This window comes from Niveispirillum fermenti, assembly GCF_048066175.1.
Lineage (GTDB): Bacteria > Pseudomonadota > Alphaproteobacteria > Azospirillales > Azospirillaceae > Niveispirillum > Niveispirillum fermenti.
On sequence record NZ_JBLTXA010000012.1, the window covers coordinates 55,819 to 110,851 of the forward strand.

The following is a 55,033-nucleotide window of genomic DNA, read 5'->3' on the forward strand; positions in this document are numbered from 1 at the left end:
CCAGGAGAAATGGCCCTACAGCCAGCCGCGCCGCTTGAAGTAAAGGAACGGCACGATCACCGACATCACCATCAGCGCCAGGGCCATCGGATAGCCGTAGGGCCAGTCAAGCTCGGGCATGAAGTGGAAATTCATGCCATAGATGCTGGCAACCAGTGTCGGCGGCAGGAAGACCACGGCCGCCACGGAAAAGATCTTCACGATATTGTTCTGTTCGATCCCCACGACTCCCAGCAGCGCATCCAGCTGGAACGCGATGTTGGATGACAGGAAGGCCGTGTAGTCGGCCAGCGATTGCGCGTCCTGGCCCAGCGTCTTCAACCGGGGGCGCAGCCCCTTGTCATTGGCCAGTTCGCGCACGGTGGCGGTGAAGGCGATGATGCGGGTGAGGGTGACCAGGCTTTCCCGTGCCTTGGCCGTCAGGTCGTGGGCGCGGGAAACCCGCTTCAGCAGCAGATGCTGCTGATCGGAATTCAGGTGCCCCTGATGCCCGTCGATCAGTTCCTGCGCCACGGCGGTGACATCGCGCCCTGCACCCTCCAGCACATCGGCGATCCGGTCCAGGATGGCGTCCAACAGGGACAGGAAGGCCGACACGCCGCTGTCCAGCCGCACGCTTTGCCGGGACACCTGATTGTGGAAGCCGTAGAACGGCTTGGGATCATCAAACCGCAGGGTGATCAGCGTCTCCCCCGTCAGGACGAAGGTGATGTCCATCGTTTCCGGCACGGGCGCATCGGCGCGGCACAGGACGGTGGCTGTCATGAAGGCCCCGCCCGCCTCGCGGTAAAGCCGGCTGGACAGTTCGATCTCGCGCATCTCCTCGCGCGTCGGAAGCTCGATCCCGAAGGTCTGCTCGACCAGGCGCCTTTCGGCGGCGCTGGGCGCGTTCAGGTCGATCCAGCAGGATTGCCGCAGCGCGTCCGGCCCCGGCGTGCCGTCCACCGCCTCGTTTCGACCTGCGACCATGCGGTAGGCACGGATCATCGGCCTTCTCCCCCGCAAAGAAAACATCCCGCTCCTCGGGCTTTACTCCTTTCATAGGGCGGGGGAAAGCGAAGTTTCATGCCTTGAACGGCAACTCCGCACTGGTGCGGCGCGATGGTTACAGGTACAGCTTGCGCCCATGAATCCCTTGTTGCGCCTGGCATTGGAGGCGGGGCCGCTGGCCCTGTTCTTCGTCATCAATTCCCGCTATGGCCTGATGGCCGGTACGGGTGTCTTCATGGCCGCCACCAGTGTGGCTTTGGCCGCAAGCTGGCTGCTTGAACGGCGCCTGCCGGTCATGCCGGTGGTCGGCTGCTTCTTCGTGCTGGTCTTTGGCGGCCTGACACTGTGGCTGAACGACGAACTGTTCATCAAGATCAAGCCGACGGTCGTCAATCTGCTGCTGGCAGGTACGCTGTTTGCGGGCCTGATTCTGAAGCGCAACCTGCTGAAGGTGGTGCTGGGGGCCGCGCTGGAGATGACGGAGACGGGCTGGCGTATCCTGACCGTGCGCTGGGCCTGGTTCTTCCTGGCGCTGGCCCTGCTGAACGAGATCGTCTGGCGCAGCTTCGGCACGGAGATGTGGGTGAATTTCAAGGTGTTCGGCATCATGCCGTTGTCCATCGCCTTTTCCCTGGCCCAGATCCCCGTGATCATGAAGCATCAGGTGCAGCCGGCCGAAGGCGACGGCAGCGGGGCCTGAACGCGCATGGCGGCGCAACGCACCATTTACCGTTCAGCGACGCGGGCGCCCTGTTCATTTCACAAGAAATTCAATCGGTAACGGCCGGGTAACGCTGGTTGCGCCGTGCTGCTGCCCGTCGGCATGATCGCCCCGTCACGAATATGATGGGGGTTCAGATGTCGCGTACCATCCGGGGTTCCGGTCTTGCCATGCTGGCCATTGCGGCTATGGGCTTGTTGGGGGCTTGTTCCATCAAGGTCAATGAGGGCGATGCGGAACGGGGGGCCTACAGCACGCCGCGCACGGCAACGGATGTCTGCCGGCGGGAGGTACACCGCAGCTATGGCGACCGATACCGTATTTCCTTCGATCTGCCGGAATTGTCGACGAGCGGCACCCTCCAGACCGTGTACCAGCCCTTCACCATCGTGAGCCGCAAGGACAGTTTCGAGGGTCCGCAGCGGCGTGCCCTGCGCTGCACCCTGGCCGACGGCATCCTGACCCAGGCTGTTCCGGGCTGATCACCGCCTTCAAAACGGTATTTTGTCAGGGAAGGCGGCTGGAACATGACAAAGAAAAAGCCGCCGGGGGTATCCCCGGCGGCTTTGCCTGTCGATACCCGTTGCGTGCCGGTCAGGCGGCGCGGGCGGCCATCAGCTTCTTGATCTCGGCGATGGCCTTGGCCGGGTTCAGACCCTTCGGGCAGGTCTGGGTGCAGTTCATGATCGTATGGCAGCGATAGAGGCGGAACGGATCCTCCAGCGCGTCCAGACGCTCACCCGTCATTTCATCGCGGCTGTCGGCGATGAAGCGATAGGCCTGCAGCAGAACCGCCGGACCCAGATAGCGGTCGCCGTTCCACCAGTAGCTGGGGCACGACGTGGTGCAGCAGAAACACAGGATGCATTCGTAGAGACCATCCAGCTTCTCCCGCTCTTCCGGGCTTTGCAGCCGTTCGCGCGAGGGGGCTGTGCTCTGCGTCTGCAGCCAGGGCTTGATGGAGGCCAGCTGCGCATAGTTCTGGTTCAGGTCGGGGACAAGGTCCTTCACCACCGGCTGGTGTGGCAGCGGGTAGATCTTGACGTCGCCCTTCACCTCGCCGATCGGCTTCAGGCAGGCCAGCGTGTTGCGCCCGTCGATATTCATGGCGCAGGAACCGCAGATGCCCTCGCGACAGGAACGGCGGAAGGTCAGGGTGCTGTCGACATCGTTCTTGATGTGGATCAGCGCGTCCAGAACCATGGGACCGCACTTGTCCAGGTCGATTTCGTACTTGTCTTCCCGCGGGTTCTCGCCGCTGTCGGGATCGTAACGATAAATACGGAAGGTGCGGGTGCGCTTGGCATCCGCAGAAGCCGACTTGACGGTCTTGCCGGGCACGACCTTCGAGTTGGCGGGCAGGGAGAATTCAGCCATGGATGAAGCCCTCTCAGATCGTGACGCTTAGTAGACGCGCTTCTTCGGCGGGAACACTTCCACCTCGTTCGTCAGGGTGTAGAGATGGACCGGGCGATAGTCGATGGTCGGCTTGCCCGTCTCGTCCACCCAGACGGTGGTGTGCTTCATCCAGTTCTCGTCGTCACGCTCGCTGAAATCCTCGCGGGCATGGGCGCCACGGGATTCCTGGCGGTTGGCGCCGGAATTGATGGTGGCGACGGCCTGATACATCAGGTTGTCCAGCTCCAGCGCCTCCACCAGATCGCTGTTCCAGATCATGGAGGTGTCGGTCACCTGCACATCCGGACGCTTGGCCCAGACCTGGCGCATCATCTCCACGCCCTCGTTCAGCACCTCGCCGGTGCGGAAAACGGCGCAGTTGTTCTGCATGATCCGCTGCATCTCCAGACGCAGATGGGCAACGCGCGTGCCGCCCTTGGCGAAGCGGGCCTTGTCCAGACGGGCCAGCGCCTTGTCGGTGCTGTCGTTGGAAATGGTCTTGTGCGGGGCGCCCTTGGTGACGATTTCGGCCGCGCGGATGGCGGCCGAACGGCCGAACACCACAAGGTCGAGCAGCGAGTTGGAACCCAGGCGGTTGGCGCCATGCACCGACACGCAGGCGGCCTCGCCGATGGCCATCAGGCCGGGCACCACCTGATCGGGGTTCTCGGCCGTCGGGCGGATCACCTCGCCGCGATAGTTCGTCGGGATGCCGCCCATGTTGTAATGGACGGTCGGCAGGACCGGGATCGGCTCCTTGGTCACATCCACGCCGGCGAAGACGCGGGCCGACTCGGCGATGCCGGGCAGGCGGGCATGGATGACTTCCGGCGCGAGATGCTCCAGATGCAGATGGATATGGTCCTTGTGTTCGCCGACGCCGCGACCCTCGCGGATCTCGATCGTCATGGACCGGCTGACCACATCGCGGCTGGCCAGGTCCTTGGCGGACGGGGCGTAACGCTCCATGAAGCGCTCGCCGGCGCTGTTGGTCAGGTAACCGCCTTCACCGCGCGCACCTTCGGTGATCAGGCAGCCGGACCCATAGATGCCGGTCGGGTGGAACTGCACGAACTCCATGTCCTGCAAGGGCAGGCCGGCGCGCAGCACCATGCCGCCGCCGTCGCCCGTGCAGGTATGGGCCGAGGTGGCGGAGAAATAGGCGCGGCCATAGCCGCCGGTGGCCAGCACCGTCTGGTGGCCGCGGAAGCGATGGATGGTGCCATCGTCCAGGTTCCAGGCCAGCACGCCCCGGCACACGCCTTCCTCGTCCATCAGCAGGTCGAGGGCGAAATATTCGATGAAGAATTCGGCATGGTGGCGCAGGCTCTGCTGATAGAGCGTATGCAGCATGGCATGGCCGGTACGGTCGGCGGCCGCGCAGGTGCGGTATGCCTGGCCCTTGCCATATTCGGTGGTCATGCCGCCGAAGGCGCGCTGGTAGATCTTGCCCTCGGCCGTGCGGCTGAAGGGCACGCCCTGATGTTCCAGCTCGATGATGGCGGGGATGGCCTCGCGCACCATATATTCGATGGCGTCCTGGTCGCCCAGCCAGTCCGACCCCTTGACGGTGTCGTACATATGGTAGCGCCAGTCGTCATTGCCCATATTGCCAAGGGCGGCCGAGATGCCGCCCTGTGCCGCCACGGTATGGCTGCGGGTGGGGAACACCTTGGTGATGCAGGCGGTCTTCAGCCCCTTTTCGGCCATGCCGAAGGTAGCGCGCAAACCGGCGCCGCCGGCGCCGACGACAACCACGTCATATTCGTGATCGATGATCTTGTAAGCGGTCGCCATGATGTCAGGCTCCGAAAGCGATCTTCAGGACGGCGAAGGACGAGGCCAGGAACAGCACCAGCGCCAGACCCTTGGTCAGCGCGATGGCGGTCAGCTTGGCCAGCTTGCCTTGGATGTAATCCTCGTACACTTCCTGCATGCCATAGGCGGCATGGTGGAAGGTGAAGCCCAGGAACAGCACGGTCAGGATGACCGGATAGGGCTGCTTGAAGGTGGCGATCACCTGTTCATAGGGCGCGCCGACAAGGCAGAGGACCTGGATGACGAAAAGGATGGTCAGCACGGCAAGCCCGGCCGCGCCGATGCGGTAGGCCAGCCAGTGGTGAACGCCCGACTTGGCGGGGCCCAGGCCGCGAGCGCGGCCGATGGGCGAGCGGAAGCTGTTGGTATCGTTGGCCATCTTGTCCCCCGTCAGACCGCGAAAGCCACGACCCAGGTCACCACGGTCGCCACGACGGCACCGCCGATGACCAGCTTGGCGCTGGAATAGGACTGTTCCAGGGACAGCATCCGGCCGCCGTCCCAGATCAGGTGGCGCAGGCCGTTCAGCAGGTGGTACCAGAGCGCCGCCGTCCAGCCGAACATCAGCAACAGGCCGATGGGCGAGGCGATGAAGCCGCTGGCCGTCGCGTAGGCATCCGGGCCGGCGGCGGCGGCGACCAGCCACCAGACCAGCAGCAGCGTGCCAACGGTCAGCCCCACGCCGGTGATGCGGTGGGCGATGGAGGTCAGGGCCGGCAAGGGTAGCCGGTAGACCTGCAGGTGGGGGGACAAGGGCCGTTGCCGTCGGGCCGCAGGCGTGTCGGTCATCTCTCTTTCGTCCTTGGTGTGTGCCGGGGTGGGATCCCGCACCGCTCCCCCGCCAGGGGCGCGACGCCCGGCGGGGTATCCGCCGGCGACTTTTGAGACAAAGAAATCGCCCGAGTGACTTACGCCTAACCCCCGCCTGCGTCAACGCTTCGGCGGTGCGGCAATGGTCGTGTCGGCCCCCCGACCTTGGCATGGCGCCCTTGTTTTTCAGCATGGCAGCATATGACCGGCCCATTTCTTGGCGAGGGAGGCTCCGGGTTCCATGCTTTCACCCGACCGCATCGATGACATCGCCCTGCTGGAAGACCTGGCGATGACCGCCTGGCCGGCACCGCGCCGGATGGTCCACCGCGGCTGGGCGGTCTATTTCGCCGATGGCCATACGGGAAGGGCCAATTCGGCCAATGCCCTGGTGCCGATGGCAGCGATGGATGACGACGGCATCCTGGCCGTGGAACAGGCCTATCGCCGCCAGTCCCTGCCGCCCATGTTCCGCCTGACGCCCCTGTCGCCGCCCGGGTTGCTGGGCCGCCTGCTGCTGCGTGGTTATACCGTGGCCAGCGAGAGCCATGTGCTGTGGCGGGAACTGGCGGGGGACGGGTTTGAACACGCATTCGACAGGGATGTGCATGTTTTGAGCGGTTTTCATCCGGCCTGGCTGGATGCTTACCGCACGATGGTGCCCGTTCCGGATCAGGAGATGCCGGCCCTGACGTCCATCCTGTCGGCCATAACGGCCGATGCCCGTTTCGCCCTGCTGATGCAGGACGGGGTGCCCGTGGCCGCCTGCATGGCCGTGATCGACCGCGGCTGGGCGGGCTTCTTCAAGGTTGCCGGCCGGCCCGACCAGCGGGGCCGGGGATATGGCCGCCGGCTGATGTCGGACATGATGGTCCGGGCCGCGGCCGACGGCGCGACGGGCGCCTATCTTCAGGTGGGCACCGGCAATGCACCGGCCCTGGCCCTTTATCGCCGCCTGGGGTTCCAGGGGCTCTATGATTACGCCTATGCCAGAAAGGGTTGACGGGGCGGGCAGGACGCCGCCCCGTCCCGGGCATCAATCCAGGAAGTACCGGTCGCGCGCCTTCAGGTCGGCATCCAGTTCATAGATGATGGGCTTGCCCGTCGGGATCTCGAACTGCACGATCTCCTCGTCGCCCATGCCCGACAGATACTTGACCAGGCCGCGCAGGCTGTTGCCATGGGCGGCGACCAGCACGCGCTTGCCGGCCTTCACCTGCGGGGCGATGACCTCGGTCCAGTAGGGGACGACGCGGGCCACGCAATCCTTCAGGCTTTCGGTGCGCGGCAACTGATCCTTGGAGAGGTCGGCATAGCGCGGATCGGCGTCGGGCAGCCGCTCGTCATCCTCTGCCAGGACCGGGGGGGCGATGTCGTAGGAGCGGCGCCAGATCTTGACCTGGTCGGCCCCGTGCTTGGCCGCCGTCTCCGTCTTGTTCAGGCCCTGCAGGCCGCCATAATGCCGCTCGTTCAGGCGCCAGTTCTTGTATTGCGGCACCCAGATGCGGTCCATCGCCTCCAGCGCCAGATTGCTGGTCTTGATGGCGCGCTTCAGCAGGGATGTGTGGCAGATGTCGAAATCGAAGCCGGCGGCCTGCAGCTTCACGCCGGCTTCCTTGGCTTCCTCCACCCCCTGCGGCGACAGGTCGACGTCGGTCCAGCCCGTGAACAGGTCTAGCTGGTTCCAGACGCTCTGGCCATGGCGGATCAGGACAAGCTTCGTCATCTCCCACATTCCCTTGCATATCGCCCCGCGCGGGGCGGATTGGTGCCGGCCAGCGTCCTAGCATAGACCGCCGGCCGGCACCAATGTCCGTTCCAGGGGGAACGGATGCCGTCCCCGCCGGGAACAGGGGCGATCCTTCCGGTCAGAAGCCCGCGCGCATGGAAACGCGGATATCGCGGCCGGGCTGCGGCAGCATGTCCTTCAGGAAGGAGGTGCTGTACCGCACCTCCTCGTTCGTCAGGTTGCGGCCCTCCAGCAGCAGGGTAATATCCTGGCTGGGGAAGGGGTGCCAGTCGACCGAGGCGTTGAAGACCGTCGAACTGTCGGTCGGCAACTCAAAGCCGGCTGTTCGCTTCTGCCTGTCCGTCCAGACCATCTCGACATGGGCGGCGATGCTCGACAGTTCCACCCCCAGGCCCGTGCGCAGCGACAGGGCGGGGATGTGGGGCAGGGGCGTATCGTTGGAACGGTCCGTGGCGCGGACATAATCCAGGCCCGCATCCCAGATCACCGCCAGGCTGTCGTTGCGCAGCAGCGTGGCGGCGGCTTCCAGTTCCACGCCCCAGAAACGGGCGTCGGTGGCGGTGAACTGCGCCACCGGCAGGCCGTCATCCTCCGCGCCGGTGAAGCGCTCATAGATGAAATCGCCATAGTCTGTCAGGAACAGGTTGATCGAGCCCGTGACCGGGCCGCCGGACTTCCGGATCGTGGCTTCCACCCCCAGTGCCGTCTCCTTGCCCAGTGTTGGGTCGCCCAGCTCATAGGTGCTGGTGGCCAGATGCGGTCCGTCAGACAGCAATTCCTCTGCGTTCGGGGCGCGTTCGGTCCGTGACAGGCTGATGCCCGTCATCCAGCCATTGCCCAATTGCCGCGAAGCGCCGGCGGAGACGGAGAAGGTCGTGAAGTCGCGGTCGAACCCGATGCTGTCGGCCTTCACCTCCTGCTGCTCCAGGCGGAAGCCACCCTCCAGGGCGAAGGGGGCCAGGTCCAGCCGTTGCAGGGTGAAGACACCCATCTGCACCGTATCGCTGGGCGGCACGAAGGCTTCCTCGCCAATGGCCTCGAAATCGCGCTTGGAAGCCTGCACACCCATGGCCCCGGACAGGTTGCCGAACGCCTTCTGCACGAATTCCAGGCGGCCTTCCCAGCCCGTGTTCAGGAAGCGGGTTCCGACCTCGTCGCCCTCAAACTCCTTGTGTTCGTAATCCGCCCAGCCGAAGCGGATGCGCGTCGTCTGAAACAGGGCGAAGGGCTGGTTGATCTCCCCCATCAGGTCCACGCGGGTCTGGGCCAGGCCGATGCGCACGGGGCCTTCCTCACTATGGTCATGGTCGTGATCATCGTCGTGGTCATGATCATGATCATGATCATGATCGTGGCCGTCGGCGTGGGTGTGGCCGGCGGCGATGCCGTACTTGCTCTTGAAGCGGCTGACACTGACGCCCATGAAGCCCCAATCGGCGATATGGGACAGGCCGGCCGTCGCCCCCTTCTGGGTCAGGTCGCTGTTGGCGACCCGGCCGCGGGCCGGCTCCTCGTTCTCATGCTCGTGATCATGATCATGGTCATGGTCATGGTCATGGTCCTCGGCGGCGCGCAGGGCGCGGGATTCCAGGAAGCCCGGCACCTTGTAATCATTCGTCCGGCGCCAGAATCCATCCAGATGCAGGACGAACGGGCCGCTCAGCTTGGCATCGACCGCTGCCGCCAGCGAGCGCTCGTCGGCATTGCTGCCCAGGCCCAGCCGGACGAAGCCATCCGCACCGTCCTTGGGCTCGGCGATGGGAATGCGTCCGTCCAGGACATTGACGACGCCCCCCATGGCATTGTTGCCATAAAGCAGGGTGGCCGGCCCGCGCAGCACCTCCACCCGCCTGGCCGTGGCCAGATCGAGCGCCGGGGCATGGTCGGGGCTGGTGCTGCTGGCATCGATGCTGCCGATGCCACCGGATAGGATACGGATACGATCACCGCCCTGGCCCCGGATCACGGGGCGTGATGCGCCCGGGCCAAAGGCCGTCTGCGACACGCCCGGCAGACGGTCCAGCGCTTCGCCCAGGGTGGTGGACAATGCGCGGTCCAGGGCTTCGCCGGACAGGGACGAGGCGCCCTGCAGGATATCGAATTGACGTGTACCCATAGGGGAGGCAGTGACGATGATCTCATCCACGCGATCATGCGTACTGGACGCATCCGCCATCTGTTCCTGGGCCATGACCGGTAGGGCCGTGAACATGCCGCCCATCACGGCGGCCAAAGCCATCCCCCGGGCGAACCTGACCTGTCGCATCGCTGAAATCCAATTACGTTATAACATAACAATTGCATAATCCCGGCGATGCGACAGGTCAAGTGCGAGATGATGGCGCAAGGCGGCCTTGCGCCAACCGGGGATTGGCGCCGTGACGGGCGTGGCCACACACTGTTGCGGCGCATCGTGCGCGCATGGATGTCGTGGGTACCGGGGATTTGAGGCACGGTGATCGGATGCGATCACCGGGAAACGGCATCAATCGTGCCGGGCTTGGCTGAAATTGGCGCCTTCCAGTTCGGCACCGTCCAATTTCGCGCCGCGCAGGTCGGCACCGGTGAAATCGGCTCCCTTTGCCACGACCCCGCGCAGATCGGCGTTGCGCAGGTCGGCCCCCTGGAGGCGGGCCCCGGATAGCCGGGTCGCCCAGCGTCTGTCGGGCATGTCAGCGCTGACCAGCGGGGTCAGGTTGGCTCCTTGCAAGAAGGCGCCGCCCAGATGGGCGCGTTCCAGGTTGGCCCCGCGCAGGTCGGCGCCGTCCGCGTGGCTGTCCCGCAGATCGGAACATTCCAGATCGGCCATGACCAGACATGCATTGGTCCAAAGGGACCGGCGCGCCAGCGTGAAGGGGAAGCGGGCCGCGGTCAGATTGTGGCCCCTGAAATCCTGGCCCATCAGGTCGCGGCCACTGAAATCCCCGCGCTTGCCGTTGCGGCCGGCACTCAACACCCATTCCGCATGGGCGGCCAGCAGTACCTCCACCGTTTCCGCCCCGTCGGTGGTGCCGGGCAGCAGCGCGCCTGTGACGCGCAGGTCGGACATGGCGCGGGGGTCCAGGATGGCACCGCGGAAATTCGCCCCCTCGGCCAGGGCGTCGCGCAGGATGGCATCGGTCAGGACTGCACCGGCGAAGTCCGCCTCCTGCAATTGCGCGCCCTGCAGGTTGGCACCGTCCAGGGTGGCACCCCTGAAATTGGCACCGCGCAGGTCGGCGCCGCGCAGGTCGACCTGCCGCATGTTGGCATCGCTGAAATCGGCCTTCAGCGTGATGGCGCCATTCATCTTCGATCCGGTGAAATCGGCGGCATGGGCCAGCACGGCAGCCAGGTTGGGGATGCGGCCATCGAAGGCCTGGGGCAGGGGCTTGCCGCCACGATAGACGGCCAGCACGGCCTCCCGCACGTCGGTGTCACGCAGCTTGGCCTTCGTCAGGTCGGCCCCGCGCAGTGTGATGCCGCGCATGTCGGCCTTCGACAGGTCGGCCTGCTGCAGGTTGGCCATGCGCATGTCGGCAGCGAACAGGTTGGCGCCGGTCAGCCTTGTCTTTACCATCTGTGCCTGATCGAAGCGCGATCCGGTCAGTTCGGCGCTGCGCAGGTCCATGTTGGAAAGGTTGACGCCGCGCAGGTCGCAAAGCACGAAGATGGCTCGCTGGCCGCCGATCCGGCCTTCCATCAGCTTCACATGCTTGCGCAATGCCTCCAGCAGCTCCTCCGGGGAGGGGCGTCGCCATACCGGGTCCGCAGATGCTGGTGCCTTCTCCGCTGTCACAAGCTGTCTTTAGCCCCCGCGCACGTACCCGGTCTGGTGGCGGTCACGCCACCCCTCTACCACTATGCCAGAGGTCTTATGGGTTGCACACCAAAGTATGGGATCGAAAGAGACCTATCCACAGGTTTCCCCGACGGCGGCGGCCCCGTCAGCTCACGAACTTCCTGGCATTGGCAACCATGACTGAATACATGGTGCGGATGAAGTCCGTCGGCCGCAAGCGGCCCATCGGGATATTCTCCGAGGCGTAGGTGACCAGTTCGTCCGGCGGTTTCACCGGCACGACCTCCAGCCCCGCCCGGCGCAGGCCTTCCACCACGGATTTGGCCTGCTTGATATAATCTTCGTTGAAGAAGGTCTTGTCCGCATCCTTGATGGATTTGGCGATGATCTCCACGATCGGTTGCGGCACGGGCCTGTTCCCCAAGATGACGGCGGCTGAAGGTCGATTGCGAAGGCGTTTTAGACGCGGACGCCGGCCCGGCGCAATTCCGGTTCCAGCCGCCCGGCCACGAACAGGAAGAACATGCGATAGTCCGCGATCAGCGACCAGAGCGGGTAGGTGAAGGTGGCCGGCTTGTTGTGTTCCACCAGGGCATGCGACAGCCAGGCAAAGAAATAACCCGACAAGGGCATGCCCAGCAGATAGAGCGGTTGCATGGTGGCGCCGAACAGCACAAGGAAACCCAGTGCGATCGCGCTGCCGACGTAATGAAAGGCACGGGTCACGGGTTTGGAATGTTCACGCAGATAGAAGGGCCAGAATGCTTCGAAGGTCTGGTATTCTCGCTGTGCCATGGGTGCATTCCTCCTGCCACGTGGGCGCTGGGGACATTTTCTTGCCATCTTGATGCCCAACGAATAAGTCAGGTTGTTCACCGGGGCTTGTCAAGCCGCAACGAAGTTGCGCCGCCCCCTTCCTTCTCACATCGAATCGAGGACCGGTAAAATGGGTTACAAGGTCGCTGTCGTTGGCGCCACGGGCAATGTCGGCCGGGAGATGCTGCAGACGCTGGCCGACCGAAAATTCCCGGTGTCGGAGGTCGTGGCGCTTGCGTCGGAACGGTCTGCCGGCCAGCAGGTTTCGTTCGGCGAGGACCAGGTGCTGAAGGTGCAGGACCTGGCCCGTTTCGATTTCTCCGGCACGGATTTCGTGCTGTCTTCGCCTGGTGCCAAGATATCGGCTCAGTTCGCGCCACGCGCCGCGGAAGCCGGTGCCTGCGTGATCGACAATACCAGCCATTTCCGTATGGACCCCGATGTGCCGCTGGTCGTGCCGGAGGTCAATCCGCACCATCTGGCCGGCTGGCGCAAGAAGGGCATCATCGCCAATCCCAACTGTTCCACCATCCAGATGGTCATGGCGCTGAAGCCGCTGCATGATCTGGCCAAGATCCGCCGCGTGGTCGTTTCCACCTATCAGTCGGTGTCCGGCGGCGGCAAGGAGGCGATGGACGAGTTGTTCACGCAGACCCGCGCCATCTATGTGAACGACCCGGTGGAAAAGAAGAAGTTCACCAAGCAGATCGCCTTCAACGTCATCCCGCACATCGATGTGTTCATGGATGACGGCATGACGAAGGAGGAATGGAAGATGGTGGTGGAGACCAAGAAGATCCTCGACCCTTCCATCAAGGTCACCGCCACCGCCGTGCGTGTGCCCGTGTTCATCGGCCATTCCGAAGCGCTCAATATCGAGTTCGAGCGCCCCGTCACGGCTGACGAGGCCCGCAGGGCCCTGCGGGCGGCGCCCGGCATCTCCGTCGTCGATCACCGTGCGGACGAGGGGTATGTCACCCCGGTCGAGGTGGCGGGCGAGGACAATGTCTATGTCAGCCGCATCCGGGAGGATGCGACGATCGAAAATGGCCTGAACCTGTGGGTCGTGGCGGACAATCTGCGCAAGGGTGCGGCTCTCAACGCCGTGCAGATCGCCGAGGCGATGATCCGCGACGGCCATATCGGCCCGGCGGACTGACCCGCAGATCAAATCACGAACGGCAATCTGGCGCCGGCCTCTCCGTGGGGCCGGCGCTTTTTCTTGACCGCGCGGCCGACATGCCGGCCTGTTCTGTCAGAAAGCCACGGACCCTGGTTCGGGTGCGGCGGTCATTTCAGCCCGACGGTCAGGTCGCAGATGGTGGAGCCGACGCCGCGGTTGAAGAACCGGATGACCATGCCGCCCGCGTCGCGCACGGTCAGCACCTCGCTCTGCCCCGCGCCCAGCGAAAGCTGGCGGCCCGTGGCGGCCAGGGTGCTTTCGGTGATGGAATATTCCAGCGTGCAACGCTTGTTGCCAAGGTTCTGGAACGTCACATCGCCGGGGCCGGGGATCTTGAATTCAAAGCTCTTGCCCTGGGTGAAATCAACCCGGCCATGGCAGGGATTGTCCCGCTGCACCTCGCAGCCGAATTCGCCCTGCGGCTCCCGCAGGGGCGCCTGTGCCGCCGCCGGGGAGATGGGGGCCAAGCCGGCCAGCAGCAGCAGGGCAGTGGTCATCGCGAGGGGATGGCGGGGCATGGGTCATACACTCCTGCAAAGGCACTTGTTTCAATAGACCTGCCGGCACGGACCGGGCAAGGCCGAAACCTTCACGGATGTCAGCCGACCCGACAGGCGCCATAAAGCGTTCCCGGTGTCACAAGCTGGTCCTGCGCGGCGACGATCTGCAATTCGCGCTGCCCGCTGTCGCGGGTGGCCTGGAACACGGCATAGATCGCCGATGCCGCATGCGACAAAGCGGTCGCACCGTCCCCGTCCGTGGCCAGGAAGCGGGCCAGGAACAGGGCGGCCACACAATCGCCGGCCCCGTTGGGCAGGGGTGAAAGCTCCAGCCGGGGCGTGGCCACCAGCCAGGCCCCGTCCGGACCGTCCAGCAGCATCTCGATGCTGTTGTCGGGCGCGTCGGTGCGTGTCAGGCTGGTGACCATGACCCAGCGTGGACCCAGCGCACGGGCGGCGCGGGTCGCCCGCAGCGCGCTGGCCAGATCGGTGACGGCATGGCCCGTCAGATACTCCAGCTCGAACTGGTTGGGTGTGATGATGTCGGCCATCGGCACGGCCCGTTCGCGGAAGAATTCCGGAATGCCGGGCCGCACGAAGAAGCCGCGTCCAACATCGCCCATCACAGGATCGCAGCAGTAGAGAGCACCGGGATTGCCCGACTTGGCCCGCCCCACGGCCGACAGGACAACGTCGCCCAGTGTTGCGTCCCCCATATAGCCGCTCAGCACGGCATGCAGGCCATCCATGGCCCCGCGCGCCTCCACGCCCTTCAGCACATCGGCGATATGGTCGGGCGGCAGGACCATGCCTGTCCAGGCACCGTATCCCGTATGGTTGGAAAACTGCACCGTGTTGACGGCAATCGCATCGAAACCCAGCCTTTCCAGGGGAAAGACAGCGGCGCGGTTGCCCACATGGCCGAAGGCGACATGGGACTGGATGGTCAGGATGGTTCGCATCGTCAACACCGTTGGCCCGTTTCGCTTTCTTGCTACGCCGGGGAGCAAGGGGGCTTCAATGGCAAAAGCGTGTTGATGACACTGTGCGGTGCGTCACTGCCGTCCAAGGGCGCGTCGGGTCTTTGCTGCACTCCTGTCCCTTAGGGCTAATTCTTTTGAAAGAGATGTTCCATGCGCAGCCTGCGTGACGCCAAGATCAAGACCCGCGTGCTGATCGGGTTCGGGGTCCTGCTGACCTTGCTGGTGGTCCTGACCGGCATTGGCGTGCAGAAGGTCAGCCTGATCGATGACAGCCTGACGCGCATCAACGAGGTGAACGGTGTGAAGCTGCGCCACGCCATCAATTTCCGTGGCAGCGTGCATGACCGCGCCATTGCCCTGCGCGATGTCGTGCTGGTGGAGGATGCGGCCACCATCGACACCATCGTCGCCGACATAAAGCGGCTGGAGGCGGCCTATGCCCAGGCGGCCCGCGGCATGGACGCCATGTTTGCCGGCCGCACCGACATCCTGCCGGAGGAACGGCAGATCCTGGCCGCCATCAAGCAGATCGAGGCCCGGACCCTGCCGGGCATCGAGCGCGTCATCGAACTGCACCGCGCCGGCCAGACCCCGCAGGCGCGGGAGCTGCTGCTGGGCACGGTCCGGCTGGATCTGGCCGAATGGCTGGCCCGCATCAACCGCTTCATCGACAAGGAGGAGCAGGACAACGGCATCATCGGCGACGAGACGCGGGCACAGGCGCGGGGTTTCTCGCTGCTGATGCTGGCCGTCTGTGCCGTCTGTCTGGTGGTGGGCATCGGCATTGCCACCTGGACCGTGCGGGCCATTCTGCCGCTGCGCCGCCTGACCGAGGGCATGTTGCGGCTGGCCAACGGTGACCTTGGCACCGAGATCCCCGATGCCGTGTCGGGCAACGAGGTTGGCGACATTACCCGTGCCGTGCAGGTCTTCAAGCGCAATGCCATCGAGGCCGGCCGTCTGCGGGAAGAACAGGCGGCCGCAGAGGAAAGGTCAAAGGTCGCCCGGCAGGCCGAAATGCAGGCCCTGGCCCGGCGGTTCGAGGATGATGTCCAGGCCGTCGTGACGGCGGTGGGCCAATCCTCCACCCATATCCGGCAATCGGCGGAGCGGCTTCGCAGCACGGCGGGCAATGCGGAAGAACGGGTGGACACGGTGGAGCATTCCGCCACCCAGGCCACGGACAATGTGCAGGCCGTGGCCGCCGCGGCGGGGCAGCTTGCCACCTCCATCCGCGAAATCGCCCGCCAGATCGAGGAAAGCGCTGCCAGCACCCGCCGCGCCGCCGACCAGGCCGCCATGACCAACGGCATCGTGGACGGGCTTTCGGAAAGGGCCGAGCGGATCGGCGATGTGCTGGGCCTGATCTCGGATATCGCCTCCCAGACCAACCTGCTGGCCCTGAATGCCACGATCGAGGCGGCGCGTGCCGGAGAGGCGGGCAAGGGTTTTGCCGTCGTGGCGTCGGAGGTGAAGAACCTGGCCGGCCAGACGGCACGCGCCACCGACGACATCGCCCAGCGCATCGCCGAAATCCAGTCGGCCACCGGCGATGCCGTGCGGGCCATCAAGGAGATCGGCACGACGGTGGAACAGGTGAACCATATCGCCGGTGCCATTGCTGCGGCCGTGGAACAGCAGAATGCGGCAACCAATGAGATCGCCCGCAGCGCACAGCAGGCGTCGCGCGGGGTGGAGACGGTCAGCCAGGCCGTTGTCGATGTGCGCGACGGTACGGCCCGCACCGGTGAGGAGTCGCGGCAATTGCTGACGGCCTCGGCCGAACTGACGGGCCATGCCGATGCGCTGAAGGCGCAGGTGGATCGCTTCCTGTTGTCTGTACGTACCGGTACGTGACCGGTCAGACGGGGTAATGCCCGCATCCGGCGGGCGTTGCCGGGCGGCTGGGTGTCGGTTACCCTCCGCCCGGCTTCAGTCAACGGGAAACAATGCCATGACCCTTCGTCCCCGCCGTTCCGCGCTCTACATGCCCGGCGCCAATGCCCGCGCCCTGGACAAGGCCCGGACGCTGGCCGCCGACGTCCTGATCCTGGACCTGGAGGATGCGGTGGCGCCTGACGCCAAGGAACAGGCCCGCGCCCAGGTGCTGGCATCCGTGCATGAAGGCGGCTATGGCAGCCGTGAACTGGTCATCCGCACCAATGGGCTCGACACCGAATGGGGTCATGCCGACCTGGCCGCCGCCGCCCTTTCAGGAGCTGATGCCGTGCTGATCCCCAAGGTGGACAGCGCCGAAGGTGTGCGTCTGGCCGACCGCGTGCTGCGTGCTGCCGGTGCGCCGGACAGCCTGCGCCTGTGGGTGATGATGGAAACGCCCCGCGCCATGCTGGCCGCAGGTGAGATCGCCGGGGCATCCGCGCGCCTGGAATGCCTGGTCATGGGCACGTCGGACCTGACCAAGGACCTGAACGCGCTGCCCACGCGCGACAGGCTGCCCATGGTGACCAGCCTGGGCCTGTGCCTGCTGGCGGCCCGCGCCTATGGCCTGACGGCACTGGACGGGGTGCATGTCGATCTGGACGATGCGGACGGTCTGGCCGCATCCTGCCGCCAGGGTCGGGAACTGGGCTTCGACGGCAAGACCCTGATCCATCCAAAGCAGTTGGACGCCGCGAACACCGCCTTCGCGCCCACCTCGGAAGAGGTTGCCCGCGCCCGCCGCATCATCGATGCCCATGCAAGCGCGGTGGCGGAAGGCAAGGGTATAACCCTGGTCGATGGCAAGCTGGTGGAAGCGTTGCATGTGGAGACGGCGCGGCGCGTGGTGGCGCTGGGCGAGGTCGTCGGCATTTCGTGACCGGCGAAACGCTCAAACCAGGGGCATGCCGAAAAGCAGGATGCCCGCCTTCACCACCGGATGAAGGCGGGCATCGGACTGGGCGCCCTCAAACGGCCCCCTCCGGCCGGATAAGGGCCGGCGGGGGGCAGGGCGATCAGCGGCAGAAGAAGGGCAGCGGTTGCGGGCCGGCGGCCTTTTCCATCACCTCGGCCACGCGCAGCAGCGTCTCTTCGTCAAACGGCCGGCCGATAAGCTGGAGACCCAGCGGCAGCCCGTCCGACGCCAGACCCGCCGGCACGGAAATACCCGGCAGGCCGGCCAGGCTGGCCGGCACCGTGAACACGTCGTTCAGGTACATGGCGATCGGGTCGTCCTGTTTCTCCCCGATGGCGAAAGCGGTGCTGGGGGCCGTGGGGGTCAGCAGGATGTCGCACTGTTCGAACGCCTTGGCGAAATCCTCCGCGATACGGGCGCGGACCTTCTGGGCCTTCAGATAATAGGCGTCGTAATAGCCGGCCGACAGCACATAGGTGCCGATCAGGATGCGGCGGCGCACTTCCTTGCCGAAGCCCTCGCCACGGGTATTCTCGTACATCTCCGCCAGGTCCTTGCCCTCGACCCGCAGGCCGAAGCGGACGCCATCATAGCGGGCGAGGTTGGAGGAGCATTCGGCGGGGGCGACGACGTAATAGGTGGCCAGCGCGTACTTGGTGTGGGGCAGGCTGACCTCCACCGGCGTGGCGCCGGCTTCCTTCAACCAGTCGATGCCCTGCTGCCAGACACGCTCGATCTCCGCCGGCATGCCATCGACGCGGTATTCCCGGGGAATGCCCACGCGCAGGCCGCGAATGTCCCCCGTCAGCGAGGCCAGCAGGTCCGGCATCTTCATGTCGACGGACGTGCTGTCCTTGGGGTCGAAGCCAGCCATGCTCTGCAGCATCAGGGCCGCATCGCGCACGGTGCGGGTCATGGGGCCCGCCTGGTCCAGCGAACTGGCGAAGGCGATGGTGCCCCAGCGGGAGCAGCGACCATAGGTGGGCTTGCAGCCCACGATACCGGTGAAGCTGGCCGGCTGACGGATCGACCCGCCCGTGTCTGTGCCCGTCGCGGCGATGGCGAAGCGGCCGGAGACCGATGCGGCGGACCCGCCCGACGAGCCGCCGGGCACCAGCTTACGCTCCGCACCAGCCGGGTCCTTGGCGGTCCAGGGGTTCAGCACGGGGCCGTAATAGCTGGTGATGTTGGCCGAACCCATGGCGAATTCGTCCAGGTTCAGTTTGCCCAGCATCACGGTGCCGTCACGGAACAGATTTTCCGTGATCGTGCTTTCATAGGTCGGCTTGAACCCGTCCAGGATATGGCTGGCGGCCGTGGTCAGCACGCCCTTCGTGCAGAACAGGTCCTTGATGCCCATGGGCATGCCGTCCAGCGGCCGTGCTTCCCCCTTGGCATAGCGCGCGTCCGACGCCTTGGCCTGTTCCAGCGCGATGTCCGGCGTTTCCGTGATGAAGGCGTTCAGCGGACGCGCGGCCTCCACGGCGGCGATGTAGGCGTTGGTCAGTTCCAGCGCCGTGAAATCCTTGCTCTTCAGGCCGGCCAGGGCCTCGGACATGGAAAGATGGGTCAGGTTGGTCATTATTCGACGACCTTGGGCACGGAGAAGAAATGTTCGGCGGCGTCGGTGGCGTTGGCCACGATCTTTTCCGGATAGCCGCCATCGGTCACGATATCGGGCCGGCGGCGCAGCGTCTGGGCTGCGACCGAGGTCATCGGCTCGACCCCGTCGGTATCGACCTCGCCCAATTGCTCCACCCAATCGAGCAGCTTGTTCAGCTCGCCCGCCAGATGTTCCTGCTCCTCCGCCGGAACCTTGATGCGGGCAAGGTGGGCGATCTTCGCCACGGTCTTGGCGTCCAGGGTGGCCTTGTCCTGCGACATGGTGCTAAATCTCATCATTGCTGCGGGCTGTCGCCCCGGCCGTCCGCGTTCGGAAGACGTGGGCGCGAAAGCGTTTGGAAGCTAGCATCCCATCATGTCGATCCGCAACCTTGTGGAAATAAAAGCGGTCATGCCGCGCAACGCCCGCCTGATCGGACTGGATATCGGGGAGAAGACCATCGGCATGGCCGTATGCGATCCCGGTTTCACCGTCGCCTCGCCCATCGGCACGATCCGGCGCACGAAATTCACCCAGGACGCCCAGGAACTGGCGCGTGCCATGAAGGATCGCGACGTGCGCGGCCTGATCATCGGCCTGCCGGTGAACATGGACGGGACGGAGGGGCCGCGTTGCGACAGCGTGCGCGAATTCGCGCGCCAGATCCTGATGCGCCCGCAATTCTTCGGCAATGTGGAACCGGAAATCGCCTTCTGGGATGAAAGGCTGTCCACCAGCGCCGTCGATCGCATGATGATCGAATGGGACATGACCCGGAAGCGCCGGGACGAGGTGGTGGACAAGATGGCCGCCGCCTACATCCTGCAGGGCGCGCTGGATTACATGAAGCGTGCGGAACAGGAAGCGGCCCCGGACGCTGATGCGGATGATGCGGATGATGACGGGGGGCGGGGCTGATGCCTGTCCCGGGCCGGTGATGACCGCTGCCGGCCGGTGGTTCAGGCCGCGCGGGGCAGGGCGGCCGGCTCCAGCATCATGGTGAGGGCGCTGCCCCCCTGGTCCATGGCCTCCGCCGTCAGGGAGAAGACATCGGCCGGGGCCAGCATGAAAACGCATCGCACGTCGCCGCCGTCGAACCGGACCTGGGCCGACAGGCGGCCGGCGATGCGCAGCATGCGGTGATTGTCGCCCAGACAGTGAAGCTCGATGGCGCGGATGCCGCGGTTGCGGGCCATGGTCATGGCCCGGCGGACCATCATTCTGCCCAGCCCCCGGTTCTGCCAGCCATCCTCGATGGAGATCGCCAGCTCGGCCCGGCCGTCATCGACGCCAAGCTCCACGGCCCCGCGGACCTGCCCGCCGCACAGGGCGACCAGTACGAGGGACCGGCCCCAGTCGATCCGGCCGACATGGCTGCGCACGACATCGTCGCAAACCCCACCCATGAAGCGGGCACGGCGGTCTGTCTTGGACAGGCGCAGCAGATGGGCGGCATAGCGCTCGGCTTCGGCGGGCAGCAGCGGACGGAAAACGGTCATCTCTGATCAAAGCCTCAAGGGAAGGTCGGCAGGCACGCAAACGCCATCCGTCGGCCGTTCTCTCCCGTGTCCCGCTATCGCATGTGCGAGATTTTCTTGTGCGCTGCAATATATCGCCCTTGGCCCTGTCTGTGAAGGGTGGGGCTGCCATGCCCGGAATGCGGATATCAAGATTTCGGTGGCGGGTCCGTTCCAACAATATTGCAACGGGGGGCCATGCCATTATGTTCAAGGCAGCACCTACATCCAGCGACGGGCATCCAGCGACGGGCATCCAGCGACGGGGGGCGGTTTTGAGCATCTGGGGCAAGGTCATCGGTGGGGCTGCCGGATTCGCGCTGGGCGGGCCGCTGGGCGCGCTGCTCGGGGCGCTGGCGGGCCATGCCGTCGATGAATACCGCGCCGCCGAGCAGGTGCCGCGTGGTGTGGACGCCAATGGCCGCCCCGACCAGACCCAGACCATCGCCTTCACCGTCGGGGTGATCGTGCTGTCGGCCAAGATGGCCAAGGCCGACGGGGTTGTGCAGCGGGCGGAGATCGACGCCTTCAAGCGCATCTTCCAAGTCCCGGAAGGGGAGATGCGCAATGTCGGCCGCCTGTTCGATGCGGCCAAGCGCGACAGTGCCGGTTTCGAACCCTATGCGCGGCAATTGGCCCAGATGTTTCAGGACCGCCCGGCCGTGCTGGAGGAATTGCTGGCCGGGCTGTTCCATATCGCGGCGGCCGATGGGGTCGTGCATCAGGCCGAACTGGTCTTCCTGCGCCGCGTGGCCGATATCTTCGGCTTTCCCGCGGCAGAGTTCGAGCAGGTCTGGCGCCAGCATGGCGCGCATCTGGAAGGCGCGGACGAGCCCGACGCCGATCCCCATGCCGTGCTGGGCGTGGCGAGGGACGCCGATTTCGCCACCGTGAAGGCCGCCTATCGCAAGCTGGTGCGGGAGAACCATCCCGATCGGCTGATCGCCCAGGGCTTGCCGCAGGAATTCATCGACCTGGCGCAGGAAAAGATGTCGGCCCTGAACGCCGCCTATGAAAAAATCGAGCGCGCGCACCGCGAAAGAGGGTAGAAGGCGGGGCGTTGCGGCGCCGGATGGACCGGCTCCTGCCCGACAGACCGGACCCTTGTGCCATGGCCCCGAACAATCCCGCCCTTGTCGCCCTCGCCGGCGCCTCCGTCCATCTGGGCTCCACCACCCTGTTCGAGAATATCGACGTGTCGGTGGCACGGGGGGAGAAGATCGCCCTTGTCGGCCGCAACGGATCGGGCAAGTCGACCTTGATGAAATGCCTGGCCGGCATCATCGATATCGACAGGGGCGAACGGTTCGTGCAGCCCGGCGCCCGTGTCGCCCATCTGGCCCAGGAACCGGATTTCACCGGCTTTCCCACCGTGGCCGAGTTCGTGGCTGGTGGCCAGGCCGAACCCCTGCAATATCGCGTGGACGCGGTCCTGGAGGCGCTGGACCTGCCGGGCGACCGGGCCTGTGCCACGCTGTCCGGCGGTGAATCGCGCCGTGCCGCCCTGGCCCGCGCCCTGGTGGATGAACCCGATGTGCTGCTGCTGGACGAGCCGACCAACCATCTGGACATCCCAACCATCCTGTGGCTGGAAAAGGAGTTGCAGCAGTTCCGCGGCGCGCTGCTGCTGATCTCCCACGATCGGGCGTTCCTGCAGAACCTGTCCAAGCGCATCCTGTGGCTGGATCGCGGCGTGTTGCGCACGACCGACCGCCCCTTCTCCGACTTCGAGACATGGCGCGACGAGGTGTTCAAGGAGGAGGAGGCGACCTATCACAAGCTGGACCGCAAGATCCAGGCGGAATTGAAATGGATGTGGGAGGGCGGCATTTCCGGCCGGCGCACCCGCAATATGGGCCGCGTGCGGCGCCTGCAGGGCATGCGCCAGGACCGGGCCGACCGCATCCGGTCGCGCCAGGTGAACTTCGCCGTCGCAGAGGGGGACACGTCCGGAAAGCTGGTGGTGGAGGCGGAGAACATCTCCAAGAGCTTCCAGGGGCCGGGGGGCGAGCGGGTCATCTGCCGCGATTTCTCCACCCGCATCCTGCGGGGTGACAAGGTGGGCCTGATCGGCCCCAACGGGGCCGGCAAGTCGACCATCCTGAAGATGCTGACGGGCGAACTGGCCCCCGATGGCGGCGCCATCCGGCTGGGCACCAATCTCCAGACCATCGTCTTCGACCAGCGCCGCGCGCAGTTGAACCCCAACGACACGCTGCGCCAGGTGCTGCTGCCGGAAGGTGGGGACAGCATCTGGGTCGGCGGCAAGCCGCGCCATATCGCCGGTTACCTGAAGGATTTCCTGTTCGACCCGTCGATGATGGAACAGCCCGTGCGGGCGCTGTCGGGCGGGGAGCGCAACCGCCTGCTTCTGGCCAAGCTGTTCGCCCAGCCCAGCAACCTGATGGTGCTGGACGAGCCGACCAACGATCTCGACATGGACACGCTCGACCTGCTGGAGGAGGTGCTGGCCGACTATGACGGCACGCTGCTGCTGGTCAGCCACGACCGCGACTTCCTGGACCGGCTGGTGACCAGCACCATCGCCGTGGAGGGGGATGGCGATGTCAGCGAATATGCCGGCGGTTACAGCGATTACCTGATCCAGCGCAAGGATCGGGACGAGGCGGCGCGCCCCGCCGCCACCCGGCCGGCCGCGTCACCCGCGTCACCCCCACCGGCCGCCGCGCCGAAGGCCAGGAAGAAACTGTCCTTCAAGGAGAACCGGGAACTGGAGGAACTGCCCACCCGGATCGAAGCGCTGGAAAAGAAGATCGCGCAATTGAACGCGAAGATGGGGGACCCCGCCTTCTATGGCAAGGACCCCAAGGGTTTCGCCAAGGCGACGGGGGATCTGACCAGCGCCCAGGCAGACCTGTCGGCAGCCGAGGAGCGCTGGCTGGAGCTTGAGGCCCTGCGCGAGGAACTGGAGGGCTGACCTGCCGGCCCGGCTTTATAAGCCCAAGCCCCCATGACACGCCCCCCATGACAAAGGCCCCGTCACGAAGGATGTGGCGGGGCCTTTGTCATGGGGGGCTGTCGGTGGCGGCGCGGCCGCTATCGGAATGCGATGGCCGACCAGGCAAGGCCACCCAGGATGCCGAACAGCAACAGCATGCGAACCGCCCGGCCCAGGCGCTTGGCCAGGGGGGCCGGATTGTCGTTTGCCGCATGCGGGGGGCGCCATAGGAAGGGGGTGGTGCCGGACATGTCCAAGGCACCACGGGCAGCCCCACGGGCGGCCCTTGAAGGGCCGCCCGCCTTGCCGTTGTGGCTATGCTTGCGCTCAGCCACGCTGATGCGCCGGAACGAAGTCGCGCTGCTGCTCACCGGTATAGAGCTGGCGCGGACGGCCGATCTTCTGGCCGGGGTCCTCGATCATCTCCTTCCACTGGCTGATCCAGCCGACGGTGCGGGCCAGGGCGAACAGCACGGTGAACATGCTGGTCGGGAAGCCGATGGCCTTCAGGATGATGCCCGAATAGAAATCGACATTCGGGTACAGCTTCTTCTCGATGAAGTACGGGTCGGACAGGGCGATACGCTCCAGCTCCACCGCGATGTCCAGCAGCGGATCGTCCTTGATGCCCAGATCGGCCAGCACGGCGTCGCAGGTCTGCTTCATGACCTTGGCGCGCGGGTCGTAATTCTTGTAGACGCGATGGCCGAAACCCATCAGGCGGAAATTGTCGTTCTTGTCCTTGGCGCGGGCCACGAACTCAGGGATGCGGTCCTTGTGGCCGATCTCCTCCAGCATCTTCAGCACGGCTTCGTTGGCGCCGCCATGGGCAGGGCCCCACAGGCTGGCGATGCCGGCGGCGATGCAGGCGAACGGGTTGGCACCCGACGAACCCGACAGGCGGACCGTGGAGGTCGACGCATTCTGCTCGTGATCGGCATGCAGGATGAAGATGCGGTCCATCGCCTTGGCGATCACCGGGTTCACCTTGTACGGCTCGCACGGGACGCCGAAGGTCATGTAGAGGAAATTCTCCGCATAGCCCAGGTCGTTGCGCGGATACATGAAGGGCTGGCCGACGGAGTACTTGTAGGCCATCGCGGCGATGGTCGGCAGCTTCGCGATCAGGCGATGCGAGGCGATCATGCGCTGCTTGGGATCGTTGATGTCGGTGCTGTCATGATAGAAGGCCGACAGGGCGCCGACAACGCCGCACAGGATGGCCATCGGATGCGCGTCGCGGCGGAAGCCGCGGTAGAACTGGGTCAGCTGCTCATGCACCATGGTGTGGCGCGTGATGGTGGCCTCGAACTCCTGCTTCTGCTTCGGGGTGGGCAGTTCGCCATGCAGCAGCAGGTAGCAGACCTCCATGAAGTCGGACTGTTCGGCCAACTGCTCGATCGGATAGCCACGATGCAGCAGGATGCCTTCATCGCCATCGATGAAGGTGATGGCCGACTCGCACGAAGCCGTGGACGTGAAACCCGGGTCGAAGGTGAAGCAGCCCGTTGCCCCGTAAAGCTTGCGGATGTCGATGACATCCGGCCCCGTCGTGCCGTGTTGGATGGGCAAGGTCACCTGCTTGCCCGTCCGGTTGTCGATCAGGGTCACCGTATCGGCGGTTCCAACGCCCGCCGTCTGGGTTGTCTGGCTCATGTTCGGCACGTCCTCAAGGGTTTCGTTATGGGGTTATCGCCCCAAATCTTTGCGATGTGGGGCGGAGTTTAGTGCCGCGCCGCAGCGAGTGCAACGCAACAGCACTTTCTTAACCACGGATTTTGACATCTTCCATACGTGAGAGGGCCTCCTCACGTCCGAGAATTTCCGCGACCTCAAAAATCGGGGGTGAAACGGTGGTTCCGGTCAAGGCGGCGCGCAGCGGCTGTGCCACCTTGCCAAGCTTGAGACTATTGGCTTCGGCGAAATCACGCACGATGCCCTCCAGGGCGACGGCCGACCATTCGGCGGAGCCGGCGAAACGCGCGGCAAGCTCCGCGACCTGGCCCCGTACCTCATCGGTCAGCAGGGCGGCGGCCTTGGCGTCGAGCGCCAGCGGGCGGGACGCGAACAGGTAGAGCGCGCCGTCAGCCAGTTCGATCAGCGTCTTCACGCGCGGCTTGAAGCCGGGAATGGAACGCAGGAAGCGGTCCTTCTCCGCGTCGGTCAGGGCGCGGCCGATCTTCGCTTCGATGAAGGGGGCGGTCAGGGTGGCCAGGCGCGCATCATCCGTTTCCCGGATATAATGGGCGTTCAGGTTCTCCATCTTCGCGAAGTCCAGGCGCGAGGGCGACCGGCCGATGCCTTCCAGCGTGAACCATTCGATGGCCTGCTCGGTGGAGATGATCTCCGCATCGCCATGGCCCCAGCCCAGGCGCAGCAGATAGTTGCGCATGGTTTCCGGCAGGAAGCCCATGTCGCGATAGGCCTCGATCCCCAGCGCGCCATGCCGCTTGGACAGCTTGGCCCCGTCCGGGCCATGGATCAGGGGGATATGCGCGAATTCCGGCGCCGCCCAGCCCATGGCGTTATAGATCTGAAGCTGACGGAACGTGTTGGTCAGGTGGTCGTCGCCGCGCACGACATGCGTTACACCCATGTCGTGATCATCCACCACAACCGCCAGCAGATAGGTGGGGGTGCCGTCGGAGCGCAGCAGGATCAGGTCGTCCAACTGGTTGTTCTGCACCCGAACCTCGCCCTGCACATGGTCGGCGACCACGGTTTCGCCTTCCCGGGGGGCCTTCAGACGGATGGCGGGTGCGATGCCGGCCGGCGCCTCCGAGGGGTCGCGGTCGCGCCAGCGCCCGTCATAGCGCGGCTGCTGTCCCGCGGCCTTCTGCGCCTCGCGCATCGCGTCCAGTTCCTCCGGCGTGCAATAGCAGCGGTAGGCCGTGCCATTGGCCAGCATCTGTTCCACCACGTCGGCGTGGCGGTCCTTGCGCTCGAACTGGCTGACGGCGTCGCCGTCCCATTCCAGGCCCAGCCATTTCAGACCGTCCAGGATGGCATCCACGGCCCCCTGCGTGGACCGCGCGCGGTCCGTATCCTCGATCCGCAGCAGGAACCGGCCCCCATGATGCTTGGCGAACAGCCAGTTGAACAGGGCCGTGCGGCCGCCGCCGATATGCAGGTAACCGGTGGGCGAGGGGGCGAAGCGGGTGACGATCATCGTGAAATCTCTTGGGAGAACCCGGAGGGCAAAGCTGTTTGACGGGTGGTTTAGCACAGGGCCGCCAACCCTGAACAGCGCGCCCCCGGGGTGGCTACCCCCGCGAAAAGTCGTGGGTTGCGCAAAGTTGCCGTCCAGTGGGAACTGCCCGGTCGTGCAGGGGCGGCCGGTCCCGGCCTTCCGCGTCCGGCAAGATCGGAGAATGCGGCGGCACGAAACCCAAAGATGATAGATGCCGACATTTCCTCTACTAATACTCCCCATCGGTGTTGACGGGCGGTTCGGGGACGGTCGGGCGGCATGGGATCGGACAAGGGCGGATGGAAGGGGCTGGAACGGCTGTCAGCGCCCTTCCTGGCGGAGCGGCAGCGCTGGATATTGTGGTTTCCGGTCTTTGTCGGCATCGGCAGCGCCCTCTATTTCAGCCTGTCATATGAGCCGCCTTCCTGGATGGGGGCCGCCATGCTGGCGGCAGGCACGGGTCTGGCGTTGGCGGCCCAGGTGCGGCGGCCCCAATGGGCGGCGGCCATCTGGATCACCCTGGTCGCCTGCGCCCTGGGCTTCACGGCGGGCCAGTACCGGACCCATCGTGTGGCCGCCCCTGTCCTGTTGTCGGAAATCGGCCCGACGGGGGTAACGGGGCGCGTGCTGCGGGTGGAACCGCTGGCGAATGGCATGCGCCTGGTCCTGACCGATGTCTCGATCTATGGATTGCCGCCCGACCGGACGCCCCACCTGCTGCGCCTGCTGGTCCGGGCCAAGGTGTCGCCGCCGGAGATCGGGCAGCCCGTGCGCCTGTTCGCCCGTGTCGGCCCGCCGGGTGATCCGGTCGAGCCGGGGGCGTTCGATTTCCGCCGTCACCTTTATTTTCAGGGGATTGGCGGCAGCGGCTTCGTCCTGGGGCCGCCGCGCCTGCTGGGGATGCCGGATGAGGCCTTCTCGCTGGAGCGCTGGCGGCAGGCCATTGCCGCGCGGGTGGAAAAGCGGCTTTCCGGGGCAGCGGCCGGTGTGACCACGGCGCTGCTGAACGGCCAGCCCAGTTCCATTCCCGAAGCCGATCTTGTGGCCATGCGGGAGGCGGGCCTTCAGCATCTCCTTTCCATCTCCGGCCTGCATATCGGGCTGGTGGCAGGACTGGTCTTTCTGGTGCTGCGGGGGGGCATGGCGCTGTGGCCGGCCTTTGCCCTGCGCCATGCAATCAAGAAATATGCGGCTGTTGGCGCGATGGCGGCCGCCCTGTTCTACATGCTGATGGTCGGGGCGCCTGTGCCGACGCAGCGGTCGGTGCTGATGACGGGGATCATGCTGCTGGCCGTGCTGGCGGATCGCAGCCCGTTTTCAATGCGGGTCGTGGCCATGGCGGCGCTGGCCGTGATGCTGGTCCAGCCGGAATCCATCACCGGGCCCAGTTTCCAGATGTCGTTCGCGGCCGTCATCGCGCTGATCGCCGCCTATGAGGTGGTGACGCCCTGGATGGCGGCGCGACGGCGCGACGGGGTGACATGGTGGGGACGGGCCCTGACCTATGCCGGGGGCCTGACGCTGACATCGGTGGTGGCCGGCTTCATCACCGTTCCCTTCGGCCTGCACCATTTTCAGCAGATGCAGAATTACGGCCTGCTGGCCAATTTGATCGCCGTGCCGGTCACCAGTTTCTGGGTGATGCCCTGGGGCCTTATCGTCTATCTGCTGATGCCGCTGGGGCTGGAGGGCTGGGCGATCGTGGCCATGGGCTGGGGGGTGGAGGCCATCCTGTGGGCGGCCCATCTTGTGTCGGCCCTGCCCGGTGCAGCCACCATGCTGCCTCATCTGCCCATGTCGGGGCTGGCCATCGTCACCTTGTCCTGCCTGTGGCTCTGTCTTTGGCAGGGGCGGGTGCGGCTGCTGGGGCTGGCCGGCATCCTGGCCGGGCTGTTGACCATGCCGCTGGCCGACAGGCCGGATATCCGCATCGGCGGGGAGGGCAAGGTGATCGCCGTTCGGCTGGCCGATGGCGGGCTGGCGGTTTCAACCCGCCGGACGGGCCGCTTCGACAGCGATGCCTGGGCCCAGCGCGACGGGCTGTCCGGTCCCGTCCGGACCTGGCCGCGGCAGGGCACCCCGGATGGCCGGCTGCGCTGCCGGGATGGGGGGTGCATTTACAGCCTGAACGGCCGGCGCGTGGGACTGGTCCTGGATGCGGCGGCGGCCGGCGGGCTATGCGCGGCTGGGCTGGATGCCGTCCTGTCGCGCTGGCCCTTGCCGGGCTGCGAGGCGCCGCTGGTGATCGACGAAGCCGTCCTGACGGCAAGGGGCGCACACGCGCTCCACCTGCGTCGGGATGGCATCGCCGTGGTGGCCACCCGCGCGGCACCCGGTGCCCGCCCCTGGGAATGATGCACGGGGGCGGGCGGGTCTTCCGGCGGCTTTCAGGGCTTCTTGCCGTAAAGGTTCGCGCGCTCCTCGTCCGACATGGGCGCACCGGCGGGGCGCACCTTGTCCGCCAGCAGGGCCAGGCCGCGCTGCACGGCGGGCCGGGCGGCGATGGCATTGAACCAGCGCTGGACGTTGGGATAATCGTTCAGGTCGATATCATATTTCGGCGCGCTGCGTACCCAGGGGAAGGTGGCCATGTCGGCGATGCCATAGGCGTCGCTGCCAAGATAGGCGGTCTCGCCCAGCCGCGTATTGGCGACCTTCAGCAGCCGCCTGGACTCGTTGCGGTAGCGTTCGATGCCGTAGGGCACCTTCTCCGGGGCATAAAGGATGAAATGGCCGGCCTGCCCGAACATGGGGCCGACGCCGCCCATCTGCCACATCAGCCACTGCACATGGCTGTACCATTCGGCCGGGTCCTGTGGCCGGAACTTGCCGGTCTTTTCCGCCAGATAGATCAGGATGGCGCCGCTCTCGAACAGGCTCAGCGGTTTGCCGCCCGGTCCGTCGGGATCAACGATGGCCGGCATGCGGTTGTTCGGCGCGATCTTCAGGAAGTCGGGCTTGAACTGATCGCCACTGCCGATATTGACGGGATGCACATCATAGGGCAGGCCCATTTCCTCCAGCGCGATGGAGACCTTGTAACCATTGGGGGTGGGCCAGACATGGAGTTGGATGGTCATTGTCGATCCTTTGTCGAAGGATGTTCGGGAGGATATGCCCGCACCCTAACGACAAAGAATTGGCCGGGAAAGTGCGGGTGCGCACAGCACCCGCCCGATCCCGGCCTGACAGGACATGGCAATGCGTCAGGCGGCGCGGATGTCCGCCAGGAACCTCTCCACCTGTGTGCGCAGATGTTCGGATTGCTGGGCCAGTTCGCGCGCGGCACCCAGAACCTGGGTGGCGGAGGCACCGGTCTGGGCCGCAGCTTCCGTCACCTGGCTGACATTGGCGGAAACCTCCTGCGTGCCCATCGCGGCCTGCGACACGTTGCGGGAAATCTCGGTGGTCGAGGCGCCCTGCTGTTCCATGGCGGCCGCAATGGAGGTTCCGATCTCCGACACGGACTGGATCGTATGGCCGATGGAGCGGATGGCCGTCACCGAACTGTCCGTGGCCTGCTGCACGGAATTGACCTGGGCGGCGATCTCTTCCGTCGCCTTGGACGTCTGGTTGGCCAGCGCCTTCACCTCCGACGCCACGACGGCAAAGCCCTTGCCGGCTTCTCCGGCGCGGGCCGCCTCGATGGTGGCGTTCAGGGCCAGCAGGTTGGTCTGCCCGGCAATATCCTGGATCAACTGCACGACGGCGCCGATCCGGCCCGCGGCCTCTGCCAGGCCGGCGACGGTATTGTCCGTCTGGCGCACTTCGGCAAAGGCGCGGTCGGAGATGGTCTTGGACCGGGTGACCTGGCTGTTGATCTCGGTGATGCTGGCGGCCATTTCCTCCGCCGCGGCGGCCACGGTCTGAACGTTGGCCGTGGTCTGTTCGGCGGCAGCAGCGGCGGCGGCGGCCTGACGGTTGGTCTCCTCCGCGATGGCGCTCATCGACTGGGCCGTGGCGTCCAGTTCGGTCGCGGCGGCGCTCACGGCGCGCAGCACGGCGGTGGCCTTGTCGTCAAAACCCCGGATCAGGTCGGCGATCAGCGCGGCGCGACGTTCCTTGGCGGCTTCCTCCTGCTTCTGGGCTTCGGCCAGCCGGTCGGCCTCGATCAGCCCTTCCTTGAAGACCTGAACGGCGCGTGCCATGTCACCGACCTCGTCACGGCGCTCCCCGCCTTCGACGGTCGCCGTCAATTCGTGCCGGGCCAGACGGTTCATGGTGTCGGTCATGCCGCGAACCGGCTTCACGACGCTGGAAATCAGCGTCCAGCCCGCGGCAAGGCAGGCCAGCACGGCAACGGCCAGCATGATGGTCGTGGAAGTGTTGCTGGATGAAACGGTGTCGCCGATATTCTGCGCCGCGTCCGCCGCCGCCCTGGTGTTGAGGGCGACCAGTTCGTTCAGGGTCTCCTGCGCCTCCTGATAGAGCGGGGCCAGTTCCTCGCGCATCATCGTCCCGGCCTTCTCCGTCTCATTATTGTGCGACAGGACGATCAGCCGGCCCCATCCCTGTTCATACCGTCCCCATTGCGTATTGAACCGGTTGTAGAGGGCCCGTTCCCCGTCGGAGGAGATCAGCGGCTCGTAAAGAGCCTTGGCTTTGGCCATGGCGGAGAGGTCGGCGGCGATCACATCTTCCAGCTTGCGCATCTCGGCCCCGTCCAGGGCCAGGATATGCTGGAACTGTGTGTTGCGGGTGCTCAGCGCAGCGATGTTGATGGCGGAGAGCGACTGCACCGACGGCAGGGCATTGTCGCTGACCAGCGCCGATGCGTCCGCCACGGAACCCAGCCGGTTCAACGAGAACAGTCCCAGCAGGATGGTGAGCAGCAGGATACCCACAAAGGCGCCGGTGACGCGGGCTTTCAGGGAGACATTATTAAGCATGGTGGACCTACCAGAGGTTATAGGTCAAATGGGATAGTCCCTTAATTCATACTCCTGAAGATTTGAAGGTCACAATCTATGCGGACGGTTACACCCTTGCGCTGTCGCCCGTCGCCCATCACCAGCAACTCTGCCCGCAGGTTTGTGAAACCGGCTGCCGGCTGATCTCCCCAGAATCTGTGGATAAGTCTGTGGCCAATGCGACGGTAACTGCGTATAGGCCAAGCGGCCTGCCAGACTCCGCGATATGCCTATTCTTTAGGCAATTGTAACTGGCCGGGAAAGTTCCATTGATGGATGACATGGTCACATAAAATCTGGAAAACCATTTTACAACAGATAGTTGACCCCGATCCTGCTGCAGGTTTGCGGCAGGGAACCCTGGGAGGGGGGACAATTCACGTCGGTTCAGGCATGCGCAGGGCGCTGGCCGTAATTCCGCGGCCCTGTGCTGGTTGCAATGCGTTGCAACCAGGATGAAGCGGAAAACACCCGTGGATAAATCAAGGCCCCTTGCACCCTTAGGATGTCGGGGTGCGCCGCTCTGGTGTGCTCGCTGGCAGACGCACGCTGATCACGGTACCGATGCCCGGTGCCGTGTCGATGTCCAGCGTGCCGCCCAGCATTTCCACGAAGCGCCGGGTCAGGGGCAGGCCCAGGCCCGTGCCTTTCGGGTGCGGTTTGTCGGCCTGCCGCACCTGGCCGAATGGCTTCATGGCCGTGGGCAGGTCCTGAGCCGCGATGCCGATCCCGGTATCGCGGATGACCAGGATCACGGCGCCGCCGCCGGTCGCCTCGTTGACTTCCACCGTCACCCGGCCGCCGCGCGGGGTGAACTTGATGGCGTTCGATGCCAGGTTCAAGACGATTTGCCGCACTTTCTCCGGGTCGGTGCGGATGCGCAGCGGTGTCTGCGGAATGTTGACATCCAGCGTGATGCCGCTGCCTTCCGCCAGTCGCCACAGCATGCGCGCGCTGTCCTGTACGGTGCGACCGATATCGATGTCCCGGATATTCAGGGTCTCGGCCCCGGCTTCCACCCTGGCCAGGTCCAGCGTGCCGTCCACCAGGGCCAGCAGGTGCGTCGCGGCCTGGTGGATATCGATGGCATAGTCGCCATATCGCGGATCGGCATGGGGGCCGTGGGCGGCATCGCGGATCAGTTCGGCGAAACCCAGGATGGCGTGCAACGGGGTGCGCAACTCGTGCGCGGCGCGGGACAGCGTGTCGATGCCGGGCGTGACCTCGGTCGCCGCCGGCTCCTGGCCTTGCGTCAATAGCTTGCGTTCGGCTCGTTTCAGCAGTTCCAGCACTTCGGTCAGACGACAGGCCCGTTCCGCGGCTGTCTGCTCTGCTGTCATCAGCCGCTGCTGCCGGTGGGCATGGGCAAGCAGCCTTGCCTGCAATTCATCGATCTCGCCGGGGCGGTCCATTGCCTCCAGTGCGCCTAGTTCCAGCGCCCTGACCCGCAATCCGGGTGCGATGGCGTCACCGATCAGCAGGATGCCGGGTTCCACCGGCAGGCCGGCCGCGCGGATGTCCGCGACCACGGCCAGCGGATCGTCCAGGCAGGCCATGTCCAGCACGAGCAATGTGGGGGCAATGGCCCGGCAGGCGGACAAAGGGGTGTCGCCGACGCGCAGGAACCGGAGTGCCGCGGGCGGTGTGAGGCGTTCGAGCGGGGCAGGGGCGGGATAGTACGCGGCGCGCCCCCCGGCAACGAGAATCGTTGTGATGCCGTCCTTGGTGGACATTTCCAGACTGGTGCTGTGAATACTGAGCCTATTTTTGACACAGCCGGGGGCCGTTTGTCGCGCGCAACCACCCGCATACCCCCTCTGGAGAGAGGGCATAGGCCGATGATGCCGGGCAGGGCGGGTGCCGGTAGCGGGTGGATTGCAGGGCGGTGGATTGCAACCGGTTCAGGTCGCGGGGCCTTCCCAGCGCCTGCTGGCAGCGTCGTCAGTTTCGCGGGCCGCCACCCAGCGGCCGCCTTCGCCCGTATCCTCCAGCTTCCAGAAGGGCGCCTTGGTCTTCAGCCAGTCCATCAGGAACTGGCAGGCGGAAAAGGCCGCTTCACGATGGGCCGATGCGCAGGCGACAAGCACGATGCGTTCCCCGGGCTCCATCCGCCCGAACCGGTGGATGATGAGGCAGGCTGACAAGGGCCAGCGTGCCCGCGCCTCCGCCTCGATGGCGGTCAGTTGGCGTTCGGTCATGCCGGGATAATGTTCCAGCGTCAGGGCCCGTACCGTTCCGGCCGCTTCCCCGGCATCGGGATGCAGGTCACGCACCAGCCCGACAAAGCTGCACAGGCCGCCGATGCCGGCATTCCCGGCCGTCAGGGTATCCAGTTCGGCCCCGATGTCGAAATCGTCACGCTGGACCCTGACCGTCATCAGCCCCCCGTCACGGGCGGAAACAGCGCCACCTCGTCCCCTGCCGCGATGGCATGGGAAACGGGGACATATTCCTGGTTCACCGCCACCTTCACGACATCCAGATTGGCCAGCGCGTCGGCATAGCCGGGGCCGCGGCCGCGCAGCCATTCCAGCAGGCCGGCCACGTCGGCCACCCCGTCGGGCAGGGCGACCCGCTCCTCCGCGATGCCGATCTTCGTGCGCAGCCAGGCGAAATAGAGCAGCTTCAGCATACGCCCCTCGTCCTTTCCGGTTCAGTTCGGGTTCAGCATGTGGCGCAGCCCGGCGCGCAGATAATCCCAGCCTGTCACCAGCGTCAGGATGGCGGCGATCCACAGGCCGACCTCCCCGATCAGGGTCACGGGCCAGCCGGGCGGGCCGTCGACCCCGACGATCAGCCAGCCGATGGCCACCATCTGAATGCCGGTTTTCCATTTTGCAAGCCGGCTGACGGGAACGGAAATGCGCAGGCCCGCCAGGAATTCGCGCAGGCCCGAGACCATCACCTCCCGCAGCAGGATGATGATGGCGGGAATGATGGCCAGCCCGTCGATCTTGTCCACCTGCACCAGCATCATCAGCACGGCAGACACCAGCAGCTTGTCGGCGATGGGGTCCAGGAACTTGCCGATGACGCTTTCCTCCCGCCAGACACGGGCCAGATACCCGTCGAACCAGTCGGTGATGCAGGCAGCGCTATACAGGCCAAGGGCCGTCCAGGCGCTCCAGGCGCCCGGAAAGAAGAACAGCGCGATGACCACGGGGATCACCGCGATGCGCGACAGGGTCAGGATGTTGGGCAGGCTTGTCAGCATGGGGTCCGGGGCTGGGGAAGGGATCGGGCGTCGACGGGGCGCATCCTATCCCTCCCCGTGGAAGTGATCATAGATGATTCTGGCCACGGCCTTGGAGATACCCTCAACGGTTTCCAGATCGGCCAGCCCGGCCCGTGAAACGGCCCGTGCGGAGCCGAAATGCAGCAACAGCGCCTTCTTGCGCCGCGGCCCGATTCCCTGGATCTCGTCAAGGGGTGAAACGGTGATGGCCTTCTCCCGCTTGGCGCGATGGGTGCCGATGGCGAAGCGGTGTGCCTCATCGCGCAAACGCTGGAGATAATAGAGGACGGGGCTCTTGTGTTCCATGCCGAAGGGCGGGCGCTCCGGCATGAAGAAACGTTCGCGCCCCGCGTCGCGATCCGGCCCCTTGGCGATGGCCACCAGGGGGACGTCCTCGATCCCCAACTCGGCCATCACCTCCATCACCACGGCCAGTTGCCCTTCGCCGCCATCGATCAGGACCAGGTCGGGCCAGCTTTCGCCGGACCTTTCCGGGTCCTCCTTCAGCGCGCGTTCGAATCGGCGGGTGAAGACTTCCCGCATCATGGCGAAATCATCCCCGGCCGCGCCTTCGGCACGGATCGTGAACTTCCGGTAGGCATTCTTGATGAACCCGTCGGGTCCCGCCACGATCATGGCCCCGATGGCATGCGCGCTCTGGATATGGCTGTTGTCATAGACCTCAATGCGGCGCGGCGGCTCGGGCAGGCCGAACGCCTCGGCCACGCCGGCCAGCAGCCGGGCCTGACTGCCCGTTTCGGCCAGGCGCCGTCCATGGGCATCACGCGCATTGTTGACCGCGTGGTCGATCAGCCGCTTCTTGTCCCCCCGCCGGGGCACATGCAATTCCACCCTCTGCCCGGCCCGCACCGACAGGGCCTCCTGCAACAGGGGCTGCTCGGGCAGGTCGTGGCTGACCAGGATCAGGGCTGGTGCCGCCTTGTTGTCATAGAATTGCGCGATGAAGGAAGACAGGACCTCCTCAACCTCCAGCACCTTGTCATGGCTGGGAAAATAGGCGCGGTTGCCGTAATTGCGCCCGCCACGGAAGAAGAAGACCTGGATGCAGGTGGTGCCGCCATCCTGGAAGGCCGCGATGATGTCGGCATCATCCACGCCCTCGACATTGATGTCCTGATGGGCCTGGATGGCGGTCAGGGCGCGGATGCGGTCGCGCAGCTTGGCGGCCCGCTCGAACTCCAGCGCCTCCGCCGCAGCCTGCATGTCGGACGCCAGTTGCGCCTGGATGTCCCGGCTGCGGCCTTCCAGGAACTGCCGGGCCTCGCGCACCTGCTGCTCATATTCCACGGTGCCGACCTTCTCCACGCAAGGTGCGGTACAGCGCTTGATCTGGTATTGCAGGCAGGGACGGGTGCGGCTGTTGAAGATCGTGTCGGCGCAGGTACGCAACTGGAAGGCCCGCTGAAGCGCTGTCAGCACCCGGTTGACCGCACCAGCCGATGCAAAGGGACCGTAATAGCTGCCGGGTTCCGTCCTGGCGCCACGATGCTTGGTCAATTGCGCAAAGGCGTGGCCGCCGCGGATCAGGATATGCGGGAAGGTCTTGTCGTCGCGCAGCAGGACATTATAGCGCGGCATCAGCTTCTTGATCAGGTTCGACTCGAGCAGCAGCGCCTCCACCTCCGTGTGGGTGGTGACGAACTCCATCTGCGTGGTCTCGGCGATCATACGCTGAAGGCGGATCGGCAATTTCAGCGGCAGCGTATAGTTGGTGACACGCTTCTTCAGGCTACGTGCCTTGCCGACATAGAGCGCATCGCCGTCATCATTCAGCATGCGATAGACGCCGGGCCGGTCCGGCAGCGTGCGCAGATAGGCTTTGATGACCTCAACGCCGCGGTTGAGGTCGGCGACCGGCCGCTTCTGCTTCGCGGATGCGGCATCATGCGGAGCGGTCTGGTCGGGCATTCTCTGATCGGCGTCGTCAGTCATGGCCCAGCATGTGGCCCATCCGCCCACAATGGTCAATCACCTGTTGCCCGGCCGGGTGCCAGAGGCCCCGACCCGGCCGAAGGTAATAGAAGGCCGACCTATGGCCAGGGCTGCCCTATCCATCCGGAAGGGGTGGCATGGGTGATCCGGGCTGTGCAGGATTTCCACGGAATCTGTGGATAAGTCTGCGGAAAAGTGCGGGGGCGGATGGTGGGGAGCCAGGGAACCCGCGGCTTTTGCATGATTGATGAAAATTTAGGCAGAAAAATACTAACCCATTGTTATAAATAAATATTTTCTTGTGAGTGGCAGAGGTCCGCCGGCATGGCAACTATTCAAGGGCTTGACTTTGGCGCGGGGGCTTGCGTAGCGCGGGTCATCGTCATTCCTGTGTAAAAGTTTAGGACCATGGGCGCAGCGGGCAGGATGTTATTCGCCTTGATGGAACTGGCCGCGCATGACCAATTCGTTAAGCTTTCGTTTACGTGGCGTGACAGGGGGTGGGTCGGCGCCAGTGGCCACCTGTCGCTGTGACTGGCTTCCTTTGACAAGACCATTGTCTTTGAGCCCGGTTGTGAGAGGCTCGCCCTCACCGATGCGCTGTTCATGTTGTGATTATTTCGCCTGTTCCACTCTATCGGTTCGTAACAGCGAGGGCGTTGATATCTGAGGATTTTTGTGCGCTGCAACAAAGAAGTTGACTAAAAAGTCGGCAAAGTGCATGATGTCCTCATCCTATGTTGCGGCGCAGCAGCGTTTCGCCGCGACCTTCCGCAATAGTGACAGCTTTCAGGGGAAGATCATGGCCGCGCCCAAGAACCCGTTCGTGGATTTCGATTATACCAAGCTTTTCGACCCGAACCGTCTGACGGACTTCCAGAAGGCTTTCTTCGATTTCAAGCTGCCCAGCCCCGACGTGGAAGGTCTGGTCGCGGTCCAGCGCCGCAATGTTGAAGCCATTGTCGCAGCGAACCAGCTTGCCATCGAAGGCTATCAGGCTGTCGCCCGCCGTCAGGCCGAGATTGTCCGCCAGTCCCTGGAAGAGACCTCCACCATCGTCACCGAACTGCTGGCCGCCGGCACGCCGGAGGACAAGGTTGCCAAGCAGGCGGCGCTGGTGAAGGCGTCGTTCGAGAAGGCGTCCGCCAACCTGAAGGAACTGTCCGAACTGGTGGCAAAGTCGAACACGGAAGCTGCGGAAGTTCTTTCCAAGCGCGTCAAGGAAAGCATCGAGGAATTGCAGGGCGTGCTGGCCAAGGCCACCGCCAAGAAGGCCTGATCGCACGCCTGATACCAACTTGCGATGAGTTCTCCTCATCGCAAGTTGGTCCGGCGGCGACCGACGCCGTGCCGCTTGCGCGGCGTCGCCAAGCCAACGAATGTTGGCGTCGGTAATTTTGCGGTGATCAGAACAAATAGGTTCTGATCACCGCAAAATAGTATGACTTACCATGCCTTTGAAAAGGGGTATGGCATTGGTGTGTGGCCATTGCAGGGCCGCTCCGGGAAACCGGGGCGGCCCTTTCATTGGTGCGTCCTACCTTGCGTGCAGAGACCAAAGAAAAACCCCGTTTCGAACCGAAACGGGGTTTTTCACTGGAACCGTATCTTTGTGACGCCCGTGTCCCTGTCAGCCGCGCGGCTGCTGCGGCGGGGGCAGGTGGGACCGGTAGGATGGGAAGGGGATGGGCCGCTGCTCTTCCTTGCGGCTGGCTGAAATCTCGATCTCCATCCGCGCGATGACCTTGCGCAGCTCATGCAGCGCGTCGGTCAGCCCCTGAACGCCTCCGGACTGGTTCTTCCAGGCCCGATACGCCTCGGCGGAAACCTTGGCGGCGGCATCCATCCGCTCGTCGGCGGGCTGTGTCGGTGTTTCCGCCGCTTCCAGCCGGGCCGGGTTGCGTTGCTGCTGGCGATAGGGATAGACGGTCTCCGTCGGTCCTTCTGCGATGCCCGGATCAGCGGCAGCACGGTCGGGTGCCGGCGTTCGGTCGCGTTCGAAGTCACGCGGCGGCCGGTTGCCACCTTCCAGCCGGTCACGCCCGAAACGTTCATTGCGCTGGGGGCCGGGCTGGCCACCCTGCGGGTAACGCGGGACACCACCGGAAAGGGGACGGCGCTGGTCGCCGCCCTGCTGGCCACGGTTTTCGCCACCGCGCTCGCCGCCACGACCCTCACCTCGGTCACCGCCACGTGCTTCGCGATCACCGCGGAATTCCTGGCGGTCGTGCCGGCCCTCGCGTGGCTCACGCGGGGGCCGGTTGTCCCGACCCTCGAAACGGCGGGGCGCGCCTTCCCCGGCGCGACCACTGTCATGTTGCAACGGCAACTCGCGCTGGGGAAGGCTGGCGGGTGCCGCTTCCTGTGCGGTCTGCGCGGGTCCGTCCTGTACCGGCGCTGGCTGTGCCGGCGCTGGCTGTGCCGGCGCGGCCGGAGCGGTCGCAACCGGAGGCGGCACGGCAGCCGCCGGCGCGGCGGCCGCAGCGACAGGCTCCATCACAGCCGGGGTTTCCTGTGCGACGGGTTGCTCCGTCATCGCATCAGCCTTGCTAACGGCCTGACGGGGGGACCGGCGCGCCGGACGCGGCGTATCGGCTTTCTCCGCCTTGGCTTCCGGTTTGGACGCGGGCGTTTCAACGGCGGCCGGGGCTGCCGTGGGGGCTGCGGGCGTGTCGATGACCGGCGTGTCCATGTCCGACCCCGCCGTCACGCCTGCGGCCTCAGCCTTGCGGACGATATAGGAGATCGCACTGGGCGTGCAGTCGAATTCACGCGCGATGGCAGACAGGGTCGCACCCGCCTTGTAACGCTCCAGAATTCGCGGCCAAGCGGACTGCGGAATTCGGCCCCGGCGCTTCGGGGACTCCGCATCAACTTCGGTTTCGGCGTTCAAGATATCACTCGGTTGCCAGAGAGGCTCATGCGTCATTGAGCGGGTTCGCGGAAAAGGCAGAACACGATCCGGCAAGTTTTCTCTTGACCGGAACCCCGGATGGGATTCGTGAAGGTCAAGCCTGCCGATAACGGGGGTCTGCCAGATTTTGTGTTTCCAGATATGGGGGAATTACGAACGAAATGAAAGCAGGAACAGCGTTGTGAAGGCAAAAAAATCGATCAGGTCCCCCCTGTCCGTGCCGAACAGTCCGCCAGCGCAACGATATCGGTTTCATGCGCACTTGCAGGCGTCGCCCGGTTGAGGCAAAGTCTTGCCCGATCCGATATCGCGCAACGCTGCCCCGGGCTTCTCCATGCAGATCTTCCGTCCGGCCCTTCGCGCCGCCGCCGCCGCTGCCACTGTTGCAGCCCTGGTCTTCAATCCTGCTGTCGCGGCTACCGCGAAGGGGATTTGTTACACTGACAAGGAATTCGAAGCGGAGCAGGGGATTCGCCTGCATACGGAACTGATGGTGGTCGGCCTGACCTGCCAGTATCTGGACGTGAAGGGCGAGACCAGCCTGTTCAATCAGTACAAGCTGTTCACGCTGAAATATCAGAAGAATGTGCAGGAGTGGGAACGCACCCTGATCGCTTATTACAAGCGCACGACGAAGGGCAATGCCACCCGCACGTTCGACAGCTTTCGCACCCGACTGGCGAACGAGGCGTCGCAGCGCGCCATCGCCCTGACAACGCCCGTCTTCTGCGGGACGCATGCGCTTGGCGTGGCCGACGTGATGCGGGCCAGCCTGGAGGATATCCGGAGCGGTCTCGTGCCGGAGGGCAACGGGCTGCGCATGGCCAACGCGCCGCGATGCGACCGGCCCCTGCCGCCCAATCTGGTGGCCGATGCCGGCCTGACCCCGCCGGCGCGTGCGTCGGGGGCGGCGGCCGGCGCGGTGAAGTCCAGCCCGCAATAAACCCCCCGGCATGGCGGCGGCCTGACGAAGGCGGCGCCGTCGCGTCCGGACGGCTTGCGCCGTCACGGAATCTGTCGTCACCGGGTTGCGGCGAACAGCAGCACGCCGTCATCGCGCCTTGACCGCGTCACACGGCCTGTATTGACCAGATGATTGAGATGGGCCAGCGCCTCGCCGGCGGCGAAGGTCATCTGATGAACATCCAGCGGGCGATGAAACATCAGCCGTGTGATGTCGGCGACGGTCCGTGGCTGGTCGCGGCAGGCCGCTTCAGCCTCGTTCAGCCTTTCCTGGTGGTGACGGACCAGTTCATCGATGCGGCCATGCAGGTCGCGGAAAGGGTGCCCGTGGGAGGGCAGGACGAGGGTATCCTGCGGCAGTGTGCGCAGGCGGGACAGCCCGTCCAGGAATTCCGCGAGCGGGTCGGATTCCGGGTCCGCCGGCCAGACGCTGACATTGGGGCTGATCCGCGGCAGAACCATGTCACCGGCGATCAGGACGCGGTCCGCCGGGTCGTACAGGCACGCATGCTCGGGCGAATGCCCGCCGGAAGTGATGATCTGCCAGTCCGTGTCGCCGATCCGCACCTGCTTGCCGCCCTGCAGGCGGCGGTGCCGGGCGGGCACACCGGGAACCGCGCGGGAATAGGCATGGACCCGCTCCACCAGCCCGGCCAGCATGGCCGGGTCCAGCGCCATGGAAGCGTAGAATTCGCGCTCTGCCTCCGCGAACGACTCCGACTTGTCCAGGTGCAGCATGCGGGCCAGAAGCCATTCGGCCTGGCTCATCCACAAGGGCGCGCCGAAGCGCTGGCAAAGCCAGTCGGCCAAGCCGATATGGTCGGGATGGAAATGCGTGACCACGACGCGGGACACGTGCCGGTCGGCCAGCGGGCCTTCCAGCAGCCCTTCCCACAGGGAACGGCACAGACGGCTGGAGACGCCAGTATCCACCACGGCCCAGGCCGGCTGGCCATCGGCCGTGCGGTCATCCAGCACCCATACGTTGATATGGTTGAGTGCGAAGGGCAAAGGCAACCGGATGGAACGGATACCGGTGGCCACCTGCACCACTTCCGGCAGTTCCACCTGGGGGAGGGCATGGATCGATACGCTCACTTCCAAAGCCTTTCCTTCAGAAAATCCTTCTCTCTTGGCAACCATCCTGCGCCCACATCGATCGTCGCGCCAGTCCCGCGTCAGGATGGCTGGTGCCCGTTTCCTTCGCCGCGCCATACAAACTGTCATGGCCTGCGGGGTATTAGGCAGCCGACAGGGCCGGATGCCTTGGAGTCGGATTGAGGGGGAACCATGCAGGTGCGACAGGATTTCATCATAGAGATCGAGGAGGAGGCCCTGGGACTGGTTGTCGCCGGGGACGAGGACGTGGTGTTCCACGCCGTCCATCCTGGAGTGCAGCGTCTGCATGGCCGGCACTATCCGGATGCCCTATCGGCTCGTCTGGAAGCCATAAAAGCCTTTCGCGCCGCGGCATAGAACAAGAGCAAATGCTCGTCCGAAATTGTTCAGCCTAATGGGCTAGTATCTTTGGCCATAAAGTTGCCGTCTTGAGTTGGCACCACAATTTCTGTAAGCGTAATGTGACCGGGGCACGCTTGGATACGTCCGGCGCACCCGTGACAGAAAGACGACACCGTCAGGAAGACCCCCGTCGGGGGGTCGACTTCAAGACGGTTGTCCGAGGGCCCCCTTAAGGAGAATGAATGATGAAACTGCACCATTTGCTGATGGGTACTGCGCTTGCGCTCGTATTGCCCGTGACCGCTACGGCGCAGAGCCTTCCGGAGGGGCCCTATATCGGCTCCCAGGTCGGCGTCAACTGGCTGCAGGATGCCGATTTCAAGTCGGCGACCGCAACCAACAAGATCGACTATAACGAGGCTGTGACGGCCACCCTGTCCGCCGGCTATCAGTTCGGTGACGGCCTGCGCCTGGGTGTCGAAGGCGGCTACAACATTCACGAGCTGGACGGAATCAGCGGTGGTCCGGCCGGTGCCGCCATCGGTGACACCACCACCTTCACCCTGATGGGCGTGGTGGAAAAAGAATTCGCCACGGGCTCCGCCTTCCGCCCCTATGTTGGCGCTGGTCTGGGCTGGGGCTGGGTTGATACCGATGATGTCGGCCCGATCTTTGCTGCCGGCAATTATTCCAACAGCAAGGAAAATAATTTCGCCTACCAGTTGACGGCCGGCGTTTCCTATGCCCTGGCCAGCAACCTGGACTTGACCTTCGGTTATCGTTACCTGGCGATCGATGACGTGAAGTTCAACAAGGAGACGCCGAACTACAAGACCGATTACAACTCGCACAGCGTGCTGGTTGGTGTCCGCGCCGTGTTCGGTGCCGCCCCGGCCAAGCCGGTTCCGGCCACGACGACGGTTGCGCCCCCGCCGCCCCCGCCGCCGCCGCCCCCGCCGCCGCCCCCGCCGCCCCCGGCCATCAGCCGCAACTTCACGGTCTTCTTCGACTGGGATCGTTCCGTGCTGAGCGCCGATGCGCAGCAGGTTCTGCAGAACGTCGCCCGCGACGCGCAGGCGGGCAAGATCGTGGCGATCAGCATCGCCGGCCATGCCGACACCTCTGGCCCGGCCGACTACAACATGAAGCTGTCGCAGCGTCGCGCCGAGGCTGTGCGTGAATATCTGATCAGCCAGGGCCTGCCGGCCAATCAGATCGCCGTGGAAGCAAAGGGTGAATCGGATCTGCTGGTCCCGACCGCCGATGGCGTGCGCGAGCCGTCGAATCGCCGCGCCGTCATCCTGTTCCCCTGACCGGTCCATCCCCCGCCGGCGCTGGCCGGCGGGGGAAAACCGGATTGGAAAGAGGGCCGCCACGCGGAAAGCATGGCGGCCCTTGTCGTTGGGTGGGTGTCGCGACGGCTCCCCTACGCCATGGGGGCGATGCCATGTTCCATGGCCCAGATCGCCGCCTGGGTGCGGTTGCCGGCATTGATCTTCCGCATCGCATTCTTGAAATGCATCTTGACCGTTGATTCGGTGATGGATAGCCGGCGGGCGATGGCCTTGTTGGAATGTCCGCTGATCACGCAGGCCAAGATCTGGGTTTCGCGGGGCGACAGATCCGCCCCTTCGCCATTGCCAGCGACATCTGCGACCGGCGTGGCAGGCATTGGGGCCTGGCCCATTGCCTGTGCGGCCATGGCGGGATAGACGGCCTGACCCATCTGGATCAGCTTGACGGCCCGCAGCACGGCGTTGAAGGAAGCCCCTTTTGACACATGACCATGCGCGCCGGCCGCCACACTGCGGCCCAAGGCGTTGGGCGAAAGGTCGGAACTGAGCACCAGAAGTCGGGCGTCGGGCGCCAATGACCGCAGCCGGGCCAGTGGCTCCGCCTCCTCCTGCCGGTCCAGTCCGGCCGGATCCGCGATGATCAGGGTCGGGCCTTCCCCATCCTCCAGCGCCACCGCCGCGGCCTGCAAAGAGGGCAGGGGTGATGTCACGGCCATGCCCTCCTCTTCCAGGAGAGCGGCGAGCGCCGCGCTGAAAAGCTGGTCATGGTCCACAAGCATTACCGAGCCGGATGTCATCGCCCTCTTCCTCTTCGATCAAGCCTGCCCCACCGCCGCCGATCCCGAAGCGCCGCGCATCCGATGGGAGTTTTTCCCAAGATTCCAAGCCGTTTCGGCCTATTGTTCACATTTTAATTAAAATGCAGTGGATATAGGTCGAATTTTAAGTAATGACCAAGGTTAGATACTTCGAAATTCGAACCAAATTCGTAATAACCCTGATATTAAGAATAATATAAACAGATTCTTCCCCTTCTTACCAGAACGAGGTTGCGATTAGACTTAATCCGTATGAATATGAATGGAGTTTTAATCACGCGGGTCCGATGCCCGCCGCAGGAGGTCACGATGACCATCGCCGTTCGCCGTGCCGGCAACACGTTGCGCGTCATTTCGTCGGAAGGGCATTCCCGTTCCGCGACGCATAATGGCGGGGAACTGGCGGCGCTGGCACGGCGGCGTTCCTTCCTTGTCGTGGATCCCCAGGCATTGGTGCGGCACGGTCTGGCCCTGACCCTGTCGTCGCTTTATGAAGGGGCGCAGACCTGGCAGGCGGGAACCCTGGCAGAGGCGCTTTCGCTTCTGGCGGCGGGAGCCAGCGTCCCGGATGTGGTACTGCTGGATGCTGACGGCTTGGGCCCGGATCGCATGGTGGCTGTGGCCGATTTCCTGTCGCGGCTGCAGGGTGTGCCGGCTGTTGTCATGTCTTCCTCGTTCTCCGCGGCGGAGACCAGGACATTGCTGACGGCGGGCGCTGCCGCCTGCCTGCTGAAAAGCGACCCCAGTGCGGTTCTGGCCGAAGCGGTCGGTCTGGCCCTGACGCGGGAGGGCTATGTTCAGATGCCTTATGCCTTGCTGGCGCCGGTCAATCCGATGCCGGTCATGGAAGACGGGTTGGAACAGGCCAATGTCGCGCGCCTGACCAATCGCCAGCGTGACATTTTCAAGCTGCTGCTGTCAGGCTGCTCCAACAAGGAGATCGCGCGGCGCCTGGGCGTGTTGGAGGGGACGGTCAAGGTGCATGTGCGGGCCATGATGCAGAAGCTGGGCGCGCGCAATCGCACCCAGATTGCCATTCTGGCTGCCCGCACGGGTTTCCGGCCTGAATAACCCTCTGGATAACCGGGTGCGGGTGAAGCATTGATTTCGCCTGTGACGGAAAAGCAGTGGTACTCCCGAAGCACAGGCTGACCGCTTCAAATAAAAAGCCTCGGATAAGTAAAGACGCCCGGCCCTGCATGCCGGGCGTCTTCGCTTCTGCAAAAGGGAGGCACTTCCCTGTTGGATGGGTTGTGGCGATGATGGTCCGTGGTCAGGTGCCGGCCACGGTCATGCCATCGATCCGGATGGTCGGGGCGTCGATGCCGTAGCGCAGTTCAAGATCGCTGGCCGGTACCAGCCGCCGGAACATGTCCTTCAGATTGCCGGCGATGGTGATCTCGCTCACCGGATGGGTGATGACCCCGTTCTCGATCCAGAAGCCCGCGGCACCGCGGGAATAGTCACCCGTCACCCCATTGACCCCCTGGCCCATCAGGGACGTGACATACAGCCCCTGGCTGATATCGGCCATCAATGCACGCGGTGACAGGGTGCCGGGGCTCAGGAAGACATTGGTGGGGCTGGGGGCCGGCGGGCCACCGGTGCCACGTGCCGCGTGTCCTGTCGGCACCAGCCCCAGTTGGCGGCTGGAACGCAGGTCCAGCAGCCAGGTGGTCAACATGCCATCATCAATCAGGTCGCGGCGGTGGTTGGGCAGTCCCTCCGCGTCAAAGGGCTTCGACCGCAGCCCCCGCGGGACATGCGGGTCTTCCACGATCCGGATGCCGGGGGCGAAGACCGCCTGACCCAGTCGATCTTTCAAGAAGCTGGTTCCGCGTGCGATGGCGGCGCCCGATATGGCGCCGAGCAGGCTGGCAACCAGTCCACCGGACAGGCGTGGATCGAAGACCACGGGGACGGTCTGACTCCTGACCTTGCGGGGATTGAGCTTGGCGACGACCTTCTCGCCCGCGCGCAGGCCGATTACCCCCGGGCTCTCCAGGTCGCTGCCATAGACGGTGGCGTGATAATCGTAATCGCGCTCCATGCCCGTGCCCCCACCGGCCAGCACGGACACGGAAAGCGCATGCCGCGTCACGCCATAGCCGCCGGCAAAGCCGTTGCTGGCGACCAGCGTGACGGCGCTCCGGCTCCAGCTTGCATCGGCGCCGTCGGAATTGGTGACGCCCGGCACCGCGCGGGCCGCATCCTCCGTGGCGCGGGCCGCCTCGATCAGGGCTTCCGCCGTTGGTTCCGACGGATCGTGAAGGTCCAGGTCCTTCCATTCATGGGTTACCGCATCGGGATCGGCGATGCCACAGAACGGGTCCTCCGGCACGGCGCGGGCCATGGCCACGGCGCGGTCCGCCAGTTCCTGGAGCATGCGCGGATTGCGGTCGGTGGAGGAGACAACGGCCATCCGCCTGCCCACGAACACGCGCAGGCCCAGATCCCCGCCTTCCGACCGTTCCAGCCCTTCCGGTTTGCCCAGCCGGGTCGACAGGGAAAGTGCGGCGCCATCGACCAGAAGGGCATCGGCCGCCTCCGCGCCGGCGCGGCGGGCGCGCTGGATCAGGTCGTCCAGCAGGGTGGCGGCGTCACTGTCGAAATGTGGCTTGGTCATCACTTTTCCCGGCATCCGTACCCCGGCGGGGCTCTTCTGCACATCTAGCACCCGCACCCCGCGCATCAAAGGGCAAAGCACCCGGCGACAGCCGTCGCATGTGCCATTCGTGCAACAGATACAGGTTGTTACGGGGTCGAAACCGACCCGTCACAACTTAAATGTTCCGATGTTATAGAGTCGCTTATATATTGGAGTGCAGAACGGGTATCGGGGCGGTACCTGGGACCAGCCATGGAAGCGAGGGAGGCCGATGATGCGCAATGCAAACCGATCCAGGCACCGGGCCGCCATGGTCCTTCAGGCCCTGGTACTGGCCGGCCTTTTCCTGGTCGCGGCGCTTTCGGCCGGTGAACAGGGCCCTGGCGGCGACAAGGCGCCGGTGGCCGGCACCAAGATGGCAGCCATCCCGAAGGGCTGATCCGCCGCGGTATAAGGGGCGGGAAGTGGGCGGGGGGTGACGTGCCACGCCGGCTGATGCTAGTCTCGGTCTCGTGCCGAACGCATCACTGACCGTAACGGGAATTCTTCCACCCATGCCTTCCTTTGACATTGTCTCCAAGACCGATATCGCCGAAGTCAATAATGCCGTTCAGGGTGTCCTGCGCGAGTTGCAGACCCGCTTCGACTTCAAAGGGTCGAAATCGACCCTGGATCTGAAGGAGAAGGAGAACGAAATCCACATCCATACGGAGGATGCCACCAAGCTGGCGCAGCTTCAGGAAATGCTGAAAGGCTATTTCGTGCGCCGCAAGCTGGATCCCGGCTGCCTTGACTGGGGCAAGGAGGAAAATGCCGCCGGCGGCACCCTGCGCCAGACCGTGAAGATCAAGCAGGGGATCGACCAGGCGCTGGCCAAGCAGATCGTGAAGGCTGTCAAGGATAGCAAGATGAAGGTCCAGACGGCCATCCAGGGCGATGAACTGCGCGTCACCGGCAAGAAGCTGGACGACCTGCAGGCCGCCATCGCGCTGGTCAAGGGGCTGAAGATCGAGCAGCCGTTGCAGTACAATAATTTCCGCGACTGATCCGGACCGGTGATGGCCTGGATGGCGGGATGTCCGTCCGGGCCATCAACACGTGATCATGCCGCAATCATGCTTGCCGTTGCATAACGGCTTGATCCCCGCCGGCTTCCGCCGCACCCTGGCAGCCTTGTGCATTGCGGTATGGTGGGGGTGATGGCTCTGTTCGATCTTTCCGGCAAGCGCGGTCTTGTCGTCGGTGTCGCCAATGGTGACAGCATCGCCTATGGCTGCGCCCGTGCCTTGCGCCAGCAGGGGGCGGAACTGGCGGTCACCTATCTGAATGCCAAGGCCGAACCACATGTCCGGCCCCTGGCGGAGGGGCTGGGCGCTGGCCTGATCCTTCCCTGCGATGTACGCGAGCCCGGGCAGTTGGAAGCGGTGTTCGACCGCATCGCGGCGGATTGGGGGCAACTGGACTTCCTGCTGCATTCCATCGCCTTTGCCCCGCGTGATGATCTGCACGCCCGTGTTGTGGATTGCTCGCGCGACGGCTTCCTGACGGCCATGGACGTATCGGTCCATTCCTTCATCCGGATGGCCAGGCTGGCTGAGCCGCTGATGAGGCAGGGCGGCTGTCTGATGAATGTCAGCTTCTACGGTTCCGAAAAGGTTGTCGAACATTACAACCTGATGGGTCCGGTCAAGGCGGCGCTGGAGGCGACGACGCGCTACATGGCGGCCGAGCTTGGCCAGAAGGGCATCCGGGTCCACAGCCTGTCGCCCGGGCCGCTGAAAACAAGGGCGGCCAGCGGCATCGACCGGTTCGACGAATTGCTGGCCCGCGCAGCCGAACGCGCCCCCATCCGGCAGCAGGTCACCATCGACGATGTGGGCGCCTATGCTGCCTTCCTGGCCAGTGACGCCGCACGGGCCATCACGGGATCGCTTCCCTATATCGATGGTGGGTACAACATCCTGGGCTGATCGCGGATCGCGGCTCCGCCGCCTATCGCCTGCGCATGCCCGCATGGCCGGGCCTGCACCTGCAAAGGGTGCCCAAGCGGCCCAAGATATGGTATCAAGCCGCAGTTTCTGCCCATATATCCGAACGATACACTCGCAAGGCGTCCCATGGCCGGTCATAGCCAATTCAAGAACATCATGCACCGCAAAGGCGCACAGGACGCCAAGCGGTCCAAAATCTTCAACAAGCTGGCGCGTGAAATCACCGTGGCCGCCAAGTCGGGCCTGCCCGACCCGGCCATGAACCCGCGCCTGCGCGCCGCCATCCAGGCCGCCCGCGCCCAGAACCTGCCCAAGGACCGCATCGACCGCGCCATCAAGCAGGGCCAGCCCGGCGGCGGCGACGACACTAATTACGACGAGGTAAGGTACGAGGGTTACGGCCCCGGCGGTGTCGCCCTGATCGTGGAAGCGCTGACCGACAATCGCAACCGCACGGCCTCGGAAGTGCGCTCGGCCTTCACCAAGCATGGCGGTTCGCTGGGGGAGACCAATTCGGTGTCCTTTATGTTCAACCGCATCGGCCAGGTGAGCTATCCCGCCGCCGTGGCCTCTGCCGACGACATGCTGGAAGCCGCGATCGAGGCGGGGGCGGAGGATGTGCAGTCCGACGAGCATGGCCATTCCATTATCACCGGCACCGACACGCTGGGGGAGGTCCGCGACGCGCTGGAAGCCCGCTTCGGTGCGCCGGAAAGCGCCAAGCTGACCTGGACACCGATGAATCTGGTCCCTGTCGCGGCGGAGGATACGGCCCAGACGCTGCTGAAGCTGCTGGACGTTCTTGAGGATAATGACGACGTCCAGACGGTGCTGGGCAATTTCGACATTCCGGCCGATCTGTTGGAAAAGCTGGGCTGACCGGCGGGGTGGGAGGCCGGCTTGATAGCCCTCCACCCCGATGGCGGCTGAATAGCCGTCCGGCATTTTGGGGATGGTGACATGGCGGGACAGGCGCCTGTGCGCATCCTGGGGCTCGACCCCGGCTTGCGGCATATGGGCTGGGGCATCATCGATGCCGCCGGCAACCGGTTGAGCCATGTGGCCGATGGCACCATCCATACCGACAGCGGCGACGATCTGGCCACAAGGCTGCTGGAACTGCATGAGGGGATCGCGGCCGTCATCGGGCAGTGGCAGCCGGATGAGGCCGCGGTGGAAGAAACGTTGTCCAATGTCAACCCGTCTTCCACCCTGAAGCTCGGCATGGCGCGGGGCATCGCCCTGTTCAGCGCGGCCAAGGCCGGGCTGCCGGTGGAGCAGTACCTGCCCATGGCGGTCAAGAAATCCGTGGTCGGCACGGGCCATGCCGACAAGGTCCAGGTGCAGCATATGGTGAAGATGCTGCTGCCGGGCTTTCAACGCTCCACGGCCGATGCCGCCGATGCGCTGGCAGTGGCCATCTGCCATGCCCACCACGCCCAGACGCGGCGCAAGGTGGACAACGCCATCCTGGGGATTAAACGGTAATATACCCAAATGACCAGAGAATCCTCGAAATCTCTTGTTTAATCCTCTGAAAATGAAGGAAAATGTGAGATCTCTCCCGGGATTCTCTGAGGGGCGCGGTATATCAGGTCCCGGTGAGAGCAACTCACCGGGACCTAGTCCGGCGCCGCCCATGCGGCGTCGCCAAGCCCACGGGTGGGGCGCCGGCGATTGAGACCGGTGATCGGTTGCGATCACCGGGACTTAATGCGTTGCCGTTTTGTTCATATGGTGTAGAATTCTTTCCCTGCAGGAAGAAAGGGCCATCCCATGGCACTCCATATGAAATCCCCGCAGGCGGGACACCCGGTTAAGATGCGGATCGTCCTTCCCACCTCTGCGCCGCCTGGGCCCGGGCCAGCATCCTGAATGCTACCCTGCTGTTCAAGGGCCGGGATTTCATCCATACCGACATCATCGTGGCGCCACCCCCTGCTGGTGCCCGAGGCCGGAGTGAACCAATGATCGCGAAACTGTCCGGGCTGTTGGACAGCACGGGCCTGGATTGGGCCATCATCGATGTCGGCGGGGTGGGCTATCTCATCTCCGCATCCACCCGCACCCTGCGCCGGCTGGGCAGCACCGGCAATGCCGTTTCCGTGCATACGGAAATGTGGGTGTCGGAAGACAAGATGGCGCTTTACGGCTTTGCCGACATTTCGGAGCGGGACTGGTTCCGGCTCCTGACGACGGTGCAGGGGGTGGGGGCGCGGGTGGCGCTGAATATCTTGTCTGTATTGGCGCCCGACCGGCTGACATCCGCGATTGCCGCGCAGGATAAAACAACCTTGTGCGAGGCCGATGGTGTGGGCCCGAAGCTGGCTGCCCGAATTTTGAACGAATTGAAGGATAAGGTCGCCTCGCTTGCCACCACGCCCGTGGCGGCGGGTGCGGTTTCCAGCGCAGTGGCACAGGCTGCTGCGCCCAGCAGCAATGTCGGTGACGCGGTGTCGGCCCTGGTCAATCTGGGATACAAGCGGATCGAGGCCTTCACGGCCGTGAACAAGGCGGCCCAGGGTCTGGGTGGCGGCGCCGATGTATCCGCCCTGATCCGTGCGGGCCTGAAGGAACTCAGCCAGTGAGCCGCAAGCCCAAGCCCGAGGCTCCGCCGCCATCGCGGCCGGAGCGCATGGTGGAGCAGGACCGCATCGGCGGTGACGCCAGTACGGAGAATTCGATCCGCCCGCTGTCGCTGGGTGAGTTCATCGGGCAGCGACAGGTGCGGGAGAATCTTTCCCTGTTCATCCAGGCCGCGCGCGGCCGGGGGGAGGCGCTGGACCATGTGCTGCTGTTCGGGCCGCCGGGCCTGGGCAAGACGACGCTGGCCCAGATCGTGGCAAAGGAACTGAATGTCGGCTTCCGCGCCACCTCCGGCCCCGTCATCGCGCGGGCGGGAGATCTGGCCGCGTTGCTGACCAATCTTCAGCCACATGACGTGCTGTTCATCGATGAGATCCATCGCCTGTCGCCGGCTGTGGAGGAAATCCTTTATCCCGCCATGGAGGATTTCCAGCTCGACCTGATCATCGGAGAGGGGCCGGCGGCGCGCAGCGTGCGCATCGACCTTCCCCCCTTCACCCTGGTGGGGGCCACCACGCGCTCGGGCCTGATCACGCGACCCCTGCGCGAACGGTTCGGCATCCCGCTGCGCATGCAGTTCTACGAGCCGGAGGAACTGCAACTGATCGTCAGCCGGGGCGCCCGCATCCTGGGCGTGGAGATGACGGATGAAGGCGCGCTGGAAGTGGCGCGCCGGTCCCGTGGCACGCCGCGCGTGGCCGGCCGCCTGTTGCGCCGCGTGCGGGACATCTGTGGTGTGCAGGGGGTGGATATCGTCGATGCCGCAGCCGCCGACCGGGCGCTGACGCGGCTTGAGGTGGACCGCCTGGGCTTCGATGCCATGGACCGCCGCTATCTTTCCTGTATCGCCGACCATTATGGCGGCGGACCGGTGGGGGTGGAGACGCTGGGCGCGGCATTGGGCGAGCAGCGCGACGTGCTGGAGGAGACGATTGAGCCCTATCTGATCCAGCAAGGATTGTTGCAGCGCACACCGCGCGGGCGCATGCTCACGGATACGGGCTATCGCTATCTGGGCCTGCCTGTTCCGGCGACCCCGGCGCGGCAGTTCGACCTGCTGGGCGGCCTGGGGGTGGCCGGCAAGGGGAGCGCGCCTGTGGGTGACCTGTTCGACGGGGATGCGAATGCCTGACAGCACCCGGCCATCCCCCGGCTGGTGGGAGGGCGCCACCCATATATACCCGGTGCGGGTCTATTACGAGGATACCGACGCCGGCGGCATCGTCTATCACGCCAATTATCTGCGCTTTGCCGAACGGGCCCGCAACGAGATGCTGCGCCTGGCCGGCTTCCCGCATGCAGCCATGGTGGCGGACACGGGTGTGGCTTTGGCGGTACGCCGTTGCAGCATCGACTTCCGGCAGCCGGCCCGCCTCGATGACGCGCTTGAAGTCCTGACGCGGATTGTCGATATCGGTGCCGCGACAGTCGATATCGAACAGGATGTGCTGCGCAGCGAGGGACTGGCCTGGGGTGGGGTTGCGGCAGAGACGGGCGCACAGCCGCTGGTCAGGATCAACCTGTGCCTGGCGGCTATCAATGTCCAGGGCCGACCGGTCCGTCTGCCGTCCGCCTTGCGGGTGGTGCTGAAGAATGGCCTGCCGCCTGCGGAGCGGGCGGTGGTGGAGAATGGCCTGCCGCCTGCGGAGCGGGCGGTGGTGGAGAATGGATTGTCACGGCAAGGTCAGGACTGAAACAGATGTTTCCCACCCTATTGCAAGCCACCGCGCTCGGCGGTGCTGTCCCGGCCCATGAATTGACGACGCTGGGCCTGTTCCTGCAGGCCGACATCGTCGTGAAGCTGGTGATGCTGGGCCTGCTCGGCGCCTCGATCTGGACCTGGGCCATCATCTTCAACAAGGCGGCGAAGCTGCGCCGGTTGAAGGCGGCGGCGGCCGATTTCGAGGAGCATTTCTGGTCCGGCGGCTCGCTGGACCAGCTCTATGACAAGGTGGCGACCACTCCGTCGGAACCGTTTTCCGCCGTGTTCGCGGCCGGCATGCGGGAATGGCGGCATGCCAATGAACGCGGCCTGGCCACATCGGGGGCCATGCGTGCCAACCTGGCCCAGCGCATCGAGCGCGTCATGTCTGTGACGGTGGGACGCGAGATGGCCGATATCGAGCGCTATCTGACCGTGCTGGCCTCCGTCGGGTCGGCGGGGCCGTTCGTGGGCCTGTTCGGCACGGTATGGGGCATCATGGGTGCCTTCACCAACATCGCTGCCCAGCAGAACACTTCGCTGGCCGTTGTGGCGCCGGGTATTGCGGAGGCGCTGTTCGCGACGGCCATCGGCCTGGTCGCGGCCATTCCCGCCGTGCTGGCCTACAATTATTTCTCGTCGGAGATCGGCCGGTTCGGTGACCGTCTGGACTCATTTGTGACAGAATTCTCCGCGATTCTTCAGCGGCATCTCGAAGAGCGGGGCTGACCATGGGGGCAAGCCTTTCCGGCAAGCAGGCAGGACGCGGGCGACGCCGGTCGCGCCGCGCCGCCATGTCCGACATCAATGTGACGCCCTTCGTGGATGTCATGCTGGTGTTGCTGATCGTGTTCATGGTCGCGGCCCCGCTGCTGACCGCCGGCATTCCCGTCAACCTGCCCAAGGGGGCGGCCCAAGCTCTCCAGTCGGAGGAGGACCCGCTCTGGGTCACGGTGACCGCCGATGGCCGCATTTCCTTCAAGGACAAGAAGGTTTTCGATAACGAGATGTTCGGGCTGGAGGAACTGGCGCCGCGCCTTGCCGTGGTGGCCGAGCAGACGCCAGACCGCAAGGTGCTGGTGCGCGGCGACCGTGAGGCGACCTATGCCAGCATTGTCGATGTGCTGAGCGAAGCCCGGCGCGCGGGTCTGTCGGAGGCCAAGCTGGTCATCGAATCCGACGGCCGTGGCAGATAGGGGCAGCCGATCGCACCATGCGGACGACCCTGATCCTCTCCGGCCTTCTTCATGTGGCGCTGATTCTCCTGGCGCTGATCGGCCTTCCGCACCTGGTGAAGGAGCGGGAGGTCGTGCTGCTGCAGGAGGTTCCCGTCGATGTGGTGGAAGTGGGGCCGATGACCATCGCCCGGCTGGCCGAACCCATCGAGCGACCACAGCCGCCACAGCCCAGGCCCTCACCCACGCCACCGCGGCCCCAACCTCCCGAACCACCGGCCCAGGCCCGGACGCCGTCCCCGCCTCCGCCACCCGTGCAGGTGCCGGAGCCCCCCAAGCAGGTGGCCGAGCAGCCGCCCGAGCCGGAGCCCCCGAAACCCGAGCCGAAGCCGGAGCCGAAGCCCGAACCCAAGCCCGAACCGCCGAAGCCCAAGCCACCGGAGCCGAAGAAGCCGGAACCGCCCAAGCCTGAGCCGAAAAAGCCCGATCCCAAACCGGAGCCGAAGAAGGAGGAGCCGAAGCGCAGCCTCGACAGCGTGCTTCAAAACC

At 65.0% G+C, this 55,033-nt stretch carries 55 protein-coding genes (1 of these 55 cut by a window edge); 26 read left to right on the forward strand and 29 right to left on the reverse strand.

All coding sequences use genetic code 11. The features are described 5' to 3' along the window. Nucleotides 1–15: 15 nt before the first annotated feature. Nucleotides 16–987, reverse strand: coding sequence for a magnesium transporter CorA family protein (locus ACM9LZ_RS13925; protein ID WP_416620085.1), 972 nt, complete (start codon nt 985–987; stop codon nt 16–18). A gap of 139 nt (nt 988–1,126) precedes the next feature. Here ACM9LZ_RS13925 and ACM9LZ_RS13930 point away from each other — a divergent pair, with 139 nt between their 5' ends. Then, nucleotides 1,127–1,690 carry a septation protein A gene (locus ACM9LZ_RS13930; protein ID WP_416620086.1) on the forward strand — a complete coding sequence of 188 codons (564 nt, stop codon included), beginning with the start codon at nt 1,127–1,129 and terminating at the stop codon, nt 1,688–1,690. A 158-nt stretch (nt 1,691–1,848) separates the two neighbouring features. After that, entirely contained in the window at nt 1,849–2,193 is a 345-nt protein-coding gene (locus ACM9LZ_RS13935; protein WP_416620087.1) for a hypothetical protein, read from the forward strand. A gap of 112 nt (nt 2,194–2,305) precedes the next feature. Here ACM9LZ_RS13935 and ACM9LZ_RS13940 read toward each other — a convergent pair whose 3' ends face one another. The 4 genes from ACM9LZ_RS13940 to sdhC are packed head-to-tail and all read right to left on the reverse strand — an operon-like array spanning nt 2,306 to nt 5,716. Then, entirely contained in the window at nt 2,306–3,088 is a 783-nt protein-coding gene (locus tag ACM9LZ_RS13940; RefSeq protein ID WP_416620088.1) for a succinate dehydrogenase iron-sulfur subunit, read from the reverse strand. A gap of 27 nt (nt 3,089–3,115) precedes the next feature. Next, entirely contained in the window at nt 3,116–4,906 is a 1,791-nt protein-coding gene (gene sdhA, locus ACM9LZ_RS13945) for a succinate dehydrogenase flavoprotein subunit (protein WP_416620089.1), read from the reverse strand. Between the two features lie 4 nt (nt 4,907–4,910). Beyond that, nucleotides 4,911–5,306 (reverse strand): succinate dehydrogenase, hydrophobic membrane anchor protein, encoded by a 396-nt coding sequence (gene sdhD / locus ACM9LZ_RS13950; protein WP_416620090.1) that lies wholly within the window; start codon nt 5,304–5,306, stop codon nt 4,911–4,913. 11 nt (nt 5,307–5,317) lie between these two features. Next, nucleotides 5,318–5,716 carry a succinate dehydrogenase, cytochrome b556 subunit gene (gene sdhC / locus ACM9LZ_RS13955; RefSeq protein ID WP_416620091.1) on the reverse strand — a complete coding sequence of 133 codons (399 nt, stop codon included), beginning with the start codon at nt 5,714–5,716 and terminating at the stop codon, nt 5,318–5,320. Between the two features lie 262 nt (nt 5,717–5,978). Here sdhC and ACM9LZ_RS13960 point away from each other — a divergent pair, with 262 nt between their 5' ends. Continuing rightward, nucleotides 5,979–6,740: a GNAT family N-acetyltransferase gene (locus ACM9LZ_RS13960; protein ID WP_416620092.1), complete on the forward strand. Its 762-nt coding sequence runs from the start codon at nt 5,979–5,981 to the stop codon at nt 6,738–6,740. Between the two features lie 33 nt (nt 6,741–6,773). On the opposite strand, the gene gpmA is transcribed toward ACM9LZ_RS13960, so the two are convergent. The 5 genes from gpmA to ACM9LZ_RS13985 form a co-directional block, all read right to left on the reverse strand. Continuing rightward, a complete protein-coding gene (gene gpmA, locus ACM9LZ_RS13965; protein ID WP_416620093.1) occupies nt 6,774–7,463 on the reverse strand; it encodes a 2,3-diphosphoglycerate-dependent phosphoglycerate mutase in 690 nt (229 codons plus the stop codon). A 142-nt stretch (nt 7,464–7,605) separates the two neighbouring features. Beyond that, the gene (locus tag ACM9LZ_RS13970; RefSeq protein WP_416620094.1) at nt 7,606–9,753 is read right to left on the reverse strand and encodes a TonB-dependent receptor; all 2,148 of its coding nucleotides are present in this window, start codon (nt 9,751–9,753) and stop codon (nt 7,606–7,608) included. Nucleotides 9,754–9,972: 219 nt separating this feature from the next. After that, entirely contained in the window at nt 9,973–11,190 is a 1,218-nt protein-coding gene (locus ACM9LZ_RS13975) for a pentapeptide repeat-containing protein (RefSeq protein ID WP_416620095.1), read from the reverse strand. A 223-nt stretch (nt 11,191–11,413) separates the two neighbouring features. After that, on the reverse strand, nt 11,414–11,677 hold the full coding sequence (locus tag ACM9LZ_RS13980; RefSeq protein ID WP_416620096.1) for a hypothetical protein: 264 nt from the start codon (nt 11,675–11,677) through the stop codon (nt 11,414–11,416). A gap of 50 nt (nt 11,678–11,727) precedes the next feature. Next, nucleotides 11,728–12,063: an Mpo1-like protein gene (locus tag ACM9LZ_RS13985; RefSeq protein ID WP_416620097.1), complete on the reverse strand. Its 336-nt coding sequence runs from the start codon at nt 12,061–12,063 to the stop codon at nt 11,728–11,730. 151 nt (nt 12,064–12,214) lie between these two features. Between ACM9LZ_RS13985 and ACM9LZ_RS13990 the strand changes: the two genes are divergently transcribed. Next, nucleotides 12,215–13,243, forward strand: a complete 1,029-nt coding sequence (locus tag ACM9LZ_RS13990) for an aspartate-semialdehyde dehydrogenase (RefSeq protein WP_416620098.1) — start codon at nt 12,215–12,217, stop codon at nt 13,241–13,243. 131 nt (nt 13,244–13,374) lie between these two features. Here the strand turns inward: ACM9LZ_RS13990 and ACM9LZ_RS13995 are convergent, their stop codons facing one another. After that, entirely contained in the window at nt 13,375–13,785 is a 411-nt protein-coding gene (locus tag ACM9LZ_RS13995; protein ID WP_416620099.1) for a hypothetical protein, read from the reverse strand. 80 nt (nt 13,786–13,865) lie between these two features. Continuing rightward, nucleotides 13,866–14,729 carry a pyridoxal kinase PdxY gene (gene pdxY, locus ACM9LZ_RS14000; RefSeq protein WP_416620100.1) on the reverse strand — a complete coding sequence of 288 codons (864 nt, stop codon included), beginning with the start codon at nt 14,727–14,729 and terminating at the stop codon, nt 13,866–13,868. Nucleotides 14,730–14,900: 171 nt separating this feature from the next. Between pdxY and ACM9LZ_RS14005 the strand changes: the two genes are divergently transcribed. Further along, nucleotides 14,901–16,607, forward strand: coding sequence for a methyl-accepting chemotaxis protein (locus ACM9LZ_RS14005; RefSeq protein WP_416620101.1), 1,707 nt, complete (start codon nt 14,901–14,903; stop codon nt 16,605–16,607). Between the two features lie 97 nt (nt 16,608–16,704). Further along, complete coding sequence (locus ACM9LZ_RS14010; protein WP_416620102.1) at nt 16,705–17,568, forward strand: HpcH/HpaI aldolase/citrate lyase family protein; 864 nt, start codon at nt 16,705–16,707, stop codon at nt 17,566–17,568. A 136-nt stretch (nt 17,569–17,704) separates the two neighbouring features. Here the strand turns inward: ACM9LZ_RS14010 and gatA are convergent, their stop codons facing one another. Then, the gene (gatA, locus tag ACM9LZ_RS14015; RefSeq protein ID WP_416620103.1) at nt 17,705–19,186 is read right to left on the reverse strand and encodes an Asp-tRNA(Asn)/Glu-tRNA(Gln) amidotransferase subunit GatA; all 1,482 of its coding nucleotides are present in this window, start codon (nt 19,184–19,186) and stop codon (nt 17,705–17,707) included. Continuing rightward, a complete protein-coding gene (gatC, locus tag ACM9LZ_RS14020; RefSeq protein WP_416620104.1) occupies nt 19,186–19,488 on the reverse strand; it encodes an Asp-tRNA(Asn)/Glu-tRNA(Gln) amidotransferase subunit GatC in 303 nt (100 codons plus the stop codon). Before gatC ends, gatA begins: the two co-directional genes overlap by 1 nt. 130 nt (nt 19,489–19,618) lie before the next feature. Here gatC and ruvX point away from each other — a divergent pair, with 130 nt between their 5' ends. Beyond that, complete coding sequence (gene ruvX / locus ACM9LZ_RS14025; RefSeq protein WP_416620105.1) at nt 19,619–20,125, forward strand: Holliday junction resolvase RuvX; 507 nt, start codon at nt 19,619–19,621, stop codon at nt 20,123–20,125. 41 nt (nt 20,126–20,166) lie between these two features. On the opposite strand, the gene ACM9LZ_RS14030 is transcribed toward ruvX, so the two are convergent. Further along, nucleotides 20,167–20,706 carry a GNAT family N-acetyltransferase gene (locus ACM9LZ_RS14030; RefSeq protein WP_416620106.1) on the reverse strand — a complete coding sequence of 180 codons (540 nt, stop codon included), beginning with the start codon at nt 20,704–20,706 and terminating at the stop codon, nt 20,167–20,169. A gap of 293 nt (nt 20,707–20,999) precedes the next feature. On the opposite strand from ACM9LZ_RS14030, the gene ACM9LZ_RS14035 reads away from it, so the two are divergent. Next, nucleotides 21,000–21,773: a TerB family tellurite resistance protein gene (locus ACM9LZ_RS14035; RefSeq protein WP_416620107.1), complete on the forward strand. Its 774-nt coding sequence runs from the start codon at nt 21,000–21,002 to the stop codon at nt 21,771–21,773. 62 nt (nt 21,774–21,835) lie between these two features. Further along, entirely contained in the window at nt 21,836–23,662 is a 1,827-nt protein-coding gene (locus ACM9LZ_RS14040) for an ABC-F family ATP-binding cassette domain-containing protein (RefSeq protein ID WP_416620108.1), read from the forward strand. Between the two features lie 119 nt (nt 23,663–23,781). Here the strand turns inward: ACM9LZ_RS14040 and ACM9LZ_RS14045 are convergent, their stop codons facing one another. The 3 genes from ACM9LZ_RS14045 to gltX all read right to left on the reverse strand — a co-directional run bounded on the left by ACM9LZ_RS14045 (nt 23,782) and on the right by gltX (nt 26,852). Then, nucleotides 23,782–23,934 carry a hypothetical protein gene (locus ACM9LZ_RS14045; protein WP_416620109.1) on the reverse strand — a complete coding sequence of 51 codons (153 nt, stop codon included), beginning with the start codon at nt 23,932–23,934 and terminating at the stop codon, nt 23,782–23,784. Between the two features lie 76 nt (nt 23,935–24,010). Next, a complete protein-coding gene (gene gltA, locus ACM9LZ_RS14050; RefSeq protein WP_416620110.1) occupies nt 24,011–25,339 on the reverse strand; it encodes a citrate synthase in 1,329 nt (442 codons plus the stop codon). A gap of 109 nt (nt 25,340–25,448) precedes the next feature. Then, nucleotides 25,449–26,852 carry a glutamate--tRNA ligase gene (gene gltX, locus ACM9LZ_RS14055; protein WP_416620111.1) on the reverse strand — a complete coding sequence of 468 codons (1,404 nt, stop codon included), beginning with the start codon at nt 26,850–26,852 and terminating at the stop codon, nt 25,449–25,451. A 300-nt stretch (nt 26,853–27,152) separates the two neighbouring features. Between gltX and ACM9LZ_RS14060 the strand changes: the two genes are divergently transcribed. Continuing rightward, nucleotides 27,153–29,228 carry a ComEC/Rec2 family competence protein gene (locus tag ACM9LZ_RS14060; protein WP_416620112.1) on the forward strand — a complete coding sequence of 692 codons (2,076 nt, stop codon included), beginning with the start codon at nt 27,153–27,155 and terminating at the stop codon, nt 29,226–29,228. A gap of 32 nt (nt 29,229–29,260) precedes the next feature. Here the strand turns inward: ACM9LZ_RS14060 and ACM9LZ_RS14065 are convergent, their stop codons facing one another. From ACM9LZ_RS14065 to uvrC, 7 genes are all read right to left on the reverse strand, one after another. After that, the gene (locus ACM9LZ_RS14065) at nt 29,261–29,953 is read right to left on the reverse strand and encodes a glutathione S-transferase N-terminal domain-containing protein (protein WP_416620113.1); all 693 of its coding nucleotides are present in this window, start codon (nt 29,951–29,953) and stop codon (nt 29,261–29,263) included. 126 nt (nt 29,954–30,079) lie between these two features. After that, nucleotides 30,080–31,762, reverse strand: coding sequence for a methyl-accepting chemotaxis protein (locus tag ACM9LZ_RS14070; protein ID WP_416620114.1), 1,683 nt, complete (start codon nt 31,760–31,762; stop codon nt 30,080–30,082). A gap of 521 nt (nt 31,763–32,283) precedes the next feature. Further along, nucleotides 32,284–33,516: a sensor histidine kinase gene (locus tag ACM9LZ_RS14075; protein ID WP_416620115.1), complete on the reverse strand. Its 1,233-nt coding sequence runs from the start codon at nt 33,514–33,516 to the stop codon at nt 32,284–32,286. A gap of 168 nt (nt 33,517–33,684) precedes the next feature. Continuing rightward, nucleotides 33,685–34,161, reverse strand: coding sequence for a molybdenum cofactor biosynthesis protein MoaE (locus ACM9LZ_RS14080; protein ID WP_416620116.1), 477 nt, complete (start codon nt 34,159–34,161; stop codon nt 33,685–33,687). Next, complete coding sequence (gene moaD, locus ACM9LZ_RS14085) at nt 34,161–34,412, reverse strand: molybdopterin converting factor subunit 1 (protein WP_416620165.1); 252 nt, start codon at nt 34,410–34,412, stop codon at nt 34,161–34,163. The genes ACM9LZ_RS14080 and moaD overlap by 1 nt, the downstream gene beginning before the upstream one ends. Nucleotides 34,413–34,436: 24 nt before the next feature. Further along, the gene (gene pgsA, locus ACM9LZ_RS14090; protein WP_416620117.1) at nt 34,437–34,997 is read right to left on the reverse strand and encodes a CDP-diacylglycerol--glycerol-3-phosphate 3-phosphatidyltransferase; all 561 of its coding nucleotides are present in this window, start codon (nt 34,995–34,997) and stop codon (nt 34,437–34,439) included. Between the two features lie 45 nt (nt 34,998–35,042). Next, complete coding sequence (gene uvrC, locus ACM9LZ_RS14095) at nt 35,043–36,971, reverse strand: excinuclease ABC subunit UvrC (RefSeq protein WP_416620118.1); 1,929 nt, start codon at nt 36,969–36,971, stop codon at nt 35,043–35,045. Nucleotides 36,972–37,692: 721 nt separating this feature from the next. Between uvrC and ACM9LZ_RS14100 the strand changes: the two genes are divergently transcribed. Continuing rightward, on the forward strand, nt 37,693–38,250 hold the full coding sequence (locus ACM9LZ_RS14100; protein WP_416620119.1) for a phasin family protein: 558 nt from the start codon (nt 37,693–37,695) through the stop codon (nt 38,248–38,250). 351 nt (nt 38,251–38,601) lie between these two features. On the opposite strand, the gene ACM9LZ_RS14105 is transcribed toward ACM9LZ_RS14100, so the two are convergent. Beyond that, entirely contained in the window at nt 38,602–39,864 is a 1,263-nt protein-coding gene (locus tag ACM9LZ_RS14105; RefSeq protein ID WP_416620120.1) for a hypothetical protein, read from the reverse strand. Between the two features lie 355 nt (nt 39,865–40,219). Between ACM9LZ_RS14105 and ACM9LZ_RS14110 the strand changes: the two genes are divergently transcribed. Beyond that, nucleotides 40,220–40,828, forward strand: a complete 609-nt coding sequence (locus ACM9LZ_RS14110; RefSeq protein ID WP_416620121.1) for a hypothetical protein — start codon at nt 40,220–40,222, stop codon at nt 40,826–40,828. 77 nt (nt 40,829–40,905) lie between these two features. Here the strand turns inward: ACM9LZ_RS14110 and ACM9LZ_RS14115 are convergent, their stop codons facing one another. Next, a complete protein-coding gene (locus ACM9LZ_RS14115; RefSeq protein WP_416620122.1) occupies nt 40,906–41,946 on the reverse strand; it encodes an MBL fold metallo-hydrolase in 1,041 nt (346 codons plus the stop codon). 192 nt (nt 41,947–42,138) lie between these two features. On the opposite strand from ACM9LZ_RS14115, the gene ACM9LZ_RS14120 reads away from it, so the two are divergent. Next, complete coding sequence (locus tag ACM9LZ_RS14120; protein ID WP_416620123.1) at nt 42,139–42,324, forward strand: hypothetical protein; 186 nt, start codon at nt 42,139–42,141, stop codon at nt 42,322–42,324. A 227-nt stretch (nt 42,325–42,551) separates the two neighbouring features. After that, the gene (locus ACM9LZ_RS14125) at nt 42,552–43,622 is read left to right on the forward strand and encodes an OmpA family protein (protein ID WP_416620124.1); all 1,071 of its coding nucleotides are present in this window, start codon (nt 42,552–42,554) and stop codon (nt 43,620–43,622) included. A 113-nt stretch (nt 43,623–43,735) separates the two neighbouring features. On the opposite strand, the gene ACM9LZ_RS14130 is transcribed toward ACM9LZ_RS14125, so the two are convergent. Then, a complete protein-coding gene (locus ACM9LZ_RS14130; RefSeq protein WP_416620125.1) occupies nt 43,736–44,401 on the reverse strand; it encodes a LuxR C-terminal-related transcriptional regulator in 666 nt (221 codons plus the stop codon). Nucleotides 44,402–44,731: 330 nt separating this feature from the next. Between ACM9LZ_RS14130 and ACM9LZ_RS14135 the strand changes: the two genes are divergently transcribed. After that, complete coding sequence (locus tag ACM9LZ_RS14135; protein WP_416620126.1) at nt 44,732–45,493, forward strand: response regulator transcription factor; 762 nt, start codon at nt 44,732–44,734, stop codon at nt 45,491–45,493. A 202-nt stretch (nt 45,494–45,695) separates the two neighbouring features. Here ACM9LZ_RS14135 and ACM9LZ_RS14140 read toward each other — a convergent pair whose 3' ends face one another. Next, on the reverse strand, nt 45,696–47,048 hold the full coding sequence (locus ACM9LZ_RS14140; RefSeq protein ID WP_416620127.1) for a TldD/PmbA family protein: 1,353 nt from the start codon (nt 47,046–47,048) through the stop codon (nt 45,696–45,698). Nucleotides 47,049–47,340: 292 nt separating this feature from the next. Between ACM9LZ_RS14140 and ACM9LZ_RS14145 the strand changes: the two genes are divergently transcribed. From ACM9LZ_RS14145 to ACM9LZ_RS14195, 11 genes are all read left to right on the forward strand, one after another. Continuing rightward, nucleotides 47,341–47,469, forward strand: coding sequence for a hypothetical protein (locus ACM9LZ_RS14145; RefSeq protein WP_416620128.1), 129 nt, complete (start codon nt 47,341–47,343; stop codon nt 47,467–47,469). A gap of 115 nt (nt 47,470–47,584) precedes the next feature. Next, nucleotides 47,585–48,076: a YajQ family cyclic di-GMP-binding protein gene (locus ACM9LZ_RS14150; protein WP_416620129.1), complete on the forward strand. Its 492-nt coding sequence runs from the start codon at nt 47,585–47,587 to the stop codon at nt 48,074–48,076. A gap of 153 nt (nt 48,077–48,229) precedes the next feature. Next, nucleotides 48,230–49,000: an enoyl-ACP reductase FabI gene (fabI, locus tag ACM9LZ_RS14155; RefSeq protein ID WP_416620130.1), complete on the forward strand. Its 771-nt coding sequence runs from the start codon at nt 48,230–48,232 to the stop codon at nt 48,998–49,000. Between the two features lie 147 nt (nt 49,001–49,147). Then, nucleotides 49,148–49,900, forward strand: a complete 753-nt coding sequence (locus tag ACM9LZ_RS14160) for a YebC/PmpR family DNA-binding transcriptional regulator (RefSeq protein ID WP_416620131.1) — start codon at nt 49,148–49,150, stop codon at nt 49,898–49,900. 81 nt (nt 49,901–49,981) lie between these two features. Beyond that, nucleotides 49,982–50,509, forward strand: a complete 528-nt coding sequence (gene ruvC, locus ACM9LZ_RS14165; RefSeq protein WP_416620132.1) for a crossover junction endodeoxyribonuclease RuvC — start codon at nt 49,982–49,984, stop codon at nt 50,507–50,509. Between the two features lie 479 nt (nt 50,510–50,988). Further along, nucleotides 50,989–51,609: a Holliday junction branch migration protein RuvA gene (ruvA, locus tag ACM9LZ_RS14170; protein WP_416620133.1), complete on the forward strand. Its 621-nt coding sequence runs from the start codon at nt 50,989–50,991 to the stop codon at nt 51,607–51,609. A 47-nt stretch (nt 51,610–51,656) separates the two neighbouring features. Further along, a complete protein-coding gene (ruvB, locus tag ACM9LZ_RS14175) occupies nt 51,657–52,739 on the forward strand; it encodes a Holliday junction branch migration DNA helicase RuvB (protein WP_416620166.1) in 1,083 nt (360 codons plus the stop codon). Continuing rightward, nucleotides 52,732–53,301: a YbgC/FadM family acyl-CoA thioesterase gene (locus ACM9LZ_RS14180; RefSeq protein WP_416620134.1), complete on the forward strand. Its 570-nt coding sequence runs from the start codon at nt 52,732–52,734 to the stop codon at nt 53,299–53,301. The genes ruvB and ACM9LZ_RS14180 overlap by 8 nt, the downstream gene beginning before the upstream one ends. Nucleotides 53,302–53,306: 5 nt before the next feature. Continuing rightward, the gene (tolQ, locus tag ACM9LZ_RS14185) at nt 53,307–54,038 is read left to right on the forward strand and encodes a protein TolQ (RefSeq protein WP_416620135.1); all 732 of its coding nucleotides are present in this window, start codon (nt 53,307–53,309) and stop codon (nt 54,036–54,038) included. Between the two features lie 2 nt (nt 54,039–54,040). Then, entirely contained in the window at nt 54,041–54,505 is a 465-nt protein-coding gene (locus ACM9LZ_RS14190; RefSeq protein WP_416620136.1) for an ExbD/TolR family protein, read from the forward strand. Between the two features lie 17 nt (nt 54,506–54,522). After that, a protein-coding gene (locus ACM9LZ_RS14195) for a hypothetical protein (RefSeq protein ID WP_416620137.1) crosses the window boundary here: on the forward strand, nt 54,523–55,033 show its 5' portion. The gene runs 404 nt beyond the window's last position; 511 of the gene's 915 nt are visible here — the first part of the coding sequence; its start codon is at nt 54,523–54,525; its stop codon lies off the right edge, out of view.

What these genes read in the sequence shown, in the direction of transcription:
- ACM9LZ_RS13925 (WP_416620085.1), bottom strand. Translation starts at nt 987, where the DNA reads ATGATCCGTGCCTACCGCATGGTCGCAGGTCGAAACGAGGCGGTGGAC.
- ACM9LZ_RS13930 (WP_416620086.1), top strand. Translation starts at nt 1,127, where the DNA reads ATGAATCCCTTGTTGCGCCTGGCATTGGAGGCGGGGCCGCTGGCCCTG.
- ACM9LZ_RS13935 (WP_416620087.1), top strand. Translation starts at nt 1,849, where the DNA reads ATGTCGCGTACCATCCGGGGTTCCGGTCTTGCCATGCTGGCCATTGCG.
- ACM9LZ_RS13940 (WP_416620088.1), bottom strand. Translation starts at nt 3,088, where the DNA reads ATGGCTGAATTCTCCCTGCCCGCCAACTCGAAGGTCGTGCCCGGCAAG.
- sdhA (WP_416620089.1), bottom strand. Translation starts at nt 4,906, where the DNA reads ATGGCGACCGCTTACAAGATCATCGATCACGAATATGACGTGGTTGTC.
- sdhD (WP_416620090.1), bottom strand. Translation starts at nt 5,306, where the DNA reads ATGGCCAACGATACCAACAGCTTCCGCTCGCCCATCGGCCGCGCTCGC.
- sdhC (WP_416620091.1), bottom strand. Translation starts at nt 5,716, where the DNA reads ATGACCGACACGCCTGCGGCCCGACGGCAACGGCCCTTGTCCCCCCAC.
- ACM9LZ_RS13960 (WP_416620092.1), top strand. Translation starts at nt 5,979, where the DNA reads ATGCTTTCACCCGACCGCATCGATGACATCGCCCTGCTGGAAGACCTG.
- gpmA (WP_416620093.1), bottom strand. Translation starts at nt 7,463, where the DNA reads ATGACGAAGCTTGTCCTGATCCGCCATGGCCAGAGCGTCTGGAACCAG.
- ACM9LZ_RS13970 (WP_416620094.1), bottom strand. Translation starts at nt 9,753, where the DNA reads ATGCGACAGGTCAGGTTCGCCCGGGGGATGGCTTTGGCCGCCGTGATG.
- ACM9LZ_RS13985 (WP_416620097.1), bottom strand. Translation starts at nt 12,063, where the DNA reads ATGGCACAGCGAGAATACCAGACCTTCGAAGCATTCTGGCCCTTCTAT.
- ACM9LZ_RS13990 (WP_416620098.1), top strand. Translation starts at nt 12,215, where the DNA reads ATGGGTTACAAGGTCGCTGTCGTTGGCGCCACGGGCAATGTCGGCCGG.
- ACM9LZ_RS13995 (WP_416620099.1), bottom strand. Translation starts at nt 13,785, where the DNA reads ATGCCCCGCCATCCCCTCGCGATGACCACTGCCCTGCTGCTGCTGGCC.
- pdxY (WP_416620100.1), bottom strand. Translation starts at nt 14,729, where the DNA reads ATGCGAACCATCCTGACCATCCAGTCCCATGTCGCCTTCGGCCATGTG.
- ACM9LZ_RS14005 (WP_416620101.1), top strand. Translation starts at nt 14,901, where the DNA reads ATGCGCAGCCTGCGTGACGCCAAGATCAAGACCCGCGTGCTGATCGGG.
- ACM9LZ_RS14010 (WP_416620102.1), top strand. Translation starts at nt 16,705, where the DNA reads ATGACCCTTCGTCCCCGCCGTTCCGCGCTCTACATGCCCGGCGCCAAT.
- gatA (WP_416620103.1), bottom strand. Translation starts at nt 19,186, where the DNA reads ATGACCAACCTGACCCATCTTTCCATGTCCGAGGCCCTGGCCGGCCTG.
- gatC (WP_416620104.1), bottom strand. Translation starts at nt 19,488, where the DNA reads ATGTCGCAGGACAAGGCCACCCTGGACGCCAAGACCGTGGCGAAGATC.
- ruvX (WP_416620105.1), top strand. Translation starts at nt 19,619, where the DNA reads ATGCCGCGCAACGCCCGCCTGATCGGACTGGATATCGGGGAGAAGACC.
- ACM9LZ_RS14030 (WP_416620106.1), bottom strand. Translation starts at nt 20,706, where the DNA reads ATGACCGTTTTCCGTCCGCTGCTGCCCGCCGAAGCCGAGCGCTATGCC.
- ACM9LZ_RS14040 (WP_416620108.1), top strand. Translation starts at nt 21,836, where the DNA reads ATGGCCCCGAACAATCCCGCCCTTGTCGCCCTCGCCGGCGCCTCCGTC.
- ACM9LZ_RS14045 (WP_416620109.1), bottom strand. Translation starts at nt 23,934, where the DNA reads ATGTCCGGCACCACCCCCTTCCTATGGCGCCCCCCGCATGCGGCAAAC.
- gltA (WP_416620110.1), bottom strand. Translation starts at nt 25,339, where the DNA reads ATGAGCCAGACAACCCAGACGGCGGGCGTTGGAACCGCCGATACGGTG.
- gltX (WP_416620111.1), bottom strand. Translation starts at nt 26,852, where the DNA reads ATGATCGTCACCCGCTTCGCCCCCTCGCCCACCGGTTACCTGCATATC.
- ACM9LZ_RS14060 (WP_416620112.1), top strand. Translation starts at nt 27,153, where the DNA reads ATGGGATCGGACAAGGGCGGATGGAAGGGGCTGGAACGGCTGTCAGCG.
- ACM9LZ_RS14065 (WP_416620113.1), bottom strand. Translation starts at nt 29,953, where the DNA reads ATGACCATCCAACTCCATGTCTGGCCCACCCCCAATGGTTACAAGGTC.
- ACM9LZ_RS14070 (WP_416620114.1), bottom strand. Translation starts at nt 31,762, where the DNA reads ATGCTTAATAATGTCTCCCTGAAAGCCCGCGTCACCGGCGCCTTTGTG.
- ACM9LZ_RS14075 (WP_416620115.1), bottom strand. Translation starts at nt 33,516, where the DNA reads ATGTCCACCAAGGACGGCATCACAACGATTCTCGTTGCCGGGGGGCGC.
- ACM9LZ_RS14080 (WP_416620116.1), bottom strand. Translation starts at nt 34,161, where the DNA reads ATGACGGTCAGGGTCCAGCGTGACGATTTCGACATCGGGGCCGAACTG.
- pgsA (WP_416620117.1), bottom strand. Translation starts at nt 34,997, where the DNA reads ATGCTGACAAGCCTGCCCAACATCCTGACCCTGTCGCGCATCGCGGTG.
- uvrC (WP_416620118.1), bottom strand. Translation starts at nt 36,971, where the DNA reads ATGACTGACGACGCCGATCAGAGAATGCCCGACCAGACCGCTCCGCAT.
- ACM9LZ_RS14100 (WP_416620119.1), top strand. Translation starts at nt 37,693, where the DNA reads ATGATGTCCTCATCCTATGTTGCGGCGCAGCAGCGTTTCGCCGCGACC.
- ACM9LZ_RS14110 (WP_416620121.1), top strand. Translation starts at nt 40,220, where the DNA reads ATGCAGATCTTCCGTCCGGCCCTTCGCGCCGCCGCCGCCGCTGCCACT.
- ACM9LZ_RS14120 (WP_416620123.1), top strand. Translation starts at nt 42,139, where the DNA reads ATGCAGGTGCGACAGGATTTCATCATAGAGATCGAGGAGGAGGCCCTG.
- ACM9LZ_RS14125 (WP_416620124.1), top strand. Translation starts at nt 42,552, where the DNA reads ATGATGAAACTGCACCATTTGCTGATGGGTACTGCGCTTGCGCTCGTA.
- ACM9LZ_RS14130 (WP_416620125.1), bottom strand. Translation starts at nt 44,401, where the DNA reads ATGACATCCGGCTCGGTAATGCTTGTGGACCATGACCAGCTTTTCAGC.
- ACM9LZ_RS14135 (WP_416620126.1), top strand. Translation starts at nt 44,732, where the DNA reads ATGACCATCGCCGTTCGCCGTGCCGGCAACACGTTGCGCGTCATTTCG.
- ACM9LZ_RS14140 (WP_416620127.1), bottom strand. Translation starts at nt 47,048, where the DNA reads ATGACCAAGCCACATTTCGACAGTGACGCCGCCACCCTGCTGGACGAC.
- ACM9LZ_RS14145 (WP_416620128.1), top strand. Translation starts at nt 47,341, where the DNA reads ATGGTCCTTCAGGCCCTGGTACTGGCCGGCCTTTTCCTGGTCGCGGCG.
- ACM9LZ_RS14150 (WP_416620129.1), top strand. Translation starts at nt 47,585, where the DNA reads ATGCCTTCCTTTGACATTGTCTCCAAGACCGATATCGCCGAAGTCAAT.
- fabI (WP_416620130.1), top strand. Translation starts at nt 48,230, where the DNA reads ATGGCTCTGTTCGATCTTTCCGGCAAGCGCGGTCTTGTCGTCGGTGTC.
- ACM9LZ_RS14160 (WP_416620131.1), top strand. Translation starts at nt 49,148, where the DNA reads ATGGCCGGTCATAGCCAATTCAAGAACATCATGCACCGCAAAGGCGCA.
- ruvC (WP_416620132.1), top strand. Translation starts at nt 49,982, where the DNA reads ATGGCGGGACAGGCGCCTGTGCGCATCCTGGGGCTCGACCCCGGCTTG.
- ruvA (WP_416620133.1), top strand. Translation starts at nt 50,989, where the DNA reads ATGATCGCGAAACTGTCCGGGCTGTTGGACAGCACGGGCCTGGATTGG.
- ruvB (WP_416620166.1), top strand. Translation starts at nt 51,657, where the DNA reads ATGGTGGAGCAGGACCGCATCGGCGGTGACGCCAGTACGGAGAATTCG.
- ACM9LZ_RS14180 (WP_416620134.1), top strand. Translation starts at nt 52,732, where the DNA reads ATGCCTGACAGCACCCGGCCATCCCCCGGCTGGTGGGAGGGCGCCACC.
- tolQ (WP_416620135.1), top strand. Translation starts at nt 53,307, where the DNA reads ATGTTTCCCACCCTATTGCAAGCCACCGCGCTCGGCGGTGCTGTCCCG.
- ACM9LZ_RS14190 (WP_416620136.1), top strand. Translation starts at nt 54,041, where the DNA reads ATGGGGGCAAGCCTTTCCGGCAAGCAGGCAGGACGCGGGCGACGCCGG.